Source organism: Microbacterium sp. NPDC055599, from assembly GCF_053618975.1.
In genome coordinates this window covers 88,705-142,682 of the sequence record NZ_JBSHIM010000005.1, presented here as the reverse complement: position 1 = coordinate 142,682, position 53,978 = coordinate 88,705, and the positions used below count along the sequence as shown (strand labels likewise).

The following is a 53,978-nucleotide window of genomic DNA, read 5'->3' as shown; positions in this document are numbered from 1 at the left end:
TCCCACGGCGCCGCAGGGGTGCGGGGTGAAGGCCCCGCCGTACGCCGGGGTGGGACGCGCGGCGGGCCGGGGCTCAGGCCCGGCGGCGGTAGGCCAGCACGGCGACCACGAGAGCCGCCGCCCCGGCGAGGAGCCCGCCCGTGCCGAGGGCGATGCCGAGCGGGTCGGCGGCCGTGGCGGCCGCGTCGGCGTCCGCGGTGTCCGCCTCCGCGTCGCCGTGGGCGCCATGCATCGACGCCTCCGCATCCGTGACCGTGACGACGGGAGCGGGGGCATCGAGCGCGTGCGGGTCCTCACCCTCCTCGGCGAGCTGCGTCCACTCGGTCGCACCGTCGACGCACTGCTGCACCACCGGGAAGGCGAGCGTCTCGGGCGTCTTCTCGTCGAGCCCGACCGACATGCTGACCGCGCCGCGGAGGTCGGTCGGCACCGGCGTGAGCGCGGTGTACGTGACGGCGCTCACGAGGCCGTCTTCACCGCGCTCGACCTGGATGGTCCAGTCGCCGTCCAGGGTCGGGGCGACGGACGTGAGGCCGTCCGGCATGGTGATGCGCAGTGCCGTGGTCGGCGAGGTGCCGCAGCCGTGGGCGAACGAGAATGTGAGCACGCCGTGGTCGCCGGCGGCGAGCTCATCCGGGCTGACGGACACGTGGGCTCCCGCCATGAGCGGAACCGCGAGGGCGAGGGCGACCCCGCCGAGCGCGCCGGTCGTGGCGACGAGGGCCCGGCGGGAGCGCGGACGACGGGGGGACGTGGTGGTACGGGACATGATTCTCCAGAAAGGTGTGCGGGCGCGCCGGAGGGCGCGCAAAGGGTGGCCGAGGGTTCGGCCGTGATTCTCGGGCGGCGGGTCAGCCGCGTGCGCACACCGGGGGGCCGCGCCGGGAGACGGCGGCGGCCACGGCACGGTCGAGGGGAGCGAAGCGCAGCGGACGCAGCGGGGTCGGGCGGCGATGGCCGGAGAAGCCCGTCGGCGACGCGCGACGCACGAGAGCGCGGAACCAGCCGGCGACGGCCCGCAGGAGGCGTTCGGCGTGCCACACCAGCAGAGTGGTCAGCACGGCGGCGCCGGCGTGCGCGAGGAGCATCGTCGCGTCGACGGGCGCGACGGAGACGGTGCCGCTCAACGCTGCCAGGTCGAAGTGATGGACGTGCGGGCCGATCGCGCCGTCGACGTCCGCGGTGGGGGAGCCGAGCAGCTGGAACACCAGGTGGAACACGGCTTGAGACACGAGCACGGCGACCGCGACGCGCCAGCGCGACCGACGGAGCCCGAGGAGGGCGGCGGTCGGTGTCAGGAACAGCACCGTGACCGCGAGGATCAGCAGCGGGTGGGGTGCCGCGCCGCCTCCGATGGTGTGGGACACCGCGGCGATGAGGGTCGCGGTGGCGGACACGGCGGCGGCGCGCAGGAGTCGCAGCTGCCGGGTGGTCACCATCCCAGCCTAGCCAAGCGGCGCGGGCGGGGCGGATTCCTAGCTGCGGGCAGTACCGTGGGCGGGTGGAAATCCTGCTCTATGTGGGCGGCATCCTGTTCATGCTGATCGGCCTCGGCCTCTCGATCGGTCTGCACGAGGTCGGCCATCTCGTCCCCGCGAAGCTCTTCGGCGTGCGCGTCGGCCAGTACATGATCGGCTTCGGCCCGCGGCTGTGGTCGAAGCGGATCGGCGAGACCGAGTACGGCTTCAAGCTGCTCCCGCTCGGCGGGTTCATCTCGATGTCCGGCATGTATCCGTCGTCGAAGGGGGAGCGTCCGGCGTCCGGGGTGTTCCGCACGCTCATCCAGGACGCCCGCTCGGCCAACGACGAGACGATCGCCGAGGGCGCGGAGGACCGGGTCTTCTACAAGCTGCCGGTGTGGAAGCGCGTGATCGTGATGCTCGGCGGTCCGCTGATGAACCTGGTCCTGGCCGTGGTGATCTTCACGGTGCTCGTGTGCGGCATCGGCGTGCAGCAGGGGACGACGACCATCTCCGCGGTGAACGAGTGCGTGGTGCCCGCGTCGTCGACCGCCACCGAGTGCGCCCCGGACGACCCGGAGTCCCCCGCGGCGGAGGCGGGGGTGCGACCCGGTGACGTGCTGGTGTCGATCGACGGTCAGCCCGTGTCGACCTTCGAGCAGGCGACGACGATCGTCCAGGCCTCGCCCGGCGAGACGCTCGAGCTGGTGGTGCGCCGCGACGGGGCCGAGCAGACGCTGAGCCTCACGCCCATCGCGGCGGAGCGCACCATCACCGACGCGAGCGGGCGGCCCGTGCTCGACGATCAGGGCGACCCGGTCGTGCGCGAGGTCGGGTACGCGGGGATGATCTCGCAGATGGGCTTCGTGCAACAGCCGCTGAGCGCCGGACCGGAGATGGCCGCCGAGAACGTCGCGAGGGTAGCGTCGCTCATCGTCACGCTGCCCGTGCGGCTGTGGGATGTGGGTGTGTCCCTGGTCACCGGGGGCGAACGCGACCCGAACGGCCCGTTGAGCGTCGTCGGCGTCGGGCGCCTGGCCGGCGAGGTCGCGGCGACCGATGCCCCGATCCTCAACCGGTTCGCCGTCCTCCTGGGGCTGCTGGGGTCGCTCAACGTGGCGCTGTTCGTGTTCAACCTGATCCCGCTGCTGCCGCTCGACGGCGGTCACATCGTGGTCGCGCTGTGGGAGGGGATCAAGCGGGCATGGGCGAAGCTCTTCCGGCGCCCGCCGCCCGCACCCGTGGACGCCACCCGGCTGGTGCCGCTGACGGTGGTGGTGGCCGTCCTGCTGATCGGGATGGGGGCGCTGCTCCTCGTCGCCGACCTGTTCAACCCCGTCAAGCTGCTCGGCTGACCGGCCCGGCACCGGCGCCGGTCACGCGAGGGCGTACGACACCAGGCGTTCGAGCGTGCGGATGCCGTCGCGCGACAGGATCGACTCCAGGTGTCCCTGCACGGACGCGAAGCGCGCGCCGCGGAGTGCGAACACGTCGCCGGAGCCCGGGTGGGCGGAGACCTCCGCATCCCCGATCCTCGTGACACCGGGTGTCACACGCGCGGTGAAGGTGTTGTAGAACCCGATCGAGGCGTCCTCGCCGAACACGGGCACCGACTTCTGCAGTCCCTGATGCGGGGCGGCCAGCGGGACCAGCGCCGCGCCCTGACGGTCCGCGAGGATCTGGTGGCTCAGGCACACGGCGAGCAGGGGGGCCTCGGCGTCGAGCCGTCGCTCCACGACCGCGCGCATCCGGGCGATCCGCGCGCTGCCGGTGTCGCGGGGGTCGCCGGGGCCGGGGCCCGCGACGACGAGGTCGGCCGCGGCCACTGCGTCGTCGGTCACGGCATCCCAGGCGGAGATCGTCACGTCCAGGCCGAGGTGACGCAGCTGGTGGGCGAGCATCGTGGTGAAGCGATCCTCGGCATCGACCACGAGGGCGGAGCGCCCCGTGAACGGGCCGGTGAACTCCTCGCCCTGCGGGTTCAGCCAGAACTCGGCGAGGCGGGCGTTGCGGGAGGACAGCAGCGCGGCGATCTCCGGGTCGTCGGCGAGGGAGCGGCGTGCACCGGGGGCATCGGCGTCGCTGCGAGCCTCGGCCGCACGGTCGCGGTCGATCGCCCCGATGGCGCCGAGCACGCCCGCCGCCTTGCCGTGGGTCTCGGACACCTCGCCGTGCGGGTCGGAGTGGCGCACGAGGGTCGCGCCGACGGGGACGCTGAGCTCGCCGTCGGCGAGATACACGGTCCGGATGAGGATCGGGGCGTCGAGGTCGTGCCCGCCGTCGGCGTTCGGGGTGAACAGCGCTGCGACGCCCGAGTAGTAGCCGCGGGGCTTCTTCTCATGGCGACGGATCACCGCGCACGCGTTCTGCATCGGTGAGCCCGTGACCGTGGGAGCGAACATCGTCTCGCGGAGGATGTCGCGCGGATCCATGCCGCTGCGTCCGCGGAGCATGTACTCCGTGTGGGTGAGGCGGGACATCTCCTTGAGGTGCGGGCCGGTGATGCGCCCGCCGTCGGCGCAGACGGCGCTCATCATCTTGAGCTCCTCGTCCACCACCATGAACAGCTCCTCGGTCTCCTTGGTGGAGGCGAGGAAGTCGGCGAGGGTCTCCTTGGTCGAGCCCCCGGCCGGATGCCGGAAGGTGCCGGAGATGGGGTTCATGGTGACGACGCCCTCACGCGCGACGACGTGCGCCTCCGGGCTCGCGCCGACCGCGATCCGCCCCGGGGTGACCACCGCGAACGTCCAGTACGCCCCGCGCTCATGCGCGAGCAGGGCACGGAACCACGTCAAGGCGGCCGTGCGGTCGTCGGCGTCGATGCTGGCGGTGTAGTCGCGGCGGATCACGAAGTTCGCGCCCTCGCCGCGTCCGATCTCGTCGGAGATGACCGTCTCGACGATGGCCGCGTACTCCTCGTCAGCGATGTCGAAGCCGCCGTCGCGCAGGGGGACCGACGAGGTCGGCAGCGCATCGAGCACCGCAGGCGTCGGCAGGTGCAGGTGCTCGTCCACCACGATGCAGCGCAGGGGAGCGCCGTCGTCCTGCGCGACGAAGCCGCGCTCGCGCACCTGGCGGTAGGGCACCAGTGCGAACACCTCACGCGGCACGCCGTCCGCGGTGAGCGGGATGTCGGCGAGCAGGTCGACGTCGACGACCTCGCCCGTGAGCAGCTCGACGGAGTCGGCGCCGTCGCGCGCGATGAGCACGAAGGATGCGGACGGATCGGCGCTGAGCTCGGCGAGTCGTGAGAGGGTCATCGATGTCTCCTGTGCAGGGCTCCGGCTCGGCGCAACGAAAAGACCGCCCCGGAGGCGGTCTGGATTCGTGGGAACGCGAACACCGCCTAGGAGGCGGGCCACCAGGTGAGGTTCGCGAGCATGGGGCGAAACTACCACACGCGGCACCCGCGACCCGGGCGGATGACGGGCCGCGCATCCAGCCCGCGTGCATCCGGGCGGCGTAGGCTGAGGGGGTGCCAGCTGTGAACCTTGGGATGCCTCGCATCCCCGAAGTCCTCGCCCCGCGCCGCAAGTCCCGCCAGATCAAGGTCGGCAAGGTGCTCGTGGGCGGCGACGCCCCCGTCAGCGTGCAGTCGATGACGACCACCAAGACGACCGACATCAACGGGACCCTGCAGCAGATCGCCGAGCTCACCGCCTCCGGGTGCGAGATCGTGCGCGTCGCCGTGCCGTCCCAGGACGACGCCGACGTGCTGCACATCATCGCGAAGAAGAGCCAGATCCCGGTGATCGCCGACATCCACTTCCAGCCGAAGTACGTGTTCCAGGCGATCGATGCGGGCTGCGCGGCCGTGCGGGTGAACCCGGGCAACATCCGGAAGTTCGACGACCAGGTGGGCGCGATCGCCAAGGCGGCGCAGGACGCGGGTGTCTCGCTGCGGATCGGCGTGAACGCCGGGTCTCTCGACCGCCGCCTGCTGGAGAAGTACGGCAAGGCCACGCCCGAGGCGCTCGTCGAGAGCGCGGTCTGGGAGGCGTCCCTGTTCGAGGAGCACGACTTCCACGATTTCAAGATCTCCGTCAAGCACAACGACCCGGTCGTCATGGTCAAGGCGTACCGCCTCCTGGCCGAGCGGGGCGACTGGCCCCTGCACCTGGGCGTGACCGAGGCAGGGCCGGCGTTCCAGGGCACGATCAAGAGCGCGACGGCCTTCGGCATCCTGCTCGGTGAGGGCATCGGCGACACCATCCGAGTGTCGCTGTCGGCGCCGCCCGCCGAAGAGGTGAAGGTCGGCCACCAGATCCTGCAGTCGCTGAACCTGCGGGAGCGCAAGCTCGAGATCGTGTCATGCCCGTCGTGCGGTCGCGCACAGGTCGACGTGTACACGCTCGCGGAAGACGTGACCGAGGGTCTCAAGGACATGACGGTGCCGCTGCGCGTCGCCGTCATGGGCTGCGTCGTGAACGGTCCCGGTGAGGCCCGCGAGGCCGACCTGGGCGTCGCCTCCGGCAACGGCAAGGGGCAGATCTTCGTGAAAGGCGAGGTCATCAAGACCGTGCCCGAAGAGGACATCGTCGCGACGCTGATCGAGGAGGCGAACCGCATCGCCGCCGAGATGGGCCCGGACGCACCGCTCGGCACCGCGCAGGTCGTCACGGCCTGACCGTCGTCCGCACCCCGATCGCCATCCCCGCCGTACCGCACAGGAGAAGCATGTCCTCGCCCACCGTCGTGACCTTCGCCACCGGCTCCACGAGTGGAGAGGGCGTCGTCACCCACGTCGAGAGGACGCCGGAGGGCGTGGTGGTCGTGGTGGACGAGACCCCGTTCCACCCCGTTGACCACACCTGGCCCGACCAGCCGGGTGATGCCGGCACCCTCACGGTCGACGGCACCTCCGTGGCCGTGGCGGAGGCCGTCATGGCGGCCGTGTCCGACGACGGCACGTTCGCGGTGGGGGCCGACATCCCCGTCAAGCGCGGGGGAGAAGGGTGGACCTGGCTGGTCGGCCACCGCCTCACCGGTGACGCCCCGGCGGCCCTGGTACCGGGCGCCGCCGTGCGGTTGGACGTCGACGCGGACCGCCGCGCCGGCCTGAGCCGCGGGCACACCGCCTGCCACCTCGCGTCCCTCGCCCTCGACCTGGCCGTCGCCGACCTGTGGCGCAAAGACCCGGGTCTCGACGCCCTCGGCACCCCGGACTTCGAGGGGCGCGCCAACCAGACGAGCCGCATCCACGCGGATGGCGCCGTCGACGAGTACCGCCTCGGCAAGAGCCTGCGCCGCGCGGGCTTCGACACCGAGACCTTCGCGTCGACCCTCGCCGACCGGGAGCAGCGGATCAACGCACAACTCGAGGAGTGGATCACGTCCGCGGCCGCGAGCCGCGTCGAGACCGAGGGGCCGACGATCGTGGACCGTCGCCGCTGGCACTGCGAACTGCCGGAGGGCGAGGCCGTGATCCTGTGCGGGGGCACGCACGCGCACTCGCTCGCCGAGTTCGGCGCGATCCGGGTGGCGTTGGACCTGGCGGATCCTCAGGTTCTCCTCATGACGACGACCGCGACTCCCGCGGCCTGAGCTCGCCGGCGACGTCCTCGAACTCCACCTCGCCCTTCGCGATGTCCGCGCGCACCACGCGCACGCGGAGGCGATCGCCCGGCTTCACGCCGACGGGAGCGGGGGCACTCGCCGTGACCGCTGGTTCGGCGATCTGGATCGTCACGCGCTCGCCGCGATCCTCGACGACGGTGGCCTCGAGCTCGGCGCCGACCAGCGGAGTCAGCAGCGCCGCCTCCACGGCATTGACGGTCGCCGACGCCAGCCGGGAGGCGCGCTGACCGGACTCCTGCATCAGGGCCGGCACCTCGGCGAGCGAGTCACGCGCCCACGCCGGTACGGGTGCGCCGCTCGAGACGGCCAGGCAGATCGCCAGCGACCACCGGTCGACGAGTCGCCGCAGGGGCGCGGTCGCGTGGGCGTAGGGCGCGGCGATGGCGGCCTGGACGGCGTCGTCCGGAGCCGTGCCGTCGAACACCAGATAGCCCGCACCGCGGAACAGCGACGACGCGGCTTCGAGCACGGGCAGCGTCAGGGGGTCGTTCCGGTCCAGCCCGCGCAGGAACTCGCCATAGGTCCCGTCCGTCCACGGGCGACCGAGGGCGACCGTCTGCAGGCGGAAGGTCTCGAAGGCGGCATCGTCGGGTTCCGGCATGGTGCGCAGGATGCCGACGCCGGCGCCCAGCATCAGCTGCGCTGCCGCCATCCCCGTCATGAGCGACAGCTGCGCGTTCGCCTCCTCGATCGGGAGGGGACGGCGTCGCACGATCGCGTAGCTGCCGTCCTCCGCGCGCACGACCTCCTCATCGGGAAGGTTGAGGCTGGCCCCGCCGCGCTTCCGTTCCAGCTCGAGCCGGAGGGCGCCGATCTCCGGGAGGAGCGCCGCGGGTCCACCCTCGCCGCGATCGAGGGCCGCCTGCGTCGTCGCGTAGTCGAGCTGGGCGCGGGAGCGGATGAGCGCCCGTTCGAGGCGGAAATCGCCGACTTCCCCGGTCTCGTCCAGCGCGAAGGTCCACACCAGCGCGGGGCGGTCGGCGTCGGCGAGGAGGGAGGCGCGGTCCTCGCTGAGCACGGGAGGGTGCAGCGGGATCGTGCCGTCCGCCGCGTACAGGGTCTGTCCGCGCCGACGCGCTTCCGCATCGACCGCCCCGCCGGGCTCGACGAAACCGGGGACGTCCGCGATCGCGTAGCGCACGGTGTACCCCGACGAGGTCTTCTCCAGGTGGAAGGCCTGATCGAGGTCGCGCGAGCCCGCCGGGTCGAGCGTCGCGAAGGGGATGTCGCGCAGGTCGAGCTCGGGTGTGGATCCGCTGGCGCGCTCGGCCTCGGCGAGCACGTCGGGCGGGAACGAGGTGGGGGCGTCGAGCGCTTCGCGGAGGTCGGCGAGCGCGGCGGCGAGCTCGGTCTGGGCGGCGGAGGGAGCGACATGGGACCGGCGCTGAGGCATGGCTCCCACCCTAGGCCGAGAAGACCCGATCTCCGGAGGCGTTCTGTCGGTGGTGGCGCGTAACATTTCACCGACGACGTCAGGGTGACGCCGGAAGGGACAGCCATGAAAGCACTCGTCTACCACGGAGCCGGAGAGAAGCGATGGGAGGAGGTTCCGGATCCGACCATCCTGGCGCCGACCGACGCGATCGTCCGCATCGAGGCCACGACCATCTGCGGCACCGACCTGCACATCCTCAAGGGCGATGTCCCGGCCGTGACCGAGGGGCGCATCCTCGGTCACGAGGGTGTCGGGGTGATCACCGAGGTCGGAGGAGCCGTGACCGATCTCGCCGTGGGGGACCGCGTGATCATCTCGTGCATCACCTCGTGCGGGAAGTGCGACTTCTGCACCGCCGGGCTGGCATCGCACTGCCGAGCCGAGGAGGGGGCGTCGGGGATCGGCTGGATCCTCGGGCACCTGATCGACGGCACGCAGGCGGAGCTGGTGCGGATCCCGTTCGCCGAGACCTCGCTGCACCGGCTTCCGGATGGCGTCTCCGCCGAGACGGCGGTCGTGCTCAGCGACATCCTTCCCACGGGTCACGAGATCGGGGTGCAGTACGGCGGCGTGAAGGCGGGCGACGTGGTCGCCGTCGTCGGCACCGGGCCGGTGGGCCTCGCGGCGATCATGACCGCGCAGCTCTACGGGCCGAGCAAGATCATCGCGATCGACCTCGACGCGAACCGTGTCGAGCAGTCCAGACTCTTCGGGGCCACGCACGGCGTGGTCGCCGGCGCCGAGGACTGGCGCGATCAGGTGCTCGCCCTGACCGACGGGCTCGGCGTCGACGTCGCGATCGAAGCCGTGGGTGTTCCGGCGACCTGGGGCATGGCGCTGGACATCGTGCGCCCCGGCGGGCACGTCGCCAACGTCGGAGTCCACGGCGCACCCGTCGACTTCCCGATCGATCGCCTGTGGATCCAGAACCTCACCATCACGACGGGCCTGGTGAACGCCGACACGGCGCGCATGCTCACCCGGCTCGTCGCCGAGGGTCGGATCGACCCGGCGGTGTTCGTCAGTCACCGCTTCGCGCTGGACGCCATCGAACAGGCGTACGACACGTTCGCGCGGGCCGCGGAGACGAAGGCGCTGAAGGTGGTGCTCACCGCCTGAAGGCGCAGGGGACAGAGGGTCGGCATAGGGGGATGCCGACTCTCAGCTTCCGTCGGCGCCCCGCGACCGGGCCGAGACATCATCCCCACCACTGCGGCCCTCGCGTCCGTGCCGGGCGTTAGCGTGGGGACATGACCACTGCTGCGAAGGCTCAGACCCTTGTCGGACTCTATGACGCGCCGGAGATCCTCCGCGTGGTGAACGTGTGGGACGTCGTGTCGGCGCGCGCGGTCGCCGCTCTGCCCGAGACGAAGGCGATCGCGACCGCCGGACACGGCATCGCCGCGACCTTCGGCTACGACGACGGCTCCACCCCGCGCGAGCTGATGATCGACATGGTGGGACGCATCGCCGCCGCCGTGCAGGTCCCGGTCACCGCCGACCTCGACGACGGCTACGGCGACGCGGGGGAGACCACGCGGCTCGCGATCGCCGCCGGTGTCGTCGGGGCGAACGTCGAAGACCGGCTGAAGCCGCTCGACGAGTCGGTGGCCGCGGTCGAGGCGATCGTGAAGGCGGCCGAGGCGGAGGGCGTGCCGTTCGCGCTCAACGCCCGCACCGACGCGTTCGTGCGCGCGGGGCACCGTCCCGTCCAGGAGAGCGTCGCCGATGCGATCCAGCGCGGCCGCGCTTTCCTCGACGCGGGAGCGACGGCCGTGTTCGTGCCCGGGATCCTCGACGCGAACGTGACGCGGCAGCTCGTCGAGGGCATCGGCGAGCGCAAGGTGAGCGTCATCGGCATCCCCGGTGCGCTCGCCGCCTCGGAGTACGAGAAGCTCGGCGTCGCCCGCATCTCGTACGGTCCGCTGCCGCAGCGGGTCGCGCTCACGGCGCTCCAGGAGCTGGCCGAGAGCCTGTACGCGGGCGGCGTCGTCCCGCAGGGCCTGCCCGCCCTGAACTGACGCGGCGGGACGGGGGACCACGGCTCACTACACTTGAGCCGTGGTCACTCGTCTCTCGAACTTCTTCCTCCGTACACTCCGTGAAGACCCTGCCGGTGCAGAGGTCGCCAGTCACAAGCTGCTGATCCGCGCCGGGTACATCCGACCGCAGGCCGCGGGCATCTTCGCGTGGCTGCCGCTCGGGCTGCGGGTGAAGGCCAAGATCGAGACGGTCATCCGCGAGGAGATGGCCGCCGCGGGTGCCCAGGAGGTGCACTTCCCGGCGCTGATGCCGCGGGAGGCTTACGAGGCGACGGGTCGCTGGGAGGAATACGGCGATCTGCTGTTCCGCCTCCAGGACCGCAAGGGGGGCGACTACCTGCTCGCCCCGACGCACGAGGAGGCCTTCACCCTGCTCGTGAAGGACCTGTACTCGTCGTACAAGGACCTGCCGCTGACGATCTACCAGATCCAGGACAAGTACCGCGACGAGGCGCGGCCCCGCGCCGGCCTGCTCCGCGGACGCGAGTTCACGATGAAGGACGCCTACTCGTTCGACGCCTCGGACGAGGGGTTGGACGTGAGCTACCAGTCTCAGCGCGACGCCTACGAGCGGATCTTCCAGCGCCTGGGACTCGAGTACGTGATCGTGCAGGCGGATGCGGGCGCGATGGGCGGCTCGCGCAGTGAGGAGTTCCTCCACCCCACCCCCGTCGGCGAGGACACGTTCGTGCGCAGCGCCGGTGGTTACGCGGCGAACGTGGAAGCGTTCACGACCGAGGTGCCTGCGCCCGTGCCGTTCGACGCCGACGCGACTCCGGTGATCTTCGACTCGCCCGACACCCCCACCATCGAGACGCTCGTCTCGCACTGCAACCGTGAGCTGGAGGGCGAGTACACGGCGGCGGACACGCTCAAGAACGTCGTGCTCGCGCTGACGCACCTCGACGGCACCCGCGAACTCGTCATCGTGGGCATCCCCGGCGACCGCGAGGTGGACGAGAAGCGCGCCGAGGTCGCCTTCGCTCCCGCCGAGGTCGAGACCGCGACCGCGGACGACTTCGAGAACAACCCGCTGCTCGTCAAGGGCTACATCGGTCCGTGGTCACCCACGGGCGCGGTGCTGGGGGAGGAGTCCGCCACCGGCATCCGGTACCTCGTCGACCCGCGGGTGAGCGAGGGCACCAGCTGGATCACCGGGGCGAACATCGACCAGAAGCACGCCCACTCCGTCGTGATGGGGCGCGACTTCGCCGCCGACGGCATCGTCGAGATCGCGAACGTGCGCGCGGGTGACCCCGCGCCCGACGGCTCCGGTCCCGTCGAGCTCGCGCGCGGCATGGAGATCGGCCACGTCTTCCAGCTCGGTCGCAAGTACGCCGAGGCGCTGGGACTGAAGGTGTTGAACGAGAACGGCAAGCTCGTGACGGTGACGATGGGCTCGTACGGCATCGGTGTCACGCGCATCCTCGCGATCATCGCCGAGCTGAACAACGACGACAAGGGACTGATCTGGCCCGCGTCCGTCTCCCCGTTCGACGTCCAGGTGGTGGCGGCGGGCCGCGACCAGGTGGCCTTCGACGTCGCGGAGGAGATCTCGCAGCGGCTGGAGAGCGCGGGACTCGATGTCCTCTACGACGACCGGCCGAAGGTCTCGCCCGGCGTCAAGTTCGGCGACGCCGAGCTCGTCGGTGTGCCGCACATCCTGATCGTGGGTCGCGGTGCCGCCGAAGGACAGGTCGAGCTGTGGGATCGGCGCAGCGGCGAGCGAGACGCGCTGTCCATCGAGGAGGCGGTCGCGCGGCTCACGTCGCGCTGACCTCGGTGACCGCGCGGCTCAGCAGGTGATGCGGCCGTGATCCATGGTGTCGTCCGGGGTGTCGTGGGTCACGAGGGCTTTCAGCGCCCCGGCGGCCATCGCGATCTTCCCCTTGGCGGGTTCCCAGAACTCGGTGACCCGCGGGGTGACCCGCAGGAGGGCGATGCCCGGCGTCTCCAGGCCGTCGGCGAACCAGATGTCGAGTGACGGCGAGTAGAGCTCTTCCATCTTGGCGCGGTCGTGCACGACCTCCGCGGTTCCGGCGACGGAGACGTAGCGCATGCCCTTGGAGTCGCAGTACGCGAGCCCCACGTCGTGGTTGCGGCGTGCCTCATCGACCTTCTCGGTGTCCTCCGCGGTGAAGAACCAGATGTCTCCCGCGTCGTCCATCTGCCGGGTGGACATCGGGCGGCTCACGAGGTGGCCGTCCTCGTCGACGGTGGTGAGCATCGTGATGTCGATGTCCTCCACGAGCTCGGAGACGCGGGCGAGGGCTTCAGGTCCGGTGATCTCGGTCATGGAGCCAGGATGCCCCCGCCCGGTCGCCGCCGCAGGGGTGTTGACAGGGGCGGACGAGCGTGCTGACGCCGCGCGTGGTGCTCCGCCGCGCGGACGGCGTTGCGGGGCCCGATCGCGTGCGAACATGACACGCTGGTGACATGGCCGAACAGTCCCTTCCTCCCGCGCTCACGTCCGAGATCAACGCCGTGCTGGACGAGGCGGGCGTGCACGCGGATCGGCGCCTGGTGATGCGGATGCTCCGGACCGCGCTGCAGCTGGGGGAGGACGGCACGGATCGCCTCGACCTCAAGATCGCCTCGGCGGCGCTGGCCGAGATGCGCGACGCCTTCCGTCTGTTCGCACCGTTCCGCGGTGTGCCGAAGGTGACGGTGTTCGGCTCCGCCCGCACGCGCCAGGACGACCCGCTGTACGTGCAGGCGCGGGACGTGGCCGCCGCGCTCGCCCGCGATGGCTGGATGGTGGTCACGGGTGCCGGCCCCGGGATCATGCAGGCCGCGGCGGAGGGGGCGGGCCCCGCGCTGTCGCTCGGTGTCTCCATCCGGCTGCCCTTCGAGGAGAAGGCCAACGCGGTCGTCGCAGGTCAGGACCAGGTGGTCGCGATGAAGTACTTCTTCACGCGCAAGCTGATGCTGATCAAGGAGTCGAGCGGGTTCCTCTGCCTTCCCGGCGGGTTCGGGACGCTGGACGAGATGTTCGAGCTCCTCACGCTCCAGCAGACGGGTAAGGCGGAGCCGACGCCCATCGTCCTGCTCGACGAGAAGGGCGGGTCGTTCTGGGAGGGGATGCGTCGCTTCGTCGACGAGCACCTCGCGCCGATGGGTGTGATCTCGGAGGGCGACTTCGATCGGGTCGTGATCACCGATTCGGTGGAGGCGGCGAGGGCGGAGATCACGGGCTTCTGGCGCAACTACGACTCGCTGCGCTGGGTGGGGGACGCGCTGGTGCTGCGGCTGCGCGCGGAACCGACCGAGGCCGAGGTGGCGGAACTGAACGAGGCGTTCGGCTCGATGCTGTCGGACGGTCGCATCGAGCGGACGCCGCCGCTGCCGCCCGAGGCGGCCGACGACGATCGCCTCGACCTGCCGCGTCTGATGCTGCACCTGGATCAGCGCCAGGTCGGCAACCTGTTCCGCCTCATCGGGGCGATCAACGCGCTGCCGTCCGCCCCGACCGCCTGACCCGCCCCCGCCCCTGCCGCGTGGCCGGGGTCTCCGACGCACGGTATCGTTGTACGGATGTCGCGCGTGCGATCAGGCGCGACGAGAGCTGAATAGGGAGGCCGTCATGGACATCGAACTGAGTCTGCTGCGAGGGATCGAGAAGGAGAAGGCGATCCCGTTCGACGAGCTCGTCGCGATCATCGAGCAGGCGATCCTGACCGCGTACTCCAAGCACGTGTCGCCCGAGGGGGCGGCGCCCGAGGGCGTCCGCGTCGAGCTCGACCGTACGACAGGGCACGTCGCCGTGCTGCAGGTCGTCCGTGACGAGGAGGGCGCGGTCATCGGCGAGGAGGACGCGACCCCCGACGACTTCGGACGTATCGCCGCCTTCGCCGCCAAGCAGGTCATCAGCCAGCGCCTCCGGGACATCGCCGACGACGCCGTGCTGGGCGAGTTCAAGGGGCGTGAGGGCGACATCGTCGCCGGCGTCATCCAGCAGGGGCCCAACCCGCGGATGATCCACGTCGACCTCGGCTCGGTCGAGGCGATCCTCCCGCCGGAGGAGCAGGTGCCCGGCGAGGAGTACACGCACGGCTCGCGTCTGCGCGTGTACGTCACGAGCGTCGCCAAGGGGCTCAAGGGGCCGCAGATCACCGTGTCGCGCACCCACCCGGGCCTCGTCCGCAAGCTGTTCGCGCTCGAGGTGCCGGAGATCGCAGCCGGACTGGTCGAGATCGTCTCGCTCGCGCGGGAGGCCGGTCACCGTACGAAGATCGCCGTGCGCGCGAACGACCCGTCGATCAACGCGAAGGGCGCGTGCATCGGCGAGCTCGGGCGGCGCGTACGCGCCGTCACGGAGGAGCTGTCCGGCGAGAAGATCGACATCGTCGACCACGACCCCGACCTCGCGACCTTCGTCGCCCATGCGCTGTCACCGGCGAAGGTCACGAGCTCGTTCGTGCTCGACGCCTCCACCAAGGCGGTCAGGGCGCTCGTGCCGGACTACCAGTTGTCCCTCGCGATCGGCAAGGAGGGGCAGAACGCCCGCCTCGCCGCCAAGCTGACCGGCGCGAAGATCGACATCCAGCCGGACAGCGTCCTCGACTGATCGAACTCCGCGGCCCGCCACGCCCCGGGGCGGGCGAACGCGGACGGAACGCAGGTGTAAGATGGATCCCGTACGAATGTGCGTCGGTTGTCGCACGCGTGCTCCCCGCTCCGCCCTGCTCAGGGTGGTGAGCCAGAACAACACCCTCGTCCTCGATGAGCGTGCTGTCCTGCCGGGACGAGGCGCGTGGGTGCATCCGACACAGGAATGCATGGATGCCGCCCTGCGGCGCCGTGCTTTCGGACGTGCACTCCGTGTGTCCGCCACTCTGGACACGCAGACCATCGAACAGCATCCGCTGAGAACCAAAGGCTGAACGGCTATGGAAACAAAGTGAACGGCTCGAAATGAGACCCGTCCGCGACTAATGGTCTGCCCTGTCTGGGCAGACCGACCCAGACAGGAGAATTGTGGCTGGTAAACCACGCGTACATGAGATCGCCGCTGAACTCGGCGTCGACAGCAAGGTCGCCCTCGCGAAGCTCAAGGAGCTCGGCGAGTTCGTGAAGAGCCCGTCGTCGACGGTCGAGCCGCCGGTGGCGCGCAAGCTGCGCGCCGCGATCGAGGCCGACCCGTCGCTCAAGGCGTCCGGCGAGCCCGCGGCGGCCAAGCCCGGGCCCAAGCCCGCGGCGAAGAGCTCGGCACCGACCCCCGGCCCGAAGCCGGGACCCAAGCCCGGACCCGCGGCCCCCGCCGCTCCGGCACCCGCCGAGGCTCCCGCCGCCGCACAGGCTCCGGCGGAGAAGGCTCCGGCTCCCGCGGCTCCGGCCAAGCCGTCCGCTCCGGCTCCGGCCGCCCCGTCGTCGGGTGACGGCAACGCCCCGAAGCCCGGTGCTCCGCGCCCCGGCAACAACCCCTTCTCGTCGGCGCAGGGCATGGGGCAGCGCCCCGCCGGTCCCCGTCCCGGCAACAACCCCTTCGCCTCGGCGCAGGGCATGGGACAGCGGCCGACCCCCGGCAACATCCCGCGTCCGCAGGCGCCGCGTCCCGGGGCTCCTCGTCCCGGAGCGCCCCGTCCGGGTTCGCCCCGTCCGGGTGCGCCTCGTGGGGGCCAGGGCGGTCGTCCCGGTGCTCCGTTCCAGCAGCGCACGGGCGGTCCCGGTCGTCCGGGTGGCGCCGGTGGCGGTCCCGGTGCGGGCCCCCGTCCCGGTGGTGGCTTCGCCGGTCGTCCCGGTGGCGGCGGCGGTCGCGGTCGCGGCCCCGGTGGCGGCACGGCCGGTGCCTTCGGTAAGGGCGGCGGCAAGAGCAAGCAGCGCAAGTCGCGGCGGGCGAAGCGGCAAGAGTTCGAAATGCGGAGCGCCCCGGTCGTCGGCGGCGTCAACGTCACGCGCGGCAACGGCGAGACGATCCGCATGCGCCGCGGTGCGTCCATCGCGGACTTCGCCGACAAGATCGAGGCACTGACCGGATACACCGTGCAGCCGGGCACGCTCGTGACGATCCTCTTCAACCTCGGCGAGATGGCCACGGCCACCGAGTCGCTGGACGAGGCCACGTTCGAGGTCCTGGGTGAGGAGCTGGGCTACAAGGTCCAGATGGTCTCGCCCGAGGACGAGGACAAGGAGCTCCTCGAGGGCTTCGGTCTCGACCTCGAGAAGGAGCTGGCGGAGGAGAGCGAGGACGACCTCGAGATCCGTCCCCCGGTCGTCACCGTCATGGGTCACGTCGACCACGGTAAGACGCGCCTTCTCGACGCGATCCGTCAGACGAACGTCATCGAGGGCGAGGCCGGCGGCATCACCCAGCACATCGGTGCGTACCAGGTCTGGACCGAGCACGAGGGCATCGAGCGGGCCATCACCTTCATCGACACCCCGGGTCACGAGGCGTTCACCGCCATGCGTGCCCGTGGTGCCCAGGTGACCGATCTCGCGATCCTCGTGGTCGCGGCCGACGACGGCATCATGCCGCAGACGGTGGAGGCCCTGAACCACGCCCAGGCGGCGAACGTGCCGATCGTGGTCGCGGTCAACAAGGTCGACAAGCCCGAGGCCAACCCGGCCAAGGTGCGTCAGCAGCTGACCGAATACGGTCTGGTGGCCGAGGAGTACGGCGGCGACGTGATGTTCGTCGACGTGTCGGCTCGCGCGAACACCGGCATCCAGGACCTCCTGGACGCCGTGCTGCTCACCGCGGACGCCGGTCTCGACCTCACCGCCAACCCGAACAAGGCCGCTCGCGGTGTCGCCATCGAGGCGAAGCTCGACAAGGGCCGCGGTTCGGTCGCGACGGTGCTGATCCAGTCCGGAACCCTGCGGGTGGGTGACGCGATCGTGGCGGGTACCGCCTACGGCCGCGTGCGCGCGATGATCGACGAGAACGGCGAGACCGTCGAGGCGGCCGCGCCGTCTCGCCCGGTCCAGGTGCAGGGACTCAACTCCGTGCCCCGCGCCGGCGACGTCTTCATCGTCACCGAGGAAGACCGCATGGCCCGTCAGATCGCCGAGAAGCGTGAAGCGGTCGAGCGCAACGCCCAGCTGGCCAAGGCCCGCAAGCGCATCTCGCTCGAGGACTTCACCCGTGCTCTGGAAGAGGGCAAGGTCGAGTCGCTCAACCTCATCATCAAGGGTGACGTCTCCGGTGCCGTCGAGGCGCTGGAGGAGTCGCTCCTCAAGATCGAGGTCGACGACTCGGTGCAGCTGCGCATCATCCACCGCGGTGTCGGTGCGATCACCGAGTCCGACGTGAACCTGGCGACGATCGACAACGCGATCATCGTGGGCTTCAACGTCCGCCCCGACACGAAGGCGCGCGAGCGCGCCTCCCGTGAGGGCGTGGACATCCGCTTCTACTCCGTCATCTACAACGCGATCGACGAGATCGAGAGCTCGCTCAAGGGCATGCTCAAGCCGGAGTACGAAGAGGTCCAGTCGGGTGTCGCCGAGATCCGCGAGGTGTTCCGCTCCTCGAAGTTCGGCAACATCGCCGGTGTCATCGTGCGGTCGGGAACGATCACGCGCAACGCGAAGGCCCGCGTCATCCGCGACGGCGTCGTCATCGCCGATGGCCTGGCCATCGAGTCGCTGCGCCGGTTCAAGGACGACGTCACCGAGGTGCGCACCGACTACGAAGCCGGTATCGGCCTCGGCAAGTACAACGACATCCAGATCGGCGACGAGATCGAGACCACCGAGATGGTCGAGAAGCCTCGCGGCTGATCGGGTTCGATACCTTCGGGCGGGGATGCTGAGGCGTCCCCGCCCGAAGGCCTCTGAAGGGAAAGAGCTATGGCAGGCGAACGACAGGCACGACTCGCGGACCGCATCCGTGTGATCCTCGCCGAGCGTCTCGAGAAGGGTCTGCGCGACCCGCGGCTCGGGTTCGTGACCATCACCGATGTCCGCGTGAGCGGAGACCTGCAGCACGCCTCGGTGTTCTACACGGTCCTCGGCTCGGAGGAGGAGCGCATCGCGAGCGGTGCCGCCCTGACCTCGGCGACGGGCATGCTGCGCAGCGAGGTCGGCCGACAGCTGAGCACGCGTCTCGTGCCGACGCTCGAGTTCATCCCGGACGCGCTCCCGGAGAACGCCGATCACATCACGGCGCTGCTGCGTGAGGCGCAGGAGCGGGACGCCGAGGTCGCGAAGCTCGCCTCCTCTGCCTCCCCGGCCGGCGACGCCGACCCGTACCGTTCGGGGGACGACGAGGACTGATCCGTTTGATACCCTCGGGTCCGCGGGGATGACATCCGATGGACCTGGGGGATCGGCATTCCAGCGACGGTATCGAGCGACGGCGGTGTCGTCGCGCCCGCGATCGTGGAGCTGCTGCTCCGCGATCTTCTCGCGCGCGAACTGGTCTGCGCGCCGCACGTGGTGGCGCGACTGGCCGCGCGTCTCGCCGCCGATCCGCCGAGCGTCGTCGAGGTCGCGGAGCGGCTGACGCCGGACCAGCGGCTGGGACGGCGCGCGCTGCCCTCACCCCTGCCCCTGACGCCCGCGGTCGAGCGTGCCTTCGCGGAGCTCGAGCTCTCGGAGCGTGACCGCACCCTGCTGCTCGCGCAGACACTGCGCAGCGGCGACGACCTCGGCACCCTGGTCGCGTTCGACGGCCGGTCGGTGCGGGAGCTGGCGGCCTCCCCGGTCGGCGCACTGCTCGTGATCCATGCGGGCCGGGTGCGACTGTCCGACCCGCGCCACTCGGTGTGGATTCAGGCGCTGTCGACCTCGGCGCGGACGGCGGAGGTGCATTCCCGGCTGGCGGGACTGCACGCCGCCCTCGGCGATGAGGACGCAGCGGCGTGGCATCGGGCGCGCGCGTCGTTGACCGGCGATCCCGCGGCCGCACGGACGCTGGTCGGTGCGGCGCGGAGACTGCTCAGCGCCGGACGGGAGGAGCGCGCGCTGGCTCTCGCCCGGGAGGCCGCGGCGCACGTGTCGGGCCACCGGCGGGACGGGGCGATGCTGCTCGCCGGACTCGCGGCCGTCGGCGCGGGGCTCGCCGGGGATGCCGTGCACGATCTCGGCAGCCTGTATCCCCGCGCGTCGGCGCGGCTCCGGGGACGGGCACTCGGGGGACTGCTGGTGGCGCAGACGTTCGTGCTGGGCGCGGTGCCGGATGTCGATCCCGCGCTGTTCCGACCGCGGAGCGCGAAGGGTCGGGCGGCGTGGCGCGACTGGACGAGAGTGGCCGGGCTCGCGGCGCTGCTGTGCGCGGAACGAGGAGACCGGGCCCCGATGCGCCTGTGGCTCGACGCGGTGCGCGAGGGAGCCGCGGTCGTCGGGGCCGAGACCGACCTGCGGGAGCCCGTCGTCGCCCTGTGCTGGCTTCTCGCGGGGGACAGCGAGGTCGGCGATGGAGAGGGTGAGGGGCCGCTGTGCGGAACCCTGCTCCGGGCGCTCCGACTCGCGGCTCGCGGTGACATCGAGCAGGGGCTGCGCCTGCTGCGCGACGACTCGCCCCTGGCCGATCTCGAACCGGACCATCTGGTGCCGGGGCTCGAGCGCAGTCCGCTCGTGCGCGCCTATCGGGTGGTGGCCGAGACGCTGCTGCTGGTGTGGCGTGGTGACATCGGCGCGGCGCGGGAGCGGCTGCTCCGCGCCGCGGTCGAGCTCCCGGTCGCGCTTCCGTTCGCGGGACTGGGGGTCGTCCTCGCGCGGCGGCTCGATCTCGCCGTGCGGGGGGAGATCGGACCGGTCGCCCACGCCCTCACGGCCGTGCTTCCGGCAGGGGGAGGCGTCGACGGGTTGGTCGACCGCGGGATCGAGGCCTTCCTGGCGGGCGCGATGGACGCGGCGGGGGCGGCGGTGGAGCTCTGGCGCGACGGCGGGGCTCCGGAGCCGGTGCTCGGTGTTCCCGGGCTCGAGGAGGTGGCTGTCGCGGCGCAGGTGCAGCGCGCGGCGTCCGGGCCCGTCACACCTCCGGATCTCGCGGTGGCACGCGACCTCCGGGTGCGCCTGCTGGCCGCGTCGGCCGGGAGCTGGCCGTCGGAGCGGGACGACGTGCGGGAGACGGCGCGCACGCTGCGCTCCCCGTTCGCGCGGGCGCGCGTCGAGCTCGTGCTGGGTCTGCAGCACGCGGTCCGTGACGACCATCTCGCCGCACGGATGCACCTGCAGCGGGCGGAGCGGCTGTTCGAGGCGGCGGGTGCGGACGCGTGGGCGCGGGCGGCCAGGGACAGGATCGATCGGCTCGACACGACGGCGGCGCAGCTCGTCCCCGCGCCGGAGCGGCTCTCGGTGTGCCGCAGCGTGTGGAGGCGGCGGCTCACCGCCCGTGAGCTCGACGTCGCGATGCTGGCCGTTCGTGGCGCCGGCAACCGCGAGATCGGTCGAGAGCTGAGCGTGTCGGTGCGGACCGTGGAGGTGCACCTCGGGCGCGTGTTCGCGAAGCTGGAGGTGCGCAACCGTGTCGAGCTCACGGCTCTCGCCCACCGCACCGAGCGTCACCTGTGATCCGGGGTCACCGGGGGAGCGTGAGCCCTTCGCCGTCGGTCTCGGCGAGGCCGTCCGCGATGAGGGAGTCGATCGCCCGGTCGCGCTGTCGGGCGTCGGGCCACTCCGGGATCACCGCGGCCAGGGGGACGGCGTCGGGGGCGGCGTCGCGGAGGAGGCGCAGCACCGTGCCGCGGGCCTGACGGTCCGATCCCTCGTAGGCGGCCTGGCGGCGTCGAGCGTCGCCGGTGTCCGGTCGACCGGCCGCCAGCCAGGCGCACTGCTCGGCGATCGGGCACACCTCGCAGCGCGGTGCCCGAGCCGTGCAGATCGTGGCGCCCAGCTCCATGGTCGCCGCGTTGAAGAGCGCGGCCTCCACGTCGTCGTCCGGCAGCAGCGCGTCCATGAGGGCGAGGTCGCGCCGGGACGGCGGCGCCGGGTGTGCGCGCCCCTCGACCGCCCTGGCCAGCACGCGTCGGGTGTTGGTGTCGACGACCGGGTGCCGATCACCGTACGAGAACACCGCGACCGCTCGTGCCGTGTAGTCGCCGATGCCGGAGAGGGCCAGGAGCGCGTCGACGTCACGCGGCACGACACCTCCGTGCCGCTCGACGACCTCGATCGCGGCGCGGTGGAGCCACAGGGCACGGCGCGGGTAGCCGAGGTTGGCCCATTGCTGCACGACCTCGGCGGTCGTCGCGTCGGCCATCGCCGCGGGGGTCGGCCACCGTGTCAGCCAGGCGTCCAGATGCGGGATGACCCGGGTGGCGGGGGTCTGCTGCAGCATGAACTCGCTGACCAGCACGCCCCAGGCGCCGAACTCGTCGTGGAACCGGCGGCGCCGCCACGGCAGGTCACGGGCGGCCGATCGGTACCATGACGTCAGGTTCGTCATCGTCGTGGGGGAAGACGGCGGAACGGGCACCCCGCCAGCCTAGGCGAGCGGGATCGGGAGGACCGGGCCGAGGGACGGAGCCGTCGTACGAGGTGCGCGGCTGACGCACGGACGGCGCACCACGCGTCGGTAGGCTGGAGGGATGGTCCCCTCCGGCATCCTCCTCGTCGACAAGCCCGGCGGGCTCACCAGTCACGACGTGGTCGCCCGCACGCGGCGGGCCTTCGGCACCCGCAAGGTGGGTCACGCCGGCACGCTCGACCCGATGGCGACCGGGCTGCTGGTGATCGGCATCGAGGGTGCGACGCGGCTGCTCACCTACGTCGTGGGTGCCGACAAGACCTACCTGGCCACGATCCGGCTCGGCGCCACCACGACCACGGACGACGCCGAGGGTGACACGCTCACGGTCGCCGAGTCTGCGGCGTGGTCGACCGTCACCGACGACGCGATCGCTGCCGGCGTCGCCGCGCTGACGGGGGAGATCTCCCAGGTGCCCAGCGCGGTGTCGGCCATCAAGGTCGACGGACGTCGCGCCTACGACCGGGTGCGCGCGGGGGAGGAGATCGTGCTCGCGGCCCGCGAGGTCACCGTCAGCCGGTTCGACGTGCTCGCCAGCCGTCGCGGCGAGGACCACATCGACCTGGACGTGATCGTGGACTGCTCGTCCGGCACCTACATCCGCTCCCTGGCCCGCGACCTCGGTGCCGCGCTCGGGGTCGGGGGCCATCTGACGGCCCTGCGGCGGACCAGGGTCGGCCCCTTCGACGCGGCGGACGCGGTGGGCGTCGACGAGCTGGAGGGCGCGCCGACGCTGACCCCGGCGCAGGCGGCGTCCCGCATCCTCCCGGTGCTCCCGGTCTCGGCGGAGGAGGCGAGGGACCTGCGGCACGGCAAACGCCTCGCGGGCCAGGCCGATCGGCTCTCCGGCGCCCTCGTCGCGGCGATCGATCAGGACGACGTGCTGGTCGGCATCGTCGAGAGACGCGGCGCCGACATCAAGAGCGCCATGAACATGCCGGAGGCCGTCCGATGATCCTGTGGTTCACGATCGTGCAGATCGCGGTGGCGGTCGCCGCCGGCGTCTTCTGCCTGGTGGCCGGTCTCGCGGGGCGCCGGCCGAGCGACTTCTCGGTCGGCGCGCTCGCACTCGTCGAGCTGCTGCTGATCGGGCAGGTCGTCGTCGCGATCGTCGCCCCGCTCTCGGGGAACCCGCCCACGGGCGATCCCCTCGAGTACTGGGTGTATCTGGTCTCCGCCGTGCTGCTGCCGATCGGCGCCGTGCTGTGGGCCCTGATGGAGCGCAGCCGCTGGAGCACGGTCGTGCTGGGCGTCGCGGCGCTCGCGATCGCGGTCATGCTGTGGCGCATGCAGGCCATCTGGACGGTCCAGGTCGCCTGACGGCGGGAGCCCCGCGGAGTCCGGCGTCCCGCCGCGGCTCTAGGATGGAATGCGCTATGAGCTCCACCGCCCCCTCCACCCGGATGACCGGAATCGGTCGTGTCCTCGTGATCGTCTACGCCGTCATGGCGCTGGCTGCCACGGGGCGCAGCTTCGTGCAGATCGTGCGCCGGTTCGACGAGGCGCCGCTCGCGTACACGCTGTCCGCCGTCGCCGCGCTCGTCTACATCCTCGCGACACTGGCGCTGATCTTCGCCCGGCGTCGCGGGTGGTACACCGTGGCGTGGGTCGCGATCGTGTTCGAGCTCACCGGCGTTCTCGTCGTCGGGGTGCTGAGCATCCTGCTTCCGGCGCTGTTCCAGCACGAGACCGTGTGGTCGCTGTTCGGCCGCGGCTACCTCTTCGTGCCGCTGGTGCTTCCCGTCTTCGGCATCTGGTGGCTGCGCACGCACCGCCCCGTCGCGGTGGAGCGCCCGGTGGAGGCCGTCGCGTGATCGTGTTCCGCAGTCCGGAGGAGGTTCCGGACGGCTTCGGACCCAGCGCGGTCGCCATCGGCAAGTTCGACGGGGTGCATCGAGGGCACCGCGCCGTGATCCAGCGGCTGAAGGACACCGCGGCCTCAACGGGGAGCCGGGCGGTCGCCGTCACCTTCGACCGCAATCCGCTCGCGGTCCTGCGCCCCGACCGGTGCCCCGAGAACGTCGTCACGGTGGAGCGCAAGCTCGAGCTGCTCGGCGAGCTGGGCCTCGACGCGACCCTGATGCTGACCTTCGACGAGGAGCTCGCCGCCCGCTCGGCGGAGGACTTCGTGGTGGACATCCTGGTGGGCGCGCTGCAGGTGTCGACCGTGTTCGTCGGCGCGGACTTCCGATTCGGGCATCGCGGGGCAGGCACACCCGAGCTGCTGCGCGAGCTGGGCCCCCGCTACGGCTTCACGGTCGAGGTGGTCGAGGACGTGTACCTCGAGGGGTCGTCGCGGCGCGTGTCGTCGAGCTGGATCCGCGAGCTGCTCGTGGACGGCGACGTCGCGGGCGCCGCGCGGGTGCTGGGGCGCTCTCCCGATGTGCGCGGCGAGGTCGTGCACGGCCTCAAGCGCGGCCGCGAGCTGGGGTTCCCCACCGCCAACCTCTCGACCATCGTCGACGCGTTCGTCCCCGCGGACGGCATCTACGCCGGCTGGCTGGTCGACCACGACACCGGCATCCGGCATCCGTCCGCGATCTCCGTCGGCACGAACCCCACGTTCGACGACGTGCTGGTCCGCCAGGTCGAGGCGCACGTGCTGGGAGAGACGGGGCTCGACCTCTACGGGCACGACGTGACGGTGGAGTTCGTGGAGCGGCTGCGCGGCATGGTGGCGTTCGAGGGCATCGAGAAGCTCATGTCGCAGATGGCGGCCGATGTGGCGCAGGCTGCGGTGATCCTCGGCGTGGAGTCCTGACCGCTGCACCGCGATTCGGGCGCGCGGTTCCGCGGGCGGTCGGCCCGATGACATAGAATGGGAGCAGGCTCCCGCCGACCCGCGCACCGCCGTGAGCGCCGGAGGGAGACGATCCACGGTCCGCACGGTCCTGGCTCACGCCACACGCGGACGACGAGAACGGCCATCGGCTCCCTGGGGGCGCCGGGCCCTTCAGGCTCAGGAGGAGCATGCCGACCACGGCAACCGCCGCCACGCGGCGCAAGAAGACGTCCCGTCGCGACGACGAGGCACCCCTCATCCCGATCCTCGCGCGCAAGGTGCGCGAGATCGAGGCGAAGTCCCAGCGCGGCAAGCTGGGCCCGACGAACCGCACGAAGTTCCAGGTCATCGCGTTCCTGGTGCGTGAGGAGCGCGCGCGGGTCAAGGCCGACACCGAGATCACCGACGCCGCGCGCACCGAGCTGCTCAAGCGCCTGGACGGCGTCGCCACGATCCTCGCCAAGACGGCCGCGCGCGACACCTCGCTCATCCAGCTGCTGGAGGCCGACCAGGCCACGTCGCCCGTCGCCAAGCGCATGCGCCGCGACTGGCTGCTGGAGTCGGGCGCCGAGCTGCCGCCCGAGGAGCTCATCATCGCGGACCAGGCGCCCGTGCAGGCCCCCGTGGTGCCGGCCGCGATCGCCGAACGTCAGGTGACGCCGCCGTCCGTGGAGTCGCGACAGCTCGCCAACCCCTTCCTCGCGCCCGACCTCACGCCGCGCCCGGCCAGCACGCCCCGGCGCCGCCTCGACGGCTGGGAGCTGATGGGGCCGCTGTACAAGGCGTTCGAGACCGGCGCCGGCGGTGCGGCAGCCTCGATGGAGCTTCCGCCCGCGCCCGAGTTCGACCACGTGTCGCCCAAGGGCCTCGACGTGATGGTGCACCAGTCGCGCTTCCTCGAGGCGGTGCGCGCGGGGCACCGCAGCTTCCTGCTCGCGGATGAGCCGGGTCTGGGCAAGACCGCGCAGTCGGTGCTGGCGGCATCCGTCGCAGGCGCCTACCCGCTGCTCGCCGTGGTGCCGAACGTGGTGAAGATGAACTGGGCGCGCGAGGTGGAGCGGTGGACGCCGCAGCGCCGCGCGACCGTCATCCAGGGCGACGGCGACGACATCGACGCGTTCGCCGACGTGTTCATCGTCAACTACGAGATCCTCGATCGTCACCTGTCGTGGCTCGCGACCATCGGTCTGCGGGGCATGGTCGTCGACGAGGCGCACTTCATCAAGAACCTGTCGTCGCAGCGCTCCCAGAACGTGCTGTCGCTGGCCGCGCAGGTGCGTGAGCGCACGCCGGGACACGACCCGCTGATGCTCGCGCTCACGGGTACCCCGCTGATCAACGACGTCGAGGACTTCGACGCCATCTGGCGCTTCCTCGGGTGGACGAACGGCGAGAAGCCGGGACCGGCGCTCATGGAGAAGCTCGACGCGACCGGGTTCACGCCCGCCGACAAGGCGTTCTATCCCGAAGCGCGGGACGCGGTGATCTCGATGGGTATCGTGCGCCGCAAGAAGAAGGACGTCGCGGCCGACCTCCCGGACAAGCTCGTCGCAGATCTGCCGGTGCAGCTCGACGACGAGTTCGGACGCAGCATCCGTCAGGCCGAGCGCGAGCTGGGGGAGCGGCTGGCCGCGCGCTACCGCCGCATCATCGAGGCACGGGGCGATCGCGGGCTCCTTCCCGGCGAGATCGACGACGACATCGTGCGCCTGGTCGCTCAGAACGAGCTCGAGGAGTCGAAGGCCGCGGGCACCGGAGGCGACAACGTCTTCACGATGGTGCGCCGCATCGGTCAGGCCAAGGCACCGCTCGCGGCCGACTACGCGGCGCAGCTGCAGCGGTCGGTCGGCAAGGTCGTGTTCTTCGCGAAGCACATCGACGTCATGGACCAGGCGGAGGCGCACTTCGCCGCCGCGGGCATCCGCGCGGTGTCGATCCGCGGCGATCAGACCACGACCGTGCGTCAGCAGGCGATCGACGACTTCAACGGCGACCCGGACGTGGGCATCGCGGTGTGCTCGCTGACGGCCGCCGGTGTGGGGCTCAACCTCCAGGCCGCGTCGAACGTCGTGCTCGCCGAGCTCTCGTGGACGGCGGCCGAGCAGACGCAGGCCATCGACCGCGTGCACCGCATCGGGCAGGACGAGCCGGTGACGGCGTGGCGCATCATCGCCGCGCACACGATCGACACCAAGATCGCGGAGCTCATCGACCAGAAGCAGGGCCTCGCGGCCAGGGCGCTGGACGGCGAGGCGACCGAGGAGGCGGCGAGCGAGTCGGTGCAGCTGGCGGCCCTCATGCACCTGCTGCGCGAGGCCCTCGGCGGGAGCTGAGCCTCCGCTAAGAACGCGAGTTCTTAACGCCGGATTCGCCTCGGATCGGGCTTCGATCTCAAAGTTCGCGGATTCCGCGGGTCGGACGCGTCAAGATCCTGGTTTTTCGACGCGTCCGAATGGCGGCGGAGGGCGGCGTGCCGCTAGGGTCGATCCCAGGCACCGTCGCCTTTCCCCCTCCCGACACTCGAACCTCCGAAGGCAGCAGCATGAAGATCGGCATCCTGACGAGCGGCGGCGACTGCCCCGGACTCAACGCGGTCATCCGCGGCATCGTGCTCAAGGGCACCACCACCTACGACCTGGAGTTCGTCGGCATCCGCGACGGCTGGCGCGGGGTCGTCGAGGGCGACTTCATGCCCCTCACCCGGCACGAGGTGAAGGGTCTGTCGAAGGTGGGCGGCACGATCCTCGGCACGAGCCGCACCAACCCGTACGAGGGTGAGCGCGGCGGCGCCGAGAACATCGCCAAGACGCTCTACGGTCACAAGATCGACGGCATCGTGGCGATCGGCGGCGAGGGCACCCTGGCCGCGGCCGACCGGCTCGCGAAGGACGGCATCAAGGTGCTCGGCGTCCCGAAGACGATCGACAACGACCTGCGCGCCACCGACTACTCGTTCGGTTTCGACACCGCGGTGAACATCGCGACCGACGCCATGGACCGTCTGCGGACGACCGGCGATTCGCACCAGCGGTGCATGGTCGCCGAGGTCATGGGCCGTCACGTCGGCTGGATCGCGCTGCACGCCGGCATGGCCGCCGGTGCCCACGTGATCTGCATCCCCGAGGTCCCCATGTCCATCGACGAGATCACCGAGCTGGTCACGCGGGCACACGACCGCGGCCGCGCTCCGCTGGTCGTGGTGTCGGAGGGCTTCACGCTCACGGGCATGGAGGAGGCCTACAGCGACAAGGGCCTCGACGCCTTCAACCGCCCGCGCCTCGGCGGGATCGGCGACCTGCTGGCCCCGGAGATCGAGCGGATCACCGGCATCGAGACCCGCGCCACCATCCTGGGTCACATCCAGCGCGGCGGCTCGCCCTCGGCGTTCGACCGCGTGCTCGCCACCCGCCTCGGCCTGCACGCCGCCGACGCGATCGTCGACGGCGCCTGGGGCCAGATGGTGGCGATGCAGGGCACCGACATCGTGCGCGTGCCCTTCGCGGATGCGCTGGGCGAGCTGAACACGGTGCCGCGCTACCGCTACGACGAGGCCGCCGCGCTGTTCGGCTGACCCGCCGCGGCTCAGGCGTCGGCGAGGCCGAGCGTGTCGAGCAGCCAGGCGAGCTCGAACGCGCGCTCACGCCAGGAGTTGTAGCGCCCGCTCACGCCCCCGTGCCCGGCGACCATCTCGCACTTGAGGAGCACGTCGGTCGCCCCGGCCTCGCGGAGCCGGGCCACCCACTTGGCCGGCTCGACGTACAGCACTCGCGTGTCGTTGAGTGATGTCACGGCGAGGATCCGCGGGTAGTGCACACCCTCGCGCACGTTCTCGTACGGCGTGTACGACTTCATGTAGGCGTACACCTCTGCGTCGTGCAGCGGGTCGCCCCACTCGTCCCACTCGATCACGGTGAGGGGGAGCGACGGGTCGAGGATCGTGGTCAGGGCGTCGACGAACGGCACCCCGGCGAGCACTCCGGCGAACAGCTCGGGGGCCAGGTTCGCGACCGCGCCCATCAGCAGGCCGCCCGCACTGCCGCCCTCGGCGACCAGCTGCGCGGGCGTCGTCGTGCCCTCCGCGACCAGGTGCCGTGCGCACGCGACGAAGTCCGTGAAGGTGTTGCGCTTGTGCAGCAGCTTCCCCTCCTCGTACCACTGCCGTCCCATCTCGCCGCCGCCGCGCACGTGGGCGACCGCGAAGACCACGCCGCGGTCGAGCTCCGACAGCCGCGCCACGGAGAACCCCGGGTCGATCGAGTGCTCGTACGAGCCGTAGCCGTACAGGTGCACGGGGCGCGCCTCGGCACCCGGCTCCCCGAACGACCGCTTCCAGACGAGCGAGATCGGCACGCGGGTGCCGTCTTCCGCGGTCGCCCACTCGCGGCGCTGGCCGTAGGCGGAGGGCTCATAGCCGCCCAGGACGGCCACCTGCTTGCGCAGCACGAGCTCGCGCGTGGCGAGGTCGAGCTCGTACACCGTGCCTGGCGTCACGAAGGAGGTGTAGCCGAGCCGGAGGAAGGGGGCGTGCCACTCGGGGTTGCCGCTCACGCCGGCGGAGTAGAGCGGCTCGTCGAAGCGGAGCTCCTCGACCGCATCGGTCGCGTAGTCGAGCAGGCCGACCCGTTCGAGCCCCTCGCTGCGGTACTCCACGGTGGCGAAGTCCCGGAACGCATCGACCCCGAGGAGTCGCCGTCCCGGCTTGTGGGGGAGGATCACGCGTCGCTCGCCCTGCGGGTCCGCGACGGTCACCGACACGAGCTCGAAGTCCAGGGCGCCGTCGTTGTGCAGGATCAGCAGTCGGTCCTCGCCGTCGACCACGGCGTGCTCCAGCGAGTACTCCACACCCTCGCGACGCGGCCACACCAGCCGCGGCTCCGCGGTGATGTCGCCGGACAGGTCGACCAGGCGCTCCTCGCTCGTGATGCTCGACCCGACCGCGATCACGAGGTACCGGCGGCTGCGGGTGATCCCGGCGCCGAGCCAGAGCTTCTCGTCCGGTTCGTGGAACAGCCGCAGGTCGTCCGCGACGGGGGTGCCGAGGCGGTGCAGCCACAGGGTGTCCGGGCGCCAGGCCTCGTCGCGCGTGGTGTAGAGCACCCCCGTGCCGTCGGGGGTGAAGAAGGCGCTGCCGGTGTTCGGGATCTCGTCGTCGAGAGTGGTGCCCGTCGCGAGATCGCGTACGCGCACGGTGTAGAGCTCGTCGCCCTCGAAGTCGGTGGACCACAGGAGCTTCGTCGCGTCATCCGTGGTGTCGAAGGCTCCGAGCGAGAAGAACTCGTGGCCCTCCGCCTCGGCGTTGCCGTCCAGCAGCACGACCTCGCCGGGCACCGGGACGCCGGGCTCCAGGCGCGGGGGAGTCCAGTCGTCGGGCTCCGCGGCCGCGCGGCAGTGGATCGCGTACTGCGCGCCCTCCTCGGTGCGGCTGTAGTACCACCAGTCGCCGCGGCGGGTCGGCACCGACAGATCCGTCTCCTGCACGCGGCCCTTGATCTCCTGGAACAGGGTCTCGCGCAGCCCGGCCAGGTGGGCGGTCTCGGCCTCGGTGTGGGCGTTCTCGGCCTCGAGATGAGCGATGACCTCGGGGGAGTCCTTCTCGCGCAGCCATTCGTAGGGGTCTTCCACGGTGTCCCCGTGGTGCGTGCGGAACGTCGGACGGCGGGTGGCGATCGGGGCGTCAGTCACCGCTCCACGCTATCCCAGGTCGAGTTGACCGGCACGGGGGACGGTGGGAGGATTTACCGGGGCCGGTAAACGGAAGTCAAACCCACGGTGAACTCTTCGTTCGTCACGTCGATCCCGTCGACATTCCCTTTCCTCAAGACCGAAAGCGAACGGTGGAAACCGCAGCCCTCATTGTTGTGCTCGTCATCGCGCTGGCACTCTTCTTCGACTTCACGAACGGCTTTCACGACACCGCCAACGCGATGGCCACCCCCATCGCGACCGGTGCCCTGAAGCCCAAGACCGCGGTGCTGCTGGCCGCCGTGCTCAACCTCGTCGGTGCCTTCCTGTCTACGGAGGTGTCGAAGACCATCTCGGGCGGCATCATCCGCGAGGATGCGATCCTCGAGGCGGGGGCGCAACTGTTCCTGTCGCTCATCTTCGCCGGACTCATCGGTGCGATCACGTGGAACATGCTCACCTGGCTGCTCGGCCTGCCGTCGAGCTCCTCGCACGCGCTGTTCGGCGGCCTCATCGGCGCCACGCTCGTCGGCGCGGGCCTCGGCGGCATCGACTTCGGCGCAGTGCTGTCGAAGATCGTGCTCCCCGCGCTGATCGCCCCGATCACGGCGGGCATCATCGCGTTCGCGGCCACCAAGATCGCGTACTCGGTCACGCGCCGCTACGACGGCAAGCCGGACGGACGCGACGGCTTCCGCTGGGGTCAGATCTTCACGTCCTCGCTGGTCGCGCTGGCGCACGGCACGAACGACGCGCAGAAGACCATGGGTGTCATCACCCTGGCCATGATCACGATCGGCTGGCAGTCGGGAGCCCACCACGAGCCCGAGCTGTGGGTGATCGTCGCGTGCGCCTTCACGATCGCGCTCGGCACGTACCTCGGCGGGTGGCGCATCATCCGCACGCTCGGCAAGGGGCTGACCGATGTCAAGCCGGCGCAGGGCTTCTCCGCCGAGAGCTCGACCGCAGCCACGATCCTCGCGTCCAGCGCGCTGGGCTTCGCGCTCTCCACGACCCAGGTGGCGTCCGGCTCGGTCATCGGCTCGGGGCTGGGTCGCCGCGGCTCGACCGTGCGGTGGCGGACGGCCGGACGCATCGGCGTCGGCTGGCTGCTGACGCTGCCGGCCGCCGGCGGTGTCGGTGCCCTCGCGGCCCTGCTGGTCGTGTGGCTCGGTCCCTGGGGCGTCGCGATCGATGCGGTCCTTGCGCTCGCGATCATCCTGGGCCTGTTCCTGCGGTCGCGGCGCAACGCGGTCACGCACGCGAACGCGATGAGCGATGTGGCGGAGTCGGGTCTCGCGATCGAGCTGCCGGACACGCCCCCGCCCACGCGCCGTCAGCAGCGCATCGAGCGCGCGAAGGCCGAGGCCAAGGCGCGTGCCGAGGCCAAGGACCGCGCGAAGGCCGAGGCGAAGAACAAGGCCAAGAAGAAGGCGGAGGCCAAGGCCGGTGCCAAGGCGGCGAAGACCGGCGCTGCACCCGTCGCCCCGCCCCCGGCCCCGGCGCCGGAGTCGGGCGCCGACGAGGCCACGATCACGCGGAACGGGGACTCGGCATGAGCGTCACGATCGACTGGCTCGCGTTCTTCCAGGTGTTCGCCGCCGCCCTCATCGGCGCCGCGGCCATCGTCACCTTCTACGCGCTGGGACTGCGGCTCCTGGTCCGCAGCGGCCGGGCCCCCGTCGTGAGCCCCGCCGAGTTCACCGACGCGATCACCGTGATCTCCGAGAAGGAACTCAAGCGCGCGGCCAAGCAGGCGGCCAAGGCGGCGAAGAAGAGCCCGCTCACCGAGGGACAGAAGACTCTCGCGCTCGTGGGTGCCTACGCGTGCTTCGTGCTGTGCGGTGCGGCGGTCATCGGCGGCATCCTCCTCCTCGTCCTCGGACACTGAGACCCCGCGGCCCTGGCGCGTCCGGACCCGGCGTCCGGGCGTGACCCTAGGCTGAGGTCATGTCCGCGGCACCCGGAACCCCGTACGTCTTCGGCAGGCACGACCCGGCCTCCCACGTCCTGATCCACGTGAGCGACCCGCACTTCCTCGCGGGAGGGGCACTGCTCGGCGGGAGCTACGACGTGCAGGCCTCGTTCGACCGCACCCTCGCGGCGATCCGCGCCGTGCATCCGGCGCCCGCAGCCATCGTGGTCACGGGCGACCTCGCAGACCTCGGTGAGCCCGACGCGTACCGGCGACTGCGAGCCGCGCTCGAGCCGGTCGCCGCGGACCGGGGCACACCGATCGTGTGGGTCGCGGGCAACCACGACGAACGCCCCGCGCTGCGCCGTGAGCTTCTCGACCGGGAGCCGACGGAGGAGCCGGTGACGGGCGTGTGGGAGCTGGACGGACTGCGGCTCATCGCGCTCGACACGAGTGTCCCCGGATGGCACCACGGAGACCTCGACCCCGGTCAGCTCGAGTGGCTGGCCGGACTGCTCGCGGAGCCGGCGCCGCACGGCACGCTGCTGGCGATGCACCACCCGCCGCTGCCGAGCCACCTGCCGCTGTTCGACATCCTCGAGCTGCGCCACCAGGACGAGCTCGCGGAGGTGATCCGCGGCACCGACGTGCGGGGGATCCTCGCGGGACACCTGCACTACTCCTCGCACGGGGTGTTCGCCGGCGTCCCGGTGAGCGTGGCCTCGGCGACCTGCTACACGATGAACGTCGCCCGGCCGGCACCCGACGTGAACGGCATGGACGCGGCGCAGTCGTTCCAGCTCGTGCATGTGTATCCCGACACGATCACCCACACCGTCGTCCCGGTGGTCGACGCTCCCACGGGCGACTTCTTCTCCTCCGAGTGGCTGGAGCGGATGGCCGCCCTCACGCCGGAGCAGCGGCTCGACGCGTTCTCCCGGAAACCGCCGCGCCGACCGGCGTAGACTGGTCGCATCCCCCACTTTTCCATTCGCCACGACCCACGAGGATGTGACATGGCTTCTGCCGCGCCTGCACTTACACGTACCGAGACCGATTCGCTGGGGAGCATGGAGATCCCCGTCGACGCCTACTGGGGGATCCACACGGCCCGCGCCGACGCGAACTTCCCGATCTCCAAGCGGCCGATCTCCGTGTACCCCGACCTGGTGATCGCTCTGGCGATGGTCAAGCAGGCCAGCGCGCGGGCGAACAAGGAGATCGGCGTGCTCGATGCCGAGCGTGCCGACCTGATCGACCGCGCGGCGCAGCGGGTGATCGACGGCGAGTTCCACGAGCAGTTCACGGTCGGCGTCATCCAGGGCGGTGCCGGCACCTCGACCAACATGAACGCGAACGAGGTCATCACCAACATCGCGCTCGAGATGGCCGGACGCGAGAAGGGCGACTACGCGTTCCTCTCGCCGATCGACCACACCAACCGCAGCCAGTCCACCAACGACGTGTACCCGACGGCGGTCAAGATCGGGCTGTCGCTCACGCTGCGGTCGCTGCTCGACGAGCTCGACGCCCTGCGCATCGCGTTCCTGGGCAAGGCGAGCGAGTTCCACGACATCCTCAAGGTCGGGCGCACCCAGCTGCAGGACGCGGTGCCGATGACGCTCGGCCAGGAGTTCCACGGCTTCGCCACGACGCTGGGGGAGGACCACAGCCGTCTCACCGAGAACGCCTCGCTCATGTTCGAGATCAACATGGGCGCCACGGCGATCGGTACCGGCATCACCACGCACGTCGACTACGCGCCGGCCGTGCTCAAGCACCTGCGCGAGATCACCGGGCTCGACCTGGAGACGGCGACCGACCTCGTGGAGTCCACGAGCGACACCGGCGCCTTCATGTCGTTCTCGTCGTCGCTCAAGCGCAACGCCATCAAGCTCTCGAAGATCTGCAACGACCTGCGCCTGCTCTCGTCGGGTCCGCAGGCGGGCCTCGGCGAGATCAACCTCCCCGCCCGCCAGGCCGGCTCGAGCATCATGCCGGGCAAGGTGAACCCGGTGATCCCCGAGGTCGTGAACCAGGTCGCGTTCGCCGTCGTCGGCGCGGACACCACGGTGACCATGGCGGTCGAGGGCGGACAGCTGCAGCTCAACGCGTTCGAGCCGGTCATCGCGCACTCGATCTTCCAGTCCATCACCTGGATGCGTCAGGCCATGTGGACCCTGCGGGTGAACTGTGTCGAGGGCATCACCGCCAACCGCGACCGCCTCGGGGCGATGGTGGGCGCGTCGGTCGGCGTGATCACGGCGCTCACCCCCTTCATCGGCTACGCCGCCGCGGCCGCGCTCGCGAAGACCGCACTGCTCACCAACCGCAACGTCGCCGATCTGGTGGTCGAGGCGGGCCTCATGTCGCGCGACGAGGTGACCAAGCAGCTCTCGCCCGCGCGCCTGTCGGGCCTCGAGGCCGTGACGGCGGCCATCCCGATCGTCACGCCCGACGACCTCATCCAGATCTGACCTGCGGCACGCCGAACACGCAGAAGGGGACGGGAGCCGCGGCTCCCGTCCCCTTCCGCGTGTCCGGTGTCAGTCGAGGATGCGGCAGTGCGTGGTGAGCTCGCCGATCCCGTCGATGCCGACCGTGACCGTCGAGTGGTCGCGGAGGAAGATCTGCGGGTCGCGCGAGTAGCCCGCACCGCCGGGGCTGCCGGTGGAGATGAGCGTCCCGGGCAGCAGCGTGAGCGACTGCGACAGATGCGCGATCAGCTTCGCGACCGAGCGCACCATCTGGTCGGTGCTCGCGTCCTGCACCGTGTGCCCGTCGACGACCGTCCAGATGTGGAGGTCCTGCGGATCGGGCACCTCGTCGGCCGTGACCGCGAAGGGACCGGTGGGCGTGAAGCCGTCGAACGACTTGCAGCGCGACCACTGCGCCTCGGAGAACTGGATGTTCCGCGCGGTGATGTCGTTCACCACGGTGTATCCCCACACGTGCGACAGCGCGTCGGCTTCGCTCACGTCTTTCGCGGGGGTGCCGATCAGCACGCCGAGCTCCGCCTCGTAGTCGACGGCTTCGCTGAGGCTGCGCGGCCAGGAGGTGACGTGATCGTGCCCGGTGAGGGAGTTGGGCCACAGCGTGAACACCGTGGGCGCAGCGTCGGTCTTGAGTCCGAGCTCGCTGGAGTGCGCGGCGTAGTTGAGGCCGACCGCGAGCACGGCGGGCGGGGCGAGCACGGCGGAGTCGAAGCTCCAGTCGCCCAGCGGGTGACGCGGAGCGGTGCCGTCGGCCAGGGCGGTGCGCAGCTCGTCGAGGGCGACGTCACCCCGCTCGATCAGCTGCTGCAGTGTGGCAGGAGCGTCGGACAGGAGATCGGAGACGAGGATGGCGTCCGTGTCGTCCACCACGGCGAGGACCGCGCGGGGGGAGTCGGGACGGCGCAGATGAGCGAACCGCATGGTTCTACGCTACCGGGTGGCTGCGGCGGGGCGGATGGAGGACTCGACCAGACCCGGGCGGTATTGCTTGTGCCCCATAAGCTTTGGCTATGACTTTCGGAGGACCGGCCGACCCCCAGCAGCCCGGGCGATACACGCCGCCGCCCGCCCAGCAGCCCGCACCGTCGGCGTACTCCGCGGCCCAGTATGCGCAGTCGCCCTATCTGCCGGCGACCTACGGGCAGCAGCCCGGCTACGCGTCCGCACTGGCGCAGCCGACGCCGTACACCCCGCCGGCGCCCGTCGCGCCGTCGCCGGCGGAGTCGCTGCCCGCCCTGCCGGTGACCACGAAGAAGGGCAGGACGGTCTCGCTGTGGCTGTTCGCCTTCCTCGGGTTCCTGCTCCTGGCGCTGATCGGCTACTTCGGCTGGGCGCTGGGGCCGACGGCGTCGGCCGTGGGGCTCGTTCTCGCGCTGATCCCTCTGGCGATCGTGTTCCTCGGGGTGCGGATGATCGACCGATGGGAGCCGGAGCCGAAGCGTCTCGTGATCTTCGCGATCGCGTGGGGCGCGGTGGCGGCGGTCGGCCTCACTCTCCTGGTCGACGTCGGGATGACGATCCTGCTCGGCCCGGTGCCGGAGGCGGTGGCGGCGGTCGTACAGGCGCCGATCGTGGAGGAGTTCTGGAAGGGCCTCGGGGTGTTCCTGGTCTTCCTGCTCGCCCGCCGTTCGTTCGACGGCCCGGTCGACGGCGTGGTGTACGGCGCGCTGGTGGGGGCCGGGTTCGCGTTCACCGAGAACATCCAGTACTTCGCGGTCAGCCTGATCGAGGGTGGCGGCGAGCAGCTCGGCGCCACGTTCGTGGTGCGCGCGCTGCTGTCGCCCTTCGCGCACGCCATGTTCACGTCGCTGACGGGGTTCGCGATCGGCCTCGTCGCGCGCCGGCACGCCTCCGCCGGGGCGGCCCTCGGCGCGGGACTGCTCGGGTGGTTCGGCGCGGTCTTCCTGCACGCGCTGTGGAACGGCTCGGCGACCTTCGCGGACTTCTTCGGCCTCTACTTCACGCTGCAGGTCCCGCTGTTCATCGGCTTCATCCTGGGCATCATCGCGCTGCGGCGGGAGGAGGCGCGGCTCACGAGGGCGCGGCTCGCCGAGTACGCCGCCGCGGGCTGGTTCACGCCGGAGGAGGTCACGATGCTCGCGACGCCGTCCGGTCGCAAGGCGGGATTGACGTGGGCGGCGCAGTTGCGCGGCGACCGTCGTCCGCTCATGCGCGAGTTCATCAAGGACGCGACGGCGCTGGCGGCGGTGCGGCAGCGGGCGATCACCGGCCGCGACCCGCTGGCGGTCGAGGACGAGCGGGCGCTGCTGATCCGCACGCGCGCGACGAGGGCTGCGCTGCTGGCCTACTGATCCGCCCTGAGCAAGACTCAGCGCCCGGTGCTGCGGCGATGCCTGCATGTCTCCCGGGCGCTGAGTTGATCTGCCACCAGGGTGCACCCGGCCCCTCGGACGTGTCAAGGGGCAGGGCGCGAGGCCACCCGCCCGGTCGAGGTGTTCGCTGTGAGCAGGTCCCGTCGCGTTGACCGGGCGCGCGCGGGTCCGCTTGGATGGAGCCATGACTGATCGCACGAAGCCCGAGTTCGACGCCCCGACCGCTCCTGCCCCCGCAGAGCTGGTCATCCGCGACATCATCGAGGGTGATGGTGCCGAGGCCAAGCCCGGTGACACGGTGACCGTCCACTACGCCGGTGTGGAGTTCGAGTCCGGCGAGGAGTTCGACTCCTCGTGGGGCCGTGGCGAGACCATCCAGTTCCCGCTGCGCGGCCTGATCCAGGGCTGGCAGGACGGCATTCCCGGCATGAAGGTCGGCGGACGCCGCGAGCTGATCATCCCGCCGCACCTGGCCTACGGTCCGGTCGGCGGCGGACACTTCCTGTCCGGCAAGACGCTGATCTTCATCATCGACCTCGTCGCCGTGGGCTGATCTCGACGCGACATCTCGAGCGCCTCTCCTCTCGCCAGGAGGGGCGTTCTGTCTTTCCGGAACGCGTGTGCATGCACGGGAATACATTCGCGTGAATGTAGGTTGGGCTGGAGGACGCCGCGATCGCGGCCCTGTCCGTACGCCGCCTCCGCGCGGCCGATTCTCCGAGGAGAAACCCATGACCAGCATCGACATCCCCGGCTACCGCCCCGGCACCTGGGTCCTTGACCCCGCGCACAGCGAGGTCACCTTCAGCGTCCGTCACATGATGATCTCGAAGGTGCGCGGCACGTTCGGCGTGAAGAGCGCGACGCTCGTGGCTCCGGAGAACCCGCTCGAGGCCAAGGTCGAGGCGAGCGTCGACGTGACGTCGGTGGACACGAAGGACGAGGGCCGCGACCAGCACCTCCGCTCGGCGGACTTCTTCGACACCGAGAACTACCCCACGATGGAGTTCGTGTCGACCGGTGCGCGCGTCGAGGGCGGCGACCTGCTGGTCGACGGCGACCTCACGATCCGCGGCATCACGAAGCCGGTCACGTTCGAGCTCGACTTCGGCGGCTTCGGCAGCGACCCGTGGGGCAACTACAAGGCGGGCGCCTCGGCGAAGACGGTCATCAACCGCGAGGACTTCGGCCTCACCTGGAACGCGGCGCTCGAGACCGGCGGCGTGCTCGTGGGCAAGGACGTCACGATCAACCTCGACCTGCAGGGAGCGCTGCAGCAGGACTGATCGCCGCACGGCTTCAGGAACCCCGGGTCCGTCAGGGCTCGGGGTTCTCTGCGTCATAGGAGCGGAAGCGGCGGTTGCGCCCGGCGATCAGCGCGACCAGCGCGATCACCAGGATCCCGCCGAGCAGGGGAGGGAACCACAGCGTCGTGAGCGTGGCGAGCGTGCCGGCGTAGAGGGCGCCGATGCGCGGGCCGCCGGCGACCACCACGATGAACAGCCCCTGCAGGCGTCCGCGCATGGTGTCGGGCACGGCCGCCTGCATCATCGTGTTGCGGTAGATCGAGCTGACGTTGTCGGAGGCGCCGGACAGCGCGAGGGCCACGCAGGCGGCGATGATCAGTCCGACGTGGGATGTGTCCTCGTCGGCGGGGGAGGAGAAGGCGCCCACGAGCAGCACCACACCGAACAGCAGGATCGATGCGCCATAGGCCTCGACCGCGCGTGCGATCCCGCGACCGTGCCAGCGGTACTGCACGACCCGGCCCGAGAACAGGCTCGAGGCGAAGGTGCCCACCGCCACGGCTGCGGTGAGGATGCCGGTGGTGACCGCGCCCCCGCCCAGCAGCAGCGTGCCCAGCGCGGGGAAGAGGACGAGGGGCTGGCCGAACGTCATCGCGATGATGTCGACGACGTACTGCATCCGGATGTTGCTCGCGCGGCGGAGGAAGCGCCAGCCGTCGACGAGCGAGGCGAGACCGGGGCGGACGATCTCGCCTTCCGGACGCACCGAGGGCAGCGTCCACAGGCCGAGGAACATCGACAGCATCAGCACGACGTCGATCGAGTACGTCCAGCCGTAGCCCGTGAGGGCGACCAGCAGGCCGGCCAGGGCGGGACCGGCCATGACCGTCAGCCCGAAGGCGACACCGTTGAGCGCGGACGCCGCGGCGAGCTGTTCGCGGGGGATGAGGCGGGGGACGATCGCGGTGCGCGTGGCCATGCCGACCGAGTTGGCGGCCGAGTTGATCATGCTCAGCGCGTACAGCCACCAGATCGTCTCGGCACCGGTCCACGTGAGCGCCGCGAGGAGAGCGGTGGAGGCGAAGGTCACGGTGGCGGCGATGAGGGCGACGCGACGGCGATCGAAGGCGTCGGCGAGCATGCCGCCGTACAGACCGGCCAGGACCATCGGCAGGAGCCCGGCCACCGCGATCATCGACACTGCGAACGTGCTCCCGGTGAGGGCGAACACGTGCAGCATCACCGTGACGATCGTGAGCTGGCCGCCGATGCCCGCGAGCGTCGAGCCGATCCACATGCGTGCGAAAGCGGGGCTGATCCGCAGCGGCGTCAGGTCGATCAGATGTCCTCGTCCCGCGTTCACGCCACGCACCTCTCCCGCACTCCTCGAGCGTAGTGGAGTGCGCGGGAGCGCCGGTCGGCCGTGTCGCTCGGGGCTCGCCCGGGCTGGTAGACTCGTCAGGTTGCCGTTCGATCGGCCGCGGATAAAGAGAGCTCACGCATCAGGCGTCGGGCGCCGCGCAACAAGCAGAGAGGGGATCGAATCTATGGCACTGGAAGCAGACGTCAAGAAGGCGATCATCGAAGAGTACGCGACGCACCCCGGTGACACCGGATCCCCCGAGGTGCAGGTCGCAATGCTGACGCAGCGCATCAAGGACCTCACCGAGCACCTCAAGGAGCACAAGCACGACCACCACTCGCGTCGTGGTCTGTTCCTGCTCGTGGGTCAGCGCCGTCGTCTGCTCGGCTACCTCCAGGACATCGACATCGAGCGTTACCGTTCGCTGATCGAGCGTCTCGGACTCCGCCGATAAGGCAGAGCGAACCCAGCGTTCAATCGCGCAGAACATTCTTGAGAAGGCCGCCCCACGGTGTGGGGCGGCCTTCGTCATGTGCAGATGTGTTGTAGCTCTGGTTGCCACCCGTGCAACTTTCCGATAGGAAAGTCATGGAGCTTTCCAAGTGGAAAGCGGGGAGGTCGCCATGGAGCAGAAACCGATCGCAGGTCAGGACGCTCTGGTGCCCCCGGACTCGGAGACGGCCCGGCGGTACCTCGAGGCGGCGGAGGCGGTGGTGGACCGCCGCGAACATGCAGTCGACCGACGTGCTCTCGCCCGGCTGCAGATCGGCAACGCCGTGGTCATGGCTGCGTATTTCGTCGCCTTCGCGCTTGTTCTCCGGCGAGACGACGTGCTGGCGTCGCAGATCGTGCTGTTCACCCTTCTGGTCTGGGGACAGCTGTCCACGGGGATGGCGCAGCGCACGGGCATGCAGTGGCGGATGACGCGTTCGCGGTGGCCGCTGCTGGTCGGCGGCGCAGCGATCATCATCGGTGCGCTCGTGGTGTTCGGCTTCGCTGCTCTCGATACGCGACTTCCTGTCGGGGTGGTGCTCATCCCGGCAGTCACGGTGCTCGTCGGAGTCGGAGGGCATGGCGTCGCGCGGCTCATACGGGCTGCGGGCGACCTGGGTCGTCCCCGTCCGGCTCCCCGTTCGTTGCCGCACCGGCTTCGATGGGGCACCGTCCTCATAGGCGTCGCGTTCGCCGTGCTGACGATGCTCGCAGGATCGCCGGACGACGTGCTGAGGAGCATCATCACCCTGCTCGTGATGCTGTGCCTCGTGGGGTGGATCGCCGCCTCCGCCTCAGACTTCGGTCTACCCGCAGTCGGCGCGTCCTGGCGCTGGCCGCACATCACTGTCTTCTTCATCGCCGCCTGCATGCCCGTCGGCATCGTCCTGGGATCCGGATCGCTCGGCAACGCAGGACTCGTCGGCGTGTGCGCGGGCGCCGGCGTGCTCGCGTCCTTCGTGGCGGTCTCCTTCGTCGCGGGGCACGGCGAACGTGCGTGAGCCCGCGTCTGTCCCACACCCGCGCACGCGGCTGGACGACAACTTTGCCTCGCCCATCCGGTTCTCCCTCATGGCCGGACTGGGCGACGGGATGGAACTCGACTTCGCGGCCCTGCGGGAGATGCTGCAGTGCGGCGACTCGCCCCTGAGCAAGGCGATCGCGCACCTGCAGGCCGCCGGGTACGTGGTCGCGCGCAAGGGCGCGGTCGGGGGGCGCTCGCGCACCTGGGTGCGTTCGACGAAGGCAGGGCGCGATGCCTTCGCCGCGCACCTTCAGGCACTGCGTGAGATCGTGGCCCTCGGTGCCGGGCAGGAACTGTGACGCCCGTCAGACGGTCACGAGGTCGGGGTGATGGATCGCCGCGACATCGGGGTGCGCACGAAGCCGGGACTTAAGCGCGTTCTCGCCGTAGGTCGCGTGGATCGGATTTCCCGGGTCATCGGTGACCCCGGTCGCCTGAGCGGCGAGGTCGGCGGGGAGCTCGAGCAGCGGGAGCTGCTGATCGAGTGCGGGGTTGAAGAAGAACGGGATCGAGATGCGCTCCTCGGGTGCCCGCGGTGAGATCACGCGGTGGTTCGTTGCCTTGAGGTAGCCGCCGGTGGCATACTCCAGCAACTCTCCGATGTTGACGACGAATGCGCTGGACACCGGGGGAGCCGAGACCCACTCGCCGTCACGCTCGACCTGGAGGCCCCCCTTTCCGGGCTCGACCCACAACAGCGTCAGCACACCGGAGTCCTTGTGCGCTCCGACGCCCTGCTGTGGTTCCGGCTCGTCCGTGCCCGGGTATCGCACGATCTTGATCAGGGTCGACGGATCGCGGAACGTCTCGTCGAAGTAGGTCTCGTCCGCGCCGAGAGTGACAGCCCAGGCGCGCAGGAGTTTGCGTGCGATCTCTGTCAGGGAGTCGTGCCACTCCGCGACCACGGCCTGGAGCTCGGGCTGGGCCGCTGGCCACAGGTTCGGGCCGATCAGGCGGTTGAAGGCGGGGCCGTCGCTCACAGGCTCGCGCTCCGGGCCGATGTCGATCTGCTCGCGCCAGTCGACCTTGCCCTGGGTCCGCTCGCCGCCGACCCGGGTGTAGCCGCGGAAGTGGGGGCTGTTGACGTTCTCGATCGCGAGCTTGTCCTCTTCGGGGAGGGCGAAGAAGTCGAGTGCGGCGCGGTGCAGGCGCGCCTCCAGCTCGGGAGAGACGCCGGTGCCGGTGAGGTAGAAGAAGCCGACGTCGTGGGTCGCGGCACGCAGCTCGTCGCGGAACCGCGCCGCGGCCTCGGGGCCCTGGTCGAGCTGGGAGAGGTCAAGGATCGGGAGCGAGAGTTCAGCCATGGACCGAGGGTATGTCGAGGTTCTCGGGCCGCGGGCGAGTGTTGCGTCGCGTTACTCGGGCGGGTGTCCCGGCACCGGCGGATGTCATCCGGTCGGGGGAACGGGTGTCGCGGTGCTAGAGTCTCGTTGGTAAGGGATGCCTTACCTCAGTCTTCATCAGAGGGACACCGTCCGTGCTCGCCACCTTCCTCATCGGCCTCCGCGAGGGGCTCGAAGCCGCACTCGTCGTCGGCATCCTCGTCGCCTACCTGCGGCGTCTCGACCGGCGTGATGCGCTCCCGAAGCTCTGGGCGGGCGTCGGTCTCGCGGTCGGTCTCGCTCTGGCCATCGGCGCGGTCCTCACCTTCGGCGCGTACGAGCTCACGTTCACCGCCCAGGAGCTGATCGGCGGCGGGCTGTCCCTGCTCGCGGTCGCGATGGTCACCTGGATGATCTTCTGGATGCAGCGGGCCGGACGCACGATGAAGGCGACCCTCGAGGGCGGCGTCGACCGTGCGCTCACCGCGGGCGGACTCTGGGCGCTCGTCGCGATCGGCTTCGTCTCCGTCGCCAGGGAGGGTATCGAGACCACCCTGCTGCTGTGGTCGATGGTGCAGTCGTTCGGCGACGCGCCCTCCGCGCTGCTGGGCGCGCTGCTCGGTCTGCTCGCCGCGGTGGCCCTCGGCTGGCTGATCTCGCGGGGCGCGCTGCGCCTCGACCTGCGCCGGTTCTTCGCCTGGACCGGCGGGTTCCTCGTGATCGTCGCCGCCGGCGTGCTCGCGTACGCCGTCATGGATCTGCAGGAGGCGGGGGCGCTGCCCGGTCCGTTCACGGCCGCCGCGCCGATCGACGCGGCCACCGGCGCGGTCGCCGTGGGGGCGGCCGGCTTCCCGTTCGGCTGGGCCTTCGACGTGTCGTCGGCGATCGCCCCCGGCGGCCCTCTCGCCGCCGTGCTGCAGGCCACCATCGGCTTCATGCCGGCCATGACCTGGCTCCAGGTGACCGCCTGGGTCCTCTACCTCGCCATCGTCGGCACGTTCTACGTGCGTGGCCTCCGCCCGCGGCGTCGCTCCGCGGCACCGACGCCGCGCCCTCGCACCGAGGCGACCCCTCTCTCACAGCAAGGAGCAGCATGACCATCTCGTCCCGGTCCCTGGGGGTGCTGGCCGTGACCGGCGCAGCCGTCCTCGTCCTGAGCGGCTGCGTCGCGAAGGAGGACACCGCGGCTACGGCCGCCTTCGACGTGTCGTCCACCGACTCCGACTGCGCGGTCTCGGCCGCCACCGCGGAGAGCGGCACCCTCACGTTCGACGTCTCGAACGACACCGACCAGGTGTCGGAGTTCTACCTGCTCGCGGACGACGGCCTGCGCATCGTCGGCGAGGTCGAGAACATCGCGCCGGCGGCGTCGCGCACGCTCACGGTCGTGGTGCAGCCCGGTGACTACTTCACGCTGTGCAAGCCGGGCATGGTGGGCGACGGCGTGGGCAAGGCCGCCTTCACCGTCACGGGCGACCCGGTGGCCGTCGACGGGCCGGACGCCGAGCAGAAGACGAAGGCGGTCGACCTGTACGCGGCGTTCGTGAAGGATCAGGTCGGTCAGCTCGTGCCGGCGGTGGAAGAGCTCGTGGCCGCCTACCAGTCCGGCGACGACGCGACCGCCCGCACGCTGTTCCCGCAGACCCGCGCCTTCTACGAGCGCATCGAGCCCGTGGCCGAGGCGCTGGGCGACCTCGATCCGCGCATCGACTTCCGCGAGGTCGACGCCGTGGCCGACGGGCTCGACTGGACCGGCTTCCACCGCATCGAGAAGGACCTGTGGGTGCCGGCGCAGGACGCCCTCAACGCCGACGGGCAGACGCCCGCGTGGCAGGGCTGGGCCCCGTCCACGCCCGAGGAACGCGCCGACTACGGCGACCTGCTGCTCGCCGACGTGCAGGAGCTGTACGACTACGTGCACTCCGACGATTTCACAACGACCCTGGAAGACCAGGGCATCGCCGGTGTCTCCAATGGCGCGATCGCGCTGCTCGACGAGGTCGCGACCGGCAAGATCTCCGGCGAGGAGGACTGGTGGTCCGGCACCGACCTGTTCGACTTCGCGGCGAACGTCGAAGGCTCCAAGATGGCGTTCTCCCTGGTGCAGGACTTCGCCACGGCGCAGGGCGATGACGGCGCCGCGCTGGTCGACGAGATCGAGTCGGGGTACGCCGCGCTCGAGTCGTCGCTCGCCACGCACGGCTCCCTCGCGGACGGGTTCGTCGGGTACGCCACCCTCACGGCGGACGACAAGCGCGAGCTGACCGACCTGATCAACGCCCTGGCCGAGCCGCTGTCGCAGCTGACCGCGACGGTGCTCGACTGACGGGACCGCAGAGGCGCCGGACATGACCGAGAGCGAACCGATCCGCGAACCGGAGGACCGGGCGGAGGCCGCACGCGTCGACGCTCCCGCGGGGCTGAGCAGGCGCGGACTGCTCGGTCTCGCGGTCGGCGGCGGGGTCGCAGGTCTCGCGGTCGGCCTGGGGGCGGGACTGACCGGCGGCGTCGCGCTCGGACGCGCCCGCGCCGCCGAAGACGCGCAGAACAGCTACGACTTCTTCGGCGTGCACCAGGCCGGCATCACCACGCCCGTGCAGGACCACCTGCACTTCGCGAGCTTCGACATGATGCCGCGCACCGACCGCGACGACCTGATCTCGCTGCTCCAGGACTGGAGCTACGCGGCCTCGCGCCTCACGCAGGGACTCGAGGTCAGCGCGAGCGGTGCCGTCGGCGGCAGCCCGGAAGCCCCGCCCGACGACACGGGTGAAGCGCTCGGTCTGCCGTCCGCCGGGCTGACCATCACGATCGGGTTCGGTCCGAGCCTGTTCGAGAACGAAGCCGGCGACCGCTACGGCATCGCGGCGCAGCGCCCCGCAGGGCTGGAGCGGCTGCCCGCCTTCCTCGGCGACGACCTCGACCCCGAGATGTCCCACGGCGACCTCTGCGTGCAGGCGTGCGCCGACGACCCGCAGGTGGCGGTGCATGCGATCAGGAACCTCAGCCGGATCGCGTTCGGGCGCGCGCGACTGCGGTGGTCGCAGCTCGGGTTCGGCAAGACGTCCCGCACCACGGCGGCGCAGGCCACGCCGCGCAACCTGTTCGGCTTCAAGGACGGCACCGCAAACATCCTCGCCGACGACACCGCCGCGCTCGACGAGCACGTGTGGGTCTCCGCCGCGGACGATCCGGGCTGGCTCGCGGGCGGCTCGTACCTAGTCGCCCGGCGCATCGCGATGCTGATCGAGACGTGGGACCGGGTGCGACTCTCGGAGCAGGCCACCATCATCGGCCGCGACAAGGGCGAGGGCGCTCCGCTCTCCGGCGGCGACGAGTTCACCGAGCCCGACTTCCACGGCGGCGCGATCGACGCCCACAGCCACGTGCGGCTCGCGCACCCGACGCAGAACGACGGCGTGCGCATCCTCCGCCGCGGCTACAACTACGTGGACGGCAACAACACGCTCGGACGGCTCGACGCCGGGCTCTTCTTCCTGTCGTATCAGCGCGACCCCGCGCAGTTCATCACGCTGCAGCGCCGCCTGGCGACCGACCGCATGAACGAGTACATCCGCCACGTCGGGTCGGGGATCTGGGCGGTGCCGGCCGGCGCGAAGCCCGGTTCCTACGTGGGCGCCGAGCTCTTCACCTGACCTGACCCGCCCTAGGACGCGAGCCGCGCGGCCTCCAGGACCTCGACGACAGACGCGGCCAGGGCGTCGGCTCCCGCGTGGTCCTCGGCGCTGATCGTCACCACAGCGTCATCGAGGAAGATCATCAGCTGCCCGTAGGCGCCGTGCAGCCGCCAGGCCCGTCCCGGTCCGCCCCACCCGGCGAGGGCGTAGCGGTCGTAGCCCGGGTTCACGCCGGCGACGACGCCGTCGCGGTGCATCGCATCGATGTGCTCCGGCGACACGAGCCGACGCCCCTCCCACGCGCCGCGGTCGCGGATCAGCCGCCCGATGCGCGCCATCTCCTCGGTGCGCAGCGCGAGACCGCCGCCCGCCTCGATGCGGCCGTGGGGGCAGCGGGTCCACCGCGCGCCGTGAATGCCGAGCGGCCCGAGCAGGCGGTCGTCGAGGTAGTCGCCCACGTCGCCGACGCGCGCGGCGAGGGCCGCCATGGCGGTGTAGGTGCTGGCATTGGAGTACTGGAAGACGCGCCCGCGGGAGGGTCGCCGCAGGAACTCCGCGGCGAGGTCGGGCCAGTCGGTCAGAAGCGTGGGCGACCAGGGCAGGTCGATCCCGCTCGACATCGACAGGAGGTGGCGCAGCGTCACCCGGTCGACGCCCGGCCCGAGCTCGTGATCGGGGAGGAGGTGCGCCACGGGCTCGTCGAGCGAGACCGCGCCGTCGTCGGCGGCGAGAGCCACGGCGAGCACGCACACGCCCTTCGCGACCGACTGGATGTCCTCTCGCACGTCCGGCGCCCAGCGGTGCTCGGCGGTCCCGTCGCCCGCGCGCACGTGGAGGCCGTGTGCGCGGAAGCCCGTGTCCTCGATGATCGCGACCAGGCTGTCCTTCACGGAGAGGGCGTCGGCTCCGGGGGCGCCGCTCATCGGGGACGACGCGAGCCGGTCGGGTCGTTCCTGCGACCCTCGCGCGCGGCGAGCTCGGGATCGGAGAACAGCCAGCGCGGGCGCGGCTCCACGAGCGGGCGGAACAGCCGTCGCACGGGCTTGGTGGCCAGCAGCAGCGCGAGGACCACCGAGAGCGCGGTCACGAGCGGCAGCCAGAACCACGTCGGCTCGAGGTCGCGCAGCACACCGCTCTCCCGGAAGGGATAGAGCACGAACGAGTGCAGCAGGTAGACGTACATCGTGTACTGGCCGAAGGTCGTCCACCAGTACGAGCCGCGGGGGATCAGCGCGAAGAACGCCGCGCACAGGACGACGGCGAGCAGCATGAGGGCGACCCGGATCGCGCCGGCCCACCACTGCGTGCCGACCAGGTCGGAGTAGGAGGCCTCGTAGAACAGCCATTCGCGCAGGTCGGCGGCCTGCCACAGCGGAAGCCAGTTCCAGGCGGCCCACCCGGTCGCCGCGAAGACGCCGATCGCCGCCGCGCGGATCCACCAGGGGCGGAAGTCCAGCAGGCGCAGTCGGTTGACGATGTCGTGCTCGCGCAGCCACCAGCCGAGCGTGAAGAAGGGGAGGAGACCCAGCGTGCGGGACAGCGAGAAGGTGCTGTCGACGTTGGAGAGGTAGCCGGCGCCGATCGAGATCACGACGGTCCACAGCAGCGGCCAGCGCAGCAGCGCGAGGTAGGGGAGGACGAGGCGGAAGATCGCCAGTGCCAGGAGGAACCACAGTGTCCAGCTCGGTTTGGTGAAGTTCGGGGTGGCCTGACCTTCGACGAGCCACTTGGTGAGGGTCCACAGCGTCTCGAAGATCACGTAGGGCAGGACGATGTCGGTGATCACCCTGGCCATCTGCGTCTTGGTGGGCGAGCCCGACTTGGAGAAGTAGCCGGAGATGATCGCGAACGCCGGCATGTGGAACGCGTACAGCGCGAGGTAGAACGCGAACGCGATGTCGGAGTCGTAGATGAGCCGCTGGATCGCATGGCCGAGCACGACGAGGACGATGCACGCGTAGCGAGCGTTGTCCCAGAACGGCACGCGCCGGCGCTTCCGCGGGACGGACCCGGTGGCGGGCCCCGTGATGTCGGCCCCGGTGGTGCTCATCCTCCGAGGCTACAGGCGCGGGAATAAAGTTGCCGTGCACGCGTTGACACGATTACATTCAAATGAATAGAACCGGGTGGCACGATCATCGGGTTCGGAGAACACGGAGCAATCATGAGCGAGCAGTCAGGCGCGCAGGCGATGCAGTTCGGCATCATGTCGGTCAGCGACATCACCCGCGACCCCACCACGGGCGTCACCCCCAGCGAGCAGGAGCGCATCAAGGCCACGCTGGCCATCGCCACCCACGCCGAGGAGGTGGGCCTCGACGTCTTCGCGATCGGCGAGCACCACAACCCGCCGTTCTGGTCCTCCAGCCCCACCACGTTCCTGGCGGCGCTGGCCGCGCAGACCGAGCGGCTGATCGTCTCGACGTCGACCACGCTCATCACCACGAACGACCCCGTGCGCATCGCCGAGGAGTACGCGATGCTGCAGCACGTGTCCGACGGCCGCATGGACCTGATGCTCGGGCGCGGCAACACCGGCCCGGTGTACCCGTGGTTCGGACAGGACATCCGTCAGGGCCTCCCGCTCGCGATCGAGAACTACGCCCTGCTGCACAAGCTGTGGCGCGAGGACGTCGTCGACTGGGAGGGCAAGTTCCGCACCCCGCTGCAGGGCTTCACGTCGACCCCGCGCCCGCTCGACGGCATCCCGCCGTTCGTCTGGCACGGATCGATCCGCACCCCGGAGATCGCGGAGCAGGCCGCCTACTACGGCGACGGGTTCTTCGCGAACAACATCTTCTGGCCGAAGGAGCACTACCAGCGCCTGATCGAGCTGTACCGCCAGCGCTTCGAGCACTATGGCCACGGCACGCGCGAGCAGGCCATCGTCGGACTCGGCGGGCAGGTGTTCATGGCCGCGAAGTCGCAGGACGCCGTGAACCAGTTCCGGCCGTACTTCGACAACGCCCCCGTGTACGGCCACGGCCCGAGCATGGAGGACTTCACCGAGATGACGCCGCTGACGGTCGGTTCGCCGCAGCACGTCATCGACCGGTACGCGGGCATGCGTGAGCACTTCGGTGACTACCAGCGCCAGCTGTTCCTGATCGACCACGCCGGCCTTCCGCTGAAGACGGTGCTCGAGCAGCTCGACATCCTCGGCTCCGAGGTCGTGCCGGTGCTGCGCAAGGAGCTCGCGAAGGACCGTCCGGCCGGCGTGCCCGACGCCCCGACGCACGCCGCGCGCGTGAAGGCCGAGTTCGGCGACGGCCCCACGCGTCAGGCGCGACCCGGCGCCAACCGGGGCGACAACCTCACGGGCGACTCGCCCTACCAGGACACCCCGGCACCCGCGGGTGCCGCGTTCGGACTCGGCCGGAAGGAGGCCTGACATGACCACGCGTCGCATCGCCGTCGTCTCGGCCGGCCTGTCGAACCCCTCGTCCACGCGGATGCTGGCCGACCGGCTCGCCGCCGAGACCGTCAAGGCGCTCGCCGAGCGCGACATCCAGGCCACGGTCGACGTGATCGAGCTGCGTGACTACGCGCACGACATCACCAACAACCTGCTGACGGGCTTCGCGCCGCCCGCCCTGGAGACCGCGATCAACACGGTCGTCTCGGCGGACGCGCTGATCGCCGTGACCCCGATCTTCTCGACCAGCTACTCCGGCCTGTTCAAGTCGTTCATCGACGTGCTCGACCCGGACGCGCTGACCGGGAAGCCCGTGCTGATCGGCGCCAACGCGGGCACCCCGCGGCACTCGCTCGCGATCGACTACGCGATCCGCCCGTTGTTCGCCTACCTGCATGCGGAGGCCGTGTCGACCGGCGTGTTCGCGGCGTCCAGCGACTGGGGCGGCGCGGGCGACGACGTGGCCCCGCTCGCCAAGCGCGTCGAGAAGGGTGCCAGGGAGCTGGCCGAGGCGGTCGCCCGCCGCGAGGCGGCCACGGTCGTCGACCCGTACGACCCGGCGACCTATCTCGGTGAGGGCCGATCGTTCGGACACATGCTCGGCGGTCTCGCGGGCGAGTGACCCCGCGCCGACGTCCGCGCCCCGTCCCCGTGGAGACACGGGGACGGGGCGCGCGTCACCGCCCAGCCGGCCCCCGCCGCCAGGTGTACTCGGTCTCGGGTCGACCGCGCGTCCCGTAGCGGGCACCGCGCACCGCCACGCCCTCGACGACCAGGTGCTCGAGGTAGCGGCGCACGGCCACGCGTGACAGTCCGAGGCGCTCGGCGGCCTCGCGCGCGGAGAGCGGTCCGCGGGCGCGCAGCTCCGCCGTCACGCGCTCCAGCGAGGTCGCCGACAGGCCCTTCGGCAGGACGATGGCTCCGGTCGACCGACTCAGCAGCGCGTCGATCTCCGCCTGCGTCGCCGGGCCCGTCGTCCCGTGCGCCTGGGCACGATACGCCCGGTACTGCTCCAGCCGCTCCTGGAACACCGCGAACGCGAACGGCTTCACGAGGTAGTGGAAGACGCCGAGTGCCGCCATCTGCCGCACCGTCTCCGCGTCGCGCACGCCGGTGATCGCGATCACGTCCAGCGCCGCACCGCTCGCGCGGAGCGCGCGCAGCACCTCCAGTCCGGATCCGTCCGGCATCGTCACGTCGAGCAGCATCAGATCGAACGCGCCAGCGCCGGGTCGCTCGCGCACGGCCGTGAGAGCCGCGCGCGCTCCCGTGCACTCACCGGCCACCGCGAAGCCGTCCAGCCGCGCGAGGTAGGTGCGATGCAGCTCGAGGGTCAGCGGGTCGTCGTCGACCAGGAGGACGCGGATCACGACCTGCTCCCGCGTGGCGATGCCGACGGCAGGGTCACCCGGAACACCGTCGGCGGGCCCGCCACGGTCACGTCCCCGCCGGCCTCCCTCACGACGGAGCGGACGAGGGCCAGCCCGATGCCGCGCCCGTGCGGCCCCGCGGGCTTCGTCGTATACCCCTGGGCGAAGATCCGCTCCCTCTGATCGACCGGGATCCCCGGGCCGCTGTCCGCCACCTCCAGCACGATGCCGCCATGATCGCCGCGCCGCAGCGACACCCGCACCCAGCGGTCTGCGGATTCCGCCGCGGCATCCATCGCGTTGTCGACCAGATTCCCGAGCACGGCCACCGCGTCGACGGGCGCCAGCGGGGTGCGCGGGGTGTCCGGGGCGATGTCCATCCGCCAGTCGATGCCGCGCTCGCGCGCCTGTGCGGCCTTGCCCAGCAGCAGTGCGCCCACCGCGGGGTCGCCGTGCTGCCGCGCCGTGACCTGGTCCACGAGGGACTGGCTCTGCCGGGACGTCTGCGTGAGGATCTCGATCGCCTCGTCGCGGCGGTCGAGTTCGAGCAGCGCCACCGCCGCGTGCATGCGGTTGCCGTGCTCGTGCGTCTGCGCCCGCAGCGCTTCGCCGAGGGTGCGCACCGACTCATAGGAGGAGACCGCGTCGCGCAGCTCCCCGGGCGGCAGGTCGCCCGCGAACCGCCGCGTCACCCGACGGGCGAGCAGGGCACCGCCCACCCCGAGCAGCACCAGTCCCGCCGTGATGGCGAGCGACAGCGGCAACCGCCGCACCAGGGTCTCGGAGATGGTCTCGGTCGTCACCCCCGTGGCGACCCAGCCCACCAGGGTGCCGTCATCATCGACAACAGGGACGATCGTCCGCACGGACGGACCGAGCGTGCCGCGGAACTCCTCGGTGAGCACGCGCGGGGTCGACGGGACCGTCCCGAGGTACGGCGCGCCGATCTGAGTCGGATCGGGATGGGTGATGCGCAGACCCTCCGGCGTCATGATCGTGACGAAGTCCAACCCCGCCCTGTCGATGACCTCCAGCGCGTACGGTTCGAGCGACGCGCTCGCGCTCGCCGTATCGCCGCGGGTGAGCAGTGCGACCACGTCCGGTGCGGAGGCGAGGGCGGCGGCTGTGGCGGCGGTGAGCCGTTCGGCCTCGGAGCGGACGGCACGCTGCGCCTCCACCACGAGGAACAGCGCGACGAGCGCGCCGACGACCACGGCGGTCACCACGAGCGCCGCGAACACCCGCGACGCGGCGCTGCGGCCGGGGGAGGCGTGCGCCATCCCGTTCCTCCGATCGTCGACGGGTCCGGCAGGGACCAATACGACCACAAATGGCGTCGTCGTGCGAGCGCGGAGACCGTGGAAGGGGTCGAGGGCACAGAGGCCACCGGCTCGGACGACGACGTCGACACGAGGAGGACGCATGGCGCTCACGACGGGATTCTCCCTTCCCCGGTTCCACTGGCGGCGAGGCAAGCAGGCCTGGGACCGCCACACCTGGCTGTACGTCTCGGTGATCATCGCGGTGGTGCTCGGCGCGGTCGTCGGGCTGGTCTGGCCGGAGGTCGGGCGCGGGTTCGAACCGCTGGGCACGGGATTCGTCGCGCTGATCAAGATGATGATCGCGCCGATCATCTTCTGCACGATCGTGGTCGGTGTCGGTTCGATCGCGAAGGCGGCGACGGTCGGGAAGATCGGCGGTCTCGCGCTGCTCTACTTCATGGTCATGTCGACCTTCGCGCTCGCGATCGGCCTGATCGTGGGGAACATCATCCACCCCGGCTCCGGGCTCGACATGGCGAACGCCAGCTATCAGACGGAGACCACGGAGGCCACGACGACGCAGGAGTTCCTGCTCGGGATCATCCCCGCGACGTTCTTCTCCGCCTTCACGGGCGAGAGCGTGCTGCAGGTCCTCTTCATCGCCCTGCTCACCGGGTTCGCGCTGCAGGGGCTGGGTGAGCGCGGAGCCCCGATCATGGAGGCGGTCAAGCAGCTGCAGAAGCTCGTGTTCCGGATCCTCGGCATGATCCTGTGGCTGGCCCCCATCGGCGCCTTCGGGGCGATCGCGGCCGTCGTGGGCAAGACGGGGGTGGCCGCGATCTGGAGCCTCGGGATCCTGATGGTGGCGTTCTACATCACCTGCATCGTCTTCATCCTCGTGGTGCTGGGGACGCTCCTGTGGGCGGTCACCAGGGTCAACATCCTGTCGCTCATGAAGTACCTGGCCAGGGAGTACCTGCTGATCGTCGGCACGTCGTCGTCGGAGTCCGCGCTGCCGCGCCTGATCGCGAAGATGGAGCACATCGGGGTCTCCAAGCCCGTCGTCGGCATCACCGTGCCCACCGGCTACTCGTTCAACCTCGACGGCACCGCGATCTACCTCACGATGGCGTCGCTGTTCATCGCGACCGGGATGGGCCAGCCCATGTCGATCGGGGAGCAGATCGGCCTGCTGGTGTTCATGATCATCGCGAGCAAGGGGGCGGCGGGCGTCACGGGAGCGGGCCTGGCGACGCTGGCCGGCGGGCTGCAGGCGTACCGGCCCGACCTCGTCGACGGCGTCGGCGTCATCGTCGGCATCGACCGGTTCATGTCCGAGGGGCGGGCGCTGACGAACTTCACCGGCAACGCGGTCGCCACGCTGCTGATCGGCACCTGGACCAGGCAGATCGACCGCGACCGCGTACGCCGGGTCCTGAGCGGCGAGCTGCCGTTCGACGAATCACGACTCGACGGGGTGGACGCCCACGCGGCGCCGCACCCGCAGGCCACCGACGTCCAGGGACTGCACGAGGCCGCCGTCACCGAGATGTCCGCGAAGGAGGAGCGCGCGCGCAACCGGGCCCTCGGCGGATGACACGGGCGGGACAGGGATGCGGGGGCCAGTTATCCCCAATCCCCTCACCCCCACTGTCCACCCCCCCTTCGTCGGACCCCCCGTCACGTTCTTAGGGGATTGGAGGCGTGG

The 53,978-nt window shown here is 70.8% G+C and carries 48 protein-coding genes; 34 read left to right on the top strand and 14 right to left on the bottom strand.

Annotated elements, in window-relative coordinates; all coding sequences use genetic code 11:
• Window positions 1-73 precede the first annotated feature (73 nt).
• Window positions 74-769, bottom strand: coding sequence for a DUF1775 domain-containing protein (locus ACWGQ1_RS06385; RefSeq protein WP_452312558.1), 696 nt, complete (start codon window positions 767-769; stop codon window positions 74-76).
• 82 nt (window positions 770-851) lie between these two features.
• Complete coding sequence (locus tag ACWGQ1_RS06380; RefSeq protein WP_452312557.1) at window positions 852-1,436, bottom strand: hypothetical protein; 585 nt, start codon at window positions 1,434-1,436, stop codon at window positions 852-854.
• 65 nt (window positions 1,437-1,501) lie between these two features.
• On the opposite strand from ACWGQ1_RS06380, the gene ACWGQ1_RS06375 reads away from it, so the two are divergent.
• Window positions 1,502-2,815, top strand: a complete 1,314-nt coding sequence (locus tag ACWGQ1_RS06375; protein WP_136035342.1) for a M50 family metallopeptidase — start codon at window positions 1,502-1,504, stop codon at window positions 2,813-2,815.
• A 21-nt stretch (window positions 2,816-2,836) separates the two neighbouring features.
• On the opposite strand, the gene ACWGQ1_RS06370 is transcribed toward ACWGQ1_RS06375, so the two are convergent.
• On the bottom strand, window positions 2,837-4,720 hold the full coding sequence (locus ACWGQ1_RS06370; protein WP_452312556.1) for a chorismate-binding protein: 1,884 nt from the start codon (window positions 4,718-4,720) through the stop codon (window positions 2,837-2,839).
• Window positions 4,721-4,935: 215 nt separating this feature from the next.
• Here ACWGQ1_RS06370 and ispG point away from each other — a divergent pair, with 215 nt between their 5' ends.
• On the top strand, window positions 4,936-6,087 hold the full coding sequence (ispG, locus tag ACWGQ1_RS06365; RefSeq protein WP_205812722.1) for a flavodoxin-dependent (E)-4-hydroxy-3-methylbut-2-enyl-diphosphate synthase: 1,152 nt from the start codon (window positions 4,936-4,938) through the stop codon (window positions 6,085-6,087).
• A 50-nt stretch (window positions 6,088-6,137) separates the two neighbouring features.
• Entirely contained in the window at window positions 6,138-7,004 is an 867-nt protein-coding gene (locus ACWGQ1_RS06360; protein WP_452312555.1) for a hypothetical protein, read from the top strand.
• Here the strand turns inward: ACWGQ1_RS06360 and ACWGQ1_RS06355 are convergent.
• Entirely contained in the window at window positions 6,973-8,430 is a 1,458-nt protein-coding gene (locus ACWGQ1_RS06355; protein WP_452312554.1) for an RNB domain-containing ribonuclease, read from the bottom strand. The two genes, ACWGQ1_RS06360 and ACWGQ1_RS06355, sit on opposite strands and share 32 nt — an antisense overlap.
• A 105-nt stretch (window positions 8,431-8,535) precedes the next feature.
• On the opposite strand from ACWGQ1_RS06355, the gene ACWGQ1_RS06350 reads away from it, so the two are divergent.
• From ACWGQ1_RS06350 to ACWGQ1_RS06340, 3 genes are all read left to right on the top strand, one after another.
• A complete protein-coding gene (locus tag ACWGQ1_RS06350; protein WP_136032876.1) occupies window positions 8,536-9,591 on the top strand; it encodes a zinc-dependent alcohol dehydrogenase family protein in 1,056 nt (351 codons plus the stop codon).
• Between the two features lie 131 nt (window positions 9,592-9,722).
• Window positions 9,723-10,493 carry an isocitrate lyase/PEP mutase family protein gene (locus ACWGQ1_RS06345; RefSeq protein WP_136032878.1) on the top strand — a complete coding sequence of 257 codons (771 nt, stop codon included), beginning with the start codon at window positions 9,723-9,725 and terminating at the stop codon, window positions 10,491-10,493.
• Between the two features lie 40 nt (window positions 10,494-10,533).
• The gene (locus ACWGQ1_RS06340) at window positions 10,534-12,291 is read left to right on the top strand and encodes a proline--tRNA ligase (RefSeq protein ID WP_452312553.1); all 1,758 of its coding nucleotides are present in this window, start codon (window positions 10,534-10,536) and stop codon (window positions 12,289-12,291) included.
• Between the two features lie 18 nt (window positions 12,292-12,309).
• On the opposite strand, the gene ACWGQ1_RS06335 is transcribed toward ACWGQ1_RS06340, so the two are convergent.
• Window positions 12,310-12,810 carry a pyridoxamine 5'-phosphate oxidase family protein gene (locus tag ACWGQ1_RS06335; RefSeq protein ID WP_136032881.1) on the bottom strand — a complete coding sequence of 167 codons (501 nt, stop codon included), beginning with the start codon at window positions 12,808-12,810 and terminating at the stop codon, window positions 12,310-12,312.
• Between the two features lie 140 nt (window positions 12,811-12,950).
• Here ACWGQ1_RS06335 and ACWGQ1_RS06330 point away from each other — a divergent pair, with 140 nt between their 5' ends.
• From ACWGQ1_RS06330 to ACWGQ1_RS06305, 6 genes are all read left to right on the top strand, one after another.
• Window positions 12,951-13,991, top strand: coding sequence for an LOG family protein (locus ACWGQ1_RS06330; protein ID WP_247638666.1), 1,041 nt, complete (start codon window positions 12,951-12,953; stop codon window positions 13,989-13,991).
• A gap of 106 nt (window positions 13,992-14,097) precedes the next feature.
• Window positions 14,098-15,081: a transcription termination factor NusA gene (gene nusA / locus ACWGQ1_RS06325; protein ID WP_136032885.1), complete on the top strand. Its 984-nt coding sequence runs from the start codon at window positions 14,098-14,100 to the stop codon at window positions 15,079-15,081.
• 61 nt (window positions 15,082-15,142) lie between these two features.
• Complete coding sequence (locus tag ACWGQ1_RS06320) at window positions 15,143-15,397, top strand: YlxR family protein (RefSeq protein WP_136032887.1); 255 nt, start codon at window positions 15,143-15,145, stop codon at window positions 15,395-15,397.
• Window positions 15,398-15,491: 94 nt separating this feature from the next.
• On the top strand, window positions 15,492-18,239 hold the full coding sequence (gene infB / locus ACWGQ1_RS06315) for a translation initiation factor IF-2 (RefSeq protein WP_206251390.1): 2,748 nt from the start codon (window positions 15,492-15,494) through the stop codon (window positions 18,237-18,239).
• A 69-nt stretch (window positions 18,240-18,308) separates the two neighbouring features.
• Window positions 18,309-18,734 carry a 30S ribosome-binding factor RbfA gene (gene rbfA, locus ACWGQ1_RS06310; RefSeq protein WP_136044326.1) on the top strand — a complete coding sequence of 142 codons (426 nt, stop codon included), beginning with the start codon at window positions 18,309-18,311 and terminating at the stop codon, window positions 18,732-18,734.
• 105 nt (window positions 18,735-18,839) lie between these two features.
• Window positions 18,840-20,975, top strand: coding sequence for a LuxR C-terminal-related transcriptional regulator (locus tag ACWGQ1_RS06305; protein ID WP_452312552.1), 2,136 nt, complete (start codon window positions 18,840-18,842; stop codon window positions 20,973-20,975).
• A gap of 7 nt (window positions 20,976-20,982) precedes the next feature.
• Here the strand turns inward: ACWGQ1_RS06305 and ACWGQ1_RS06300 are convergent, their stop codons facing one another.
• On the bottom strand, window positions 20,983-21,849 hold the full coding sequence (locus tag ACWGQ1_RS06300; protein ID WP_452312551.1) for an A/G-specific adenine glycosylase: 867 nt from the start codon (window positions 21,847-21,849) through the stop codon (window positions 20,983-20,985).
• Window positions 21,850-21,991: 142 nt separating this feature from the next.
• Between ACWGQ1_RS06300 and truB the strand changes: the two genes are divergently transcribed.
• The 6 genes from truB to ACWGQ1_RS06270 all read left to right on the top strand — a co-directional run bounded on the left by truB (window position 21,992) and on the right by ACWGQ1_RS06270 (window position 28,283).
• The gene (truB, locus tag ACWGQ1_RS06295; RefSeq protein ID WP_452312550.1) at window positions 21,992-22,885 is read left to right on the top strand and encodes a tRNA pseudouridine(55) synthase TruB; all 894 of its coding nucleotides are present in this window, start codon (window positions 21,992-21,994) and stop codon (window positions 22,883-22,885) included.
• Window positions 22,882-23,250 carry a hypothetical protein gene (locus ACWGQ1_RS06290; protein WP_452312549.1) on the top strand — a complete coding sequence of 123 codons (369 nt, stop codon included), beginning with the start codon at window positions 22,882-22,884 and terminating at the stop codon, window positions 23,248-23,250. Before truB ends, ACWGQ1_RS06290 begins: the two co-directional genes overlap by 4 nt.
• Window positions 23,251-23,306: 56 nt before the next feature.
• Window positions 23,307-23,744 (top strand): hypothetical protein, encoded by a 438-nt coding sequence (locus ACWGQ1_RS06285; protein WP_205812769.1) that lies wholly within the window; start codon window positions 23,307-23,309, stop codon window positions 23,742-23,744.
• The gene (locus ACWGQ1_RS06280) at window positions 23,741-24,691 is read left to right on the top strand and encodes a bifunctional riboflavin kinase/FAD synthetase (RefSeq protein ID WP_452312548.1); all 951 of its coding nucleotides are present in this window, start codon (window positions 23,741-23,743) and stop codon (window positions 24,689-24,691) included. The genes ACWGQ1_RS06285 and ACWGQ1_RS06280 overlap by 4 nt, the downstream gene beginning before the upstream one ends.
• 209 nt (window positions 24,692-24,900) lie before the next feature.
• Window positions 24,901-27,045 (top strand): DEAD/DEAH box helicase, encoded by a 2,145-nt coding sequence (locus ACWGQ1_RS06275; protein WP_136037264.1) that lies wholly within the window; start codon window positions 24,901-24,903, stop codon window positions 27,043-27,045.
• A gap of 209 nt (window positions 27,046-27,254) precedes the next feature.
• The gene (locus ACWGQ1_RS06270) at window positions 27,255-28,283 is read left to right on the top strand and encodes a 6-phosphofructokinase (RefSeq protein WP_136035092.1); all 1,029 of its coding nucleotides are present in this window, start codon (window positions 27,255-27,257) and stop codon (window positions 28,281-28,283) included.
• A gap of 11 nt (window positions 28,284-28,294) precedes the next feature.
• Here ACWGQ1_RS06270 and ACWGQ1_RS06265 read toward each other — a convergent pair whose 3' ends face one another.
• Window positions 28,295-30,394: a prolyl oligopeptidase family serine peptidase gene (locus tag ACWGQ1_RS06265; RefSeq protein ID WP_452312547.1), complete on the bottom strand. Its 2,100-nt coding sequence runs from the start codon at window positions 30,392-30,394 to the stop codon at window positions 28,295-28,297.
• Window positions 30,395-30,546: 152 nt separating this feature from the next.
• Here ACWGQ1_RS06265 and ACWGQ1_RS06260 point away from each other — a divergent pair, with 152 nt between their 5' ends.
• Genes ACWGQ1_RS06260 through ACWGQ1_RS06245 form a run of 4 tightly spaced genes read left to right on the top strand, consistent with a single transcriptional unit; the run spans window position 30,547 to window position 34,786 of the window.
• Window positions 30,547-31,953: an inorganic phosphate transporter gene (locus ACWGQ1_RS06260; RefSeq protein ID WP_452312546.1), complete on the top strand. Its 1,407-nt coding sequence runs from the start codon at window positions 30,547-30,549 to the stop codon at window positions 31,951-31,953.
• Window positions 31,950-32,285, top strand: a complete 336-nt coding sequence (locus ACWGQ1_RS06255; protein ID WP_136045664.1) for a peptidase — start codon at window positions 31,950-31,952, stop codon at window positions 32,283-32,285. The genes ACWGQ1_RS06260 and ACWGQ1_RS06255 overlap by 4 nt, the downstream gene beginning before the upstream one ends.
• A gap of 59 nt (window positions 32,286-32,344) precedes the next feature.
• Window positions 32,345-33,274 (top strand): phosphodiesterase, encoded by a 930-nt coding sequence (locus tag ACWGQ1_RS06250; protein ID WP_136035084.1) that lies wholly within the window; start codon window positions 32,345-32,347, stop codon window positions 33,272-33,274.
• A 51-nt stretch (window positions 33,275-33,325) separates the two neighbouring features.
• A complete protein-coding gene (locus ACWGQ1_RS06245) occupies window positions 33,326-34,786 on the top strand; it encodes an aspartate ammonia-lyase (protein ID WP_136035081.1) in 1,461 nt (486 codons plus the stop codon).
• A gap of 69 nt (window positions 34,787-34,855) precedes the next feature.
• On the opposite strand, the gene ACWGQ1_RS06240 is transcribed toward ACWGQ1_RS06245, so the two are convergent.
• Complete coding sequence (locus tag ACWGQ1_RS06240) at window positions 34,856-35,725, bottom strand: fumarylacetoacetate hydrolase family protein (RefSeq protein WP_247638671.1); 870 nt, start codon at window positions 35,723-35,725, stop codon at window positions 34,856-34,858.
• A gap of 89 nt (window positions 35,726-35,814) precedes the next feature.
• Here ACWGQ1_RS06240 and ACWGQ1_RS06235 point away from each other — a divergent pair, with 89 nt between their 5' ends.
• The 3 genes from ACWGQ1_RS06235 (at window position 35,815) to ACWGQ1_RS06225 (ending at window position 38,423) form a co-directional block, all read left to right on the top strand.
• The gene (locus tag ACWGQ1_RS06235; RefSeq protein WP_240745440.1) at window positions 35,815-37,116 is read left to right on the top strand and encodes a PrsW family intramembrane metalloprotease; all 1,302 of its coding nucleotides are present in this window, start codon (window positions 35,815-35,817) and stop codon (window positions 37,114-37,116) included.
• Between the two features lie 205 nt (window positions 37,117-37,321).
• Complete coding sequence (locus tag ACWGQ1_RS06230) at window positions 37,322-37,690, top strand: FKBP-type peptidyl-prolyl cis-trans isomerase (protein WP_136035078.1); 369 nt, start codon at window positions 37,322-37,324, stop codon at window positions 37,688-37,690.
• Window positions 37,691-37,868: 178 nt separating this feature from the next.
• On the top strand, window positions 37,869-38,423 hold the full coding sequence (locus ACWGQ1_RS06225) for a YceI family protein (RefSeq protein WP_136035076.1): 555 nt from the start codon (window positions 37,869-37,871) through the stop codon (window positions 38,421-38,423).
• 31 nt (window positions 38,424-38,454) lie between these two features.
• Here ACWGQ1_RS06225 and ACWGQ1_RS06220 read toward each other — a convergent pair whose 3' ends face one another.
• Entirely contained in the window at window positions 38,455-39,747 is a 1,293-nt protein-coding gene (locus ACWGQ1_RS06220; protein WP_136037259.1) for an MFS transporter, read from the bottom strand.
• A gap of 184 nt (window positions 39,748-39,931) precedes the next feature.
• Here ACWGQ1_RS06220 and rpsO point away from each other — a divergent pair, with 184 nt between their 5' ends.
• From rpsO to ACWGQ1_RS06205, 3 genes are all read left to right on the top strand, one after another.
• Window positions 39,932-40,201 carry a 30S ribosomal protein S15 gene (rpsO, locus tag ACWGQ1_RS06215; RefSeq protein ID WP_055993247.1) on the top strand — a complete coding sequence of 90 codons (270 nt, stop codon included), beginning with the start codon at window positions 39,932-39,934 and terminating at the stop codon, window positions 40,199-40,201.
• A gap of 169 nt (window positions 40,202-40,370) precedes the next feature.
• Window positions 40,371-41,240: a hypothetical protein gene (locus ACWGQ1_RS06210; protein ID WP_136035071.1), complete on the top strand. Its 870-nt coding sequence runs from the start codon at window positions 40,371-40,373 to the stop codon at window positions 41,238-41,240.
• Window positions 41,233-41,562: a transcriptional regulator gene (locus ACWGQ1_RS06205; protein WP_136035069.1), complete on the top strand. Its 330-nt coding sequence runs from the start codon at window positions 41,233-41,235 to the stop codon at window positions 41,560-41,562. Before ACWGQ1_RS06210 ends, ACWGQ1_RS06205 begins: the two co-directional genes overlap by 8 nt.
• A 6-nt stretch (window positions 41,563-41,568) precedes the next feature.
• On the opposite strand, the gene ACWGQ1_RS06200 is transcribed toward ACWGQ1_RS06205, so the two are convergent.
• Window positions 41,569-42,567, bottom strand: a complete 999-nt coding sequence (locus ACWGQ1_RS06200; protein ID WP_206251380.1) for an isopenicillin N synthase family dioxygenase — start codon at window positions 42,565-42,567, stop codon at window positions 41,569-41,571.
• 173 nt (window positions 42,568-42,740) lie between these two features.
• Between ACWGQ1_RS06200 and efeU the strand changes: the two genes are divergently transcribed.
• Genes efeU through efeB form a run of 3 tightly spaced genes read left to right on the top strand, consistent with a single transcriptional unit; the run spans window position 42,741 to window position 46,241 of the window.
• Window positions 42,741-43,682 carry an iron uptake transporter permease EfeU gene (efeU, locus tag ACWGQ1_RS06195; protein ID WP_136035066.1) on the top strand — a complete coding sequence of 314 codons (942 nt, stop codon included), beginning with the start codon at window positions 42,741-42,743 and terminating at the stop codon, window positions 43,680-43,682.
• Window positions 43,679-44,911, top strand: coding sequence for an iron uptake system protein EfeO (gene efeO, locus ACWGQ1_RS06190; RefSeq protein WP_452312545.1), 1,233 nt, complete (start codon window positions 43,679-43,681; stop codon window positions 44,909-44,911). Before efeU ends, efeO begins: the two co-directional genes overlap by 4 nt.
• 22 nt (window positions 44,912-44,933) lie before the next feature.
• Entirely contained in the window at window positions 44,934-46,241 is a 1,308-nt protein-coding gene (efeB, locus tag ACWGQ1_RS06185; RefSeq protein ID WP_136037254.1) for an iron uptake transporter deferrochelatase/peroxidase subunit, read from the top strand.
• 11 nt (window positions 46,242-46,252) lie between these two features.
• Here efeB and ACWGQ1_RS06180 read toward each other — a convergent pair whose 3' ends face one another.
• Entirely contained in the window at window positions 46,253-47,146 is an 894-nt protein-coding gene (locus ACWGQ1_RS06180; RefSeq protein WP_452312544.1) for a serine hydrolase, read from the bottom strand.
• Window positions 47,143-48,273: an acyltransferase family protein gene (locus tag ACWGQ1_RS06175; protein WP_136035058.1), complete on the bottom strand. Its 1,131-nt coding sequence runs from the start codon at window positions 48,271-48,273 to the stop codon at window positions 47,143-47,145. Before ACWGQ1_RS06175 ends, ACWGQ1_RS06180 begins: the two co-directional genes overlap by 4 nt.
• Window positions 48,274-48,387: 114 nt before the next feature.
• Between ACWGQ1_RS06175 and ACWGQ1_RS06170 the strand changes: the two genes are divergently transcribed.
• Both ACWGQ1_RS06170 and ACWGQ1_RS06165 read left to right on the top strand, forming a co-directional pair.
• A complete protein-coding gene (locus tag ACWGQ1_RS06170; RefSeq protein WP_452312543.1) occupies window positions 48,388-49,614 on the top strand; it encodes a CE1758 family FMN-dependent luciferase-like monooxygenase in 1,227 nt (408 codons plus the stop codon).
• 1 nt (window position 49,615) lies between these two features.
• Entirely contained in the window at window positions 49,616-50,260 is a 645-nt protein-coding gene (locus ACWGQ1_RS06165) for an FMN reductase (protein ID WP_136035054.1), read from the top strand.
• A 55-nt stretch (window positions 50,261-50,315) separates the two neighbouring features.
• On the opposite strand, the gene ACWGQ1_RS06160 is transcribed toward ACWGQ1_RS06165, so the two are convergent.
• Entirely contained in the window at window positions 50,316-51,008 is a 693-nt protein-coding gene (locus tag ACWGQ1_RS06160) for a response regulator (RefSeq protein ID WP_136045655.1), read from the bottom strand.
• Window positions 51,005-52,288, bottom strand: a complete 1,284-nt coding sequence (locus ACWGQ1_RS06155; protein WP_452312542.1) for an ATP-binding protein — start codon at window positions 52,286-52,288, stop codon at window positions 51,005-51,007. The genes ACWGQ1_RS06160 and ACWGQ1_RS06155 overlap by 4 nt, the downstream gene beginning before the upstream one ends.
• Window positions 52,289-52,430: 142 nt before the next feature.
• Between ACWGQ1_RS06155 and ACWGQ1_RS06150 the strand changes: the two genes are divergently transcribed.
• Window positions 52,431-53,867, top strand: a complete 1,437-nt coding sequence (locus ACWGQ1_RS06150; RefSeq protein ID WP_136035048.1) for a cation:dicarboxylate symporter family transporter — start codon at window positions 52,431-52,433, stop codon at window positions 53,865-53,867.
• Window positions 53,868-53,978 lie beyond the last annotated feature (111 nt).

Coding starts and splice junctions, on each gene's coding strand:
- ACWGQ1_RS06385 (WP_452312558.1), bottom strand. CDS start 769: ATGTCCCGTACCACCACGTCCCCCCGTCGTCCGCGCTCCCGCCGGGCC.
- ACWGQ1_RS06370 (WP_452312556.1), bottom strand. CDS start 4,720: ATGACCCTCTCACGACTCGCCGAGCTCAGCGCCGATCCGTCCGCATCC.
- ACWGQ1_RS06360 (WP_452312555.1), top strand. CDS start 6,138: ATGTCCTCGCCCACCGTCGTGACCTTCGCCACCGGCTCCACGAGTGGA.
- ACWGQ1_RS06355 (WP_452312554.1), bottom strand. CDS start 8,430: ATGCCTCAGCGCCGGTCCCATGTCGCTCCCTCCGCCGCCCAGACCGAG.
- ACWGQ1_RS06350 (WP_136032876.1), top strand. CDS start 8,536: ATGAAAGCACTCGTCTACCACGGAGCCGGAGAGAAGCGATGGGAGGAG.
- ACWGQ1_RS06345 (WP_136032878.1), top strand. CDS start 9,723: ATGACCACTGCTGCGAAGGCTCAGACCCTTGTCGGACTCTATGACGCG.
- ACWGQ1_RS06335 (WP_136032881.1), bottom strand. CDS start 12,810: ATGACCGAGATCACCGGACCTGAAGCCCTCGCCCGCGTCTCCGAGCTC.
- ACWGQ1_RS06330 (WP_247638666.1), top strand. CDS start 12,951: ATGGCCGAACAGTCCCTTCCTCCCGCGCTCACGTCCGAGATCAACGCC.
- nusA (WP_136032885.1), top strand. CDS start 14,098: ATGGACATCGAACTGAGTCTGCTGCGAGGGATCGAGAAGGAGAAGGCG.
- ACWGQ1_RS06320 (WP_136032887.1), top strand. CDS start 15,143: ATGGATCCCGTACGAATGTGCGTCGGTTGTCGCACGCGTGCTCCCCGC.
- rbfA (WP_136044326.1), top strand. CDS start 18,309: ATGGCAGGCGAACGACAGGCACGACTCGCGGACCGCATCCGTGTGATC.
- ACWGQ1_RS06300 (WP_452312551.1), bottom strand. CDS start 21,849: ATGACGAACCTGACGTCATGGTACCGATCGGCCGCCCGTGACCTGCCG.
- truB (WP_452312550.1), top strand. CDS start 21,992: ATGGTCCCCTCCGGCATCCTCCTCGTCGACAAGCCCGGCGGGCTCACC.
- ACWGQ1_RS06290 (WP_452312549.1), top strand. CDS start 22,882: ATGATCCTGTGGTTCACGATCGTGCAGATCGCGGTGGCGGTCGCCGCC.
- ACWGQ1_RS06285 (WP_205812769.1), top strand. CDS start 23,307: ATGAGCTCCACCGCCCCCTCCACCCGGATGACCGGAATCGGTCGTGTC.
- ACWGQ1_RS06275 (WP_136037264.1), top strand. CDS start 24,901: ATGCCGACCACGGCAACCGCCGCCACGCGGCGCAAGAAGACGTCCCGT.
- ACWGQ1_RS06270 (WP_136035092.1), top strand. CDS start 27,255: ATGAAGATCGGCATCCTGACGAGCGGCGGCGACTGCCCCGGACTCAAC.
- ACWGQ1_RS06255 (WP_136045664.1), top strand. CDS start 31,950: ATGAGCGTCACGATCGACTGGCTCGCGTTCTTCCAGGTGTTCGCCGCC.
- ACWGQ1_RS06250 (WP_136035084.1), top strand. CDS start 32,345: ATGTCCGCGGCACCCGGAACCCCGTACGTCTTCGGCAGGCACGACCCG.
- ACWGQ1_RS06245 (WP_136035081.1), top strand. CDS start 33,326: ATGGCTTCTGCCGCGCCTGCACTTACACGTACCGAGACCGATTCGCTG.
- ACWGQ1_RS06240 (WP_247638671.1), bottom strand. CDS start 35,725: ATGCGGTTCGCTCATCTGCGCCGTCCCGACTCCCCCCGCGCGGTCCTC.
- ACWGQ1_RS06235 (WP_240745440.1), top strand. CDS start 35,815: ATGACTTTCGGAGGACCGGCCGACCCCCAGCAGCCCGGGCGATACACG.
- ACWGQ1_RS06230 (WP_136035078.1), top strand. CDS start 37,322: ATGACTGATCGCACGAAGCCCGAGTTCGACGCCCCGACCGCTCCTGCC.
- ACWGQ1_RS06225 (WP_136035076.1), top strand. CDS start 37,869: ATGACCAGCATCGACATCCCCGGCTACCGCCCCGGCACCTGGGTCCTT.
- rpsO (WP_055993247.1), top strand. CDS start 39,932: ATGGCACTGGAAGCAGACGTCAAGAAGGCGATCATCGAAGAGTACGCG.
- ACWGQ1_RS06210 (WP_136035071.1), top strand. CDS start 40,371: ATGGAGCAGAAACCGATCGCAGGTCAGGACGCTCTGGTGCCCCCGGAC.
- ACWGQ1_RS06200 (WP_206251380.1), bottom strand. CDS start 42,567: ATGGCTGAACTCTCGCTCCCGATCCTTGACCTCTCCCAGCTCGACCAG.
- efeO (WP_452312545.1), top strand. CDS start 43,679: ATGACCATCTCGTCCCGGTCCCTGGGGGTGCTGGCCGTGACCGGCGCA.
- efeB (WP_136037254.1), top strand. CDS start 44,934: ATGACCGAGAGCGAACCGATCCGCGAACCGGAGGACCGGGCGGAGGCC.
- ACWGQ1_RS06180 (WP_452312544.1), bottom strand. CDS start 47,146: ATGAGCGGCGCCCCCGGAGCCGACGCCCTCTCCGTGAAGGACAGCCTG.
- ACWGQ1_RS06175 (WP_136035058.1), bottom strand. CDS start 48,273: ATGAGCACCACCGGGGCCGACATCACGGGGCCCGCCACCGGGTCCGTC.
- ACWGQ1_RS06170 (WP_452312543.1), top strand. CDS start 48,388: ATGAGCGAGCAGTCAGGCGCGCAGGCGATGCAGTTCGGCATCATGTCG.
- ACWGQ1_RS06165 (WP_136035054.1), top strand. CDS start 49,616: ATGACCACGCGTCGCATCGCCGTCGTCTCGGCCGGCCTGTCGAACCCC.
- ACWGQ1_RS06155 (WP_452312542.1), bottom strand. CDS start 52,288: ATGGCGCACGCCTCCCCCGGCCGCAGCGCCGCGTCGCGGGTGTTCGCG.
- ACWGQ1_RS06150 (WP_136035048.1), top strand. CDS start 52,431: ATGGCGCTCACGACGGGATTCTCCCTTCCCCGGTTCCACTGGCGGCGA.